At 48.5% G+C, this 46,330-nt stretch carries 40 protein-coding genes; 33 read left to right on the forward strand and 7 right to left on the reverse strand.

What is annotated here, in order from left to right; genetic code table 11:
* Together DFR42_RS20320 and DFR42_RS20325 are read left to right on the forward strand one after the other, a co-directional pair.
* On the forward strand, nucleotides 1–879 hold an 879-nt coding region (locus DFR42_RS20320; RefSeq protein ID WP_170133598.1), incomplete at its 5' end, for a choice-of-anchor A family protein.
* A 114-nt stretch (nucleotides 880–993) separates the two neighbouring features.
* Nucleotides 994–2,739, forward strand: coding sequence for a WD40 repeat domain-containing protein (locus DFR42_RS20325; RefSeq protein WP_110256857.1), 1,746 nt, complete (start codon nucleotides 994–996; stop codon nucleotides 2,737–2,739).
* A 190-nt stretch (nucleotides 2,740–2,929) separates the two neighbouring features.
* On the opposite strand, the gene DFR42_RS20330 is transcribed toward DFR42_RS20325, so the two are convergent.
* Together DFR42_RS20330 and DFR42_RS20335 are read right to left on the reverse strand one after the other, a co-directional pair.
* Nucleotides 2,930–3,535: a hypothetical protein gene (locus tag DFR42_RS20330; protein ID WP_110256858.1), complete on the reverse strand. Its 606-nt coding sequence runs from the start codon at nucleotides 3,533–3,535 to the stop codon at nucleotides 2,930–2,932.
* A 270-nt stretch (nucleotides 3,536–3,805) separates the two neighbouring features.
* On the reverse strand, nucleotides 3,806–4,996 hold the full coding sequence (locus DFR42_RS20335) for an FAD-dependent oxidoreductase (protein WP_170133599.1): 1,191 nt from the start codon (nucleotides 4,994–4,996) through the stop codon (nucleotides 3,806–3,808).
* 94 nt (nucleotides 4,997–5,090) lie between these two features.
* Here DFR42_RS20335 and DFR42_RS20340 point away from each other — a divergent pair, with 94 nt between their 5' ends.
* Nucleotides 5,091–5,930 carry an AraC family transcriptional regulator gene (locus DFR42_RS20340; protein ID WP_110256860.1) on the forward strand — a complete coding sequence of 280 codons (840 nt, stop codon included), beginning with the start codon at nucleotides 5,091–5,093 and terminating at the stop codon, nucleotides 5,928–5,930.
* A gap of 44 nt (nucleotides 5,931–5,974) precedes the next feature.
* On the opposite strand, the gene DFR42_RS20345 is transcribed toward DFR42_RS20340, so the two are convergent.
* A complete protein-coding gene (locus DFR42_RS20345) occupies nucleotides 5,975–9,514 on the reverse strand; it encodes a CHASE domain-containing protein (protein ID WP_110256861.1) in 3,540 nt (1,179 codons plus the stop codon).
* A 1,060-nt stretch (nucleotides 9,515–10,574) separates the two neighbouring features.
* On the opposite strand from DFR42_RS20345, the gene DFR42_RS20350 reads away from it, so the two are divergent.
* The 30 genes from DFR42_RS20350 to trmB all read left to right on the forward strand — a co-directional run bounded on the left by DFR42_RS20350 (nucleotide 10,575) and on the right by trmB (nucleotide 37,383).
* Complete coding sequence (locus tag DFR42_RS20350; protein ID WP_110256862.1) at nucleotides 10,575–10,895, forward strand: hypothetical protein; 321 nt, start codon at nucleotides 10,575–10,577, stop codon at nucleotides 10,893–10,895.
* A complete protein-coding gene (locus DFR42_RS20355) occupies nucleotides 10,885–12,132 on the forward strand; it encodes a PBSX family phage terminase large subunit (RefSeq protein ID WP_211324370.1) in 1,248 nt (415 codons plus the stop codon). Before DFR42_RS20350 ends, DFR42_RS20355 begins: the two co-directional genes overlap by 11 nt.
* An 8-nt stretch (nucleotides 12,133–12,140) precedes the next feature.
* Nucleotides 12,141–14,486, forward strand: coding sequence for a portal protein (locus DFR42_RS20360; RefSeq protein WP_110256863.1), 2,346 nt, complete (start codon nucleotides 12,141–12,143; stop codon nucleotides 14,484–14,486).
* Nucleotides 14,473–14,754, forward strand: a complete 282-nt coding sequence (locus DFR42_RS20365; RefSeq protein ID WP_110256864.1) for a hypothetical protein — start codon at nucleotides 14,473–14,475, stop codon at nucleotides 14,752–14,754. The genes DFR42_RS20360 and DFR42_RS20365 overlap by 14 nt, the downstream gene beginning before the upstream one ends.
* Entirely contained in the window at nucleotides 14,751–14,912 is a 162-nt protein-coding gene (locus DFR42_RS29295; protein WP_170133600.1) for a hypothetical protein, read from the forward strand. Before DFR42_RS20365 ends, DFR42_RS29295 begins: the two co-directional genes overlap by 4 nt.
* A gap of 113 nt (nucleotides 14,913–15,025) precedes the next feature.
* Nucleotides 15,026–16,006, forward strand: a complete 981-nt coding sequence (locus DFR42_RS20370; protein WP_211324371.1) for a hypothetical protein — start codon at nucleotides 15,026–15,028, stop codon at nucleotides 16,004–16,006.
* A gap of 24 nt (nucleotides 16,007–16,030) precedes the next feature.
* Nucleotides 16,031–16,954, forward strand: a complete 924-nt coding sequence (locus DFR42_RS20375) for a DUF5309 domain-containing protein (RefSeq protein ID WP_110256865.1) — start codon at nucleotides 16,031–16,033, stop codon at nucleotides 16,952–16,954.
* A gap of 116 nt (nucleotides 16,955–17,070) precedes the next feature.
* The gene (locus tag DFR42_RS20380) at nucleotides 17,071–17,376 is read left to right on the forward strand and encodes a hypothetical protein (protein ID WP_146218921.1); all 306 of its coding nucleotides are present in this window, start codon (nucleotides 17,071–17,073) and stop codon (nucleotides 17,374–17,376) included.
* Entirely contained in the window at nucleotides 17,376–17,660 is a 285-nt protein-coding gene (locus DFR42_RS20385) for a hypothetical protein (RefSeq protein WP_110256867.1), read from the forward strand. The genes DFR42_RS20380 and DFR42_RS20385 overlap by 1 nt, the downstream gene beginning before the upstream one ends.
* Nucleotides 17,657–18,265 (forward strand): phage adaptor protein, encoded by a 609-nt coding sequence (locus DFR42_RS20390; protein WP_110256868.1) that lies wholly within the window; start codon nucleotides 17,657–17,659, stop codon nucleotides 18,263–18,265. Before DFR42_RS20385 ends, DFR42_RS20390 begins: the two co-directional genes overlap by 4 nt.
* A complete protein-coding gene (locus DFR42_RS29300) occupies nucleotides 18,265–20,205 on the forward strand; it encodes a hypothetical protein (protein WP_170133601.1) in 1,941 nt (646 codons plus the stop codon). Before DFR42_RS20390 ends, DFR42_RS29300 begins: the two co-directional genes overlap by 1 nt.
* A gap of 3 nt (nucleotides 20,206–20,208) precedes the next feature.
* Entirely contained in the window at nucleotides 20,209–20,562 is a 354-nt protein-coding gene (locus tag DFR42_RS20410; RefSeq protein WP_110256871.1) for a hypothetical protein, read from the forward strand.
* A gap of 215 nt (nucleotides 20,563–20,777) precedes the next feature.
* Nucleotides 20,778–22,166 carry a hypothetical protein gene (locus DFR42_RS20415; protein ID WP_146218922.1) on the forward strand — a complete coding sequence of 463 codons (1,389 nt, stop codon included), beginning with the start codon at nucleotides 20,778–20,780 and terminating at the stop codon, nucleotides 22,164–22,166.
* Nucleotides 22,153–23,703: a hypothetical protein gene (locus tag DFR42_RS20420; protein WP_110256873.1), complete on the forward strand. Its 1,551-nt coding sequence runs from the start codon at nucleotides 22,153–22,155 to the stop codon at nucleotides 23,701–23,703. Before DFR42_RS20415 ends, DFR42_RS20420 begins: the two co-directional genes overlap by 14 nt.
* Nucleotides 23,704–23,780: 77 nt before the next feature.
* A complete protein-coding gene (locus DFR42_RS20425) occupies nucleotides 23,781–23,975 on the forward strand; it encodes a hypothetical protein (protein ID WP_146218923.1) in 195 nt (64 codons plus the stop codon).
* Nucleotides 23,976–23,977: 2 nt separating this feature from the next.
* Complete coding sequence (locus DFR42_RS20430) at nucleotides 23,978–24,517, forward strand: GNAT family N-acetyltransferase (protein WP_110256875.1); 540 nt, start codon at nucleotides 23,978–23,980, stop codon at nucleotides 24,515–24,517.
* Nucleotides 24,490–25,989: a hypothetical protein gene (locus tag DFR42_RS20435; RefSeq protein WP_146218924.1), complete on the forward strand. Its 1,500-nt coding sequence runs from the start codon at nucleotides 24,490–24,492 to the stop codon at nucleotides 25,987–25,989. The genes DFR42_RS20430 and DFR42_RS20435 overlap by 28 nt, the downstream gene beginning before the upstream one ends.
* A 242-nt stretch (nucleotides 25,990–26,231) precedes the next feature.
* Entirely contained in the window at nucleotides 26,232–26,675 is a 444-nt protein-coding gene (locus DFR42_RS20440) for a hypothetical protein (RefSeq protein WP_110256877.1), read from the forward strand.
* Between the two features lie 276 nt (nucleotides 26,676–26,951).
* On the forward strand, nucleotides 26,952–27,227 hold the full coding sequence (locus DFR42_RS20445) for a hypothetical protein (protein WP_110256878.1): 276 nt from the start codon (nucleotides 26,952–26,954) through the stop codon (nucleotides 27,225–27,227).
* Nucleotides 27,220–27,702 carry a glycoside hydrolase family 108 protein gene (locus tag DFR42_RS20450; RefSeq protein ID WP_110256879.1) on the forward strand — a complete coding sequence of 161 codons (483 nt, stop codon included), beginning with the start codon at nucleotides 27,220–27,222 and terminating at the stop codon, nucleotides 27,700–27,702. The genes DFR42_RS20445 and DFR42_RS20450 overlap by 8 nt, the downstream gene beginning before the upstream one ends.
* The gene (locus DFR42_RS20455) at nucleotides 27,695–28,117 is read left to right on the forward strand and encodes a hypothetical protein (protein ID WP_110256880.1); all 423 of its coding nucleotides are present in this window, start codon (nucleotides 27,695–27,697) and stop codon (nucleotides 28,115–28,117) included. Before DFR42_RS20450 ends, DFR42_RS20455 begins: the two co-directional genes overlap by 8 nt.
* 73 nt (nucleotides 28,118–28,190) lie before the next feature.
* Nucleotides 28,191–28,436: a hypothetical protein gene (locus tag DFR42_RS20460; protein WP_146218925.1), complete on the forward strand. Its 246-nt coding sequence runs from the start codon at nucleotides 28,191–28,193 to the stop codon at nucleotides 28,434–28,436.
* 150 nt (nucleotides 28,437–28,586) lie between these two features.
* Nucleotides 28,587–29,996 (forward strand): hypothetical protein, encoded by a 1,410-nt coding sequence (locus tag DFR42_RS20465; protein WP_110256882.1) that lies wholly within the window; start codon nucleotides 28,587–28,589, stop codon nucleotides 29,994–29,996.
* Nucleotides 29,997–30,242: 246 nt separating this feature from the next.
* Nucleotides 30,243–31,796: a hypothetical protein gene (locus DFR42_RS20470; protein WP_110256883.1), complete on the forward strand. Its 1,554-nt coding sequence runs from the start codon at nucleotides 30,243–30,245 to the stop codon at nucleotides 31,794–31,796.
* A 126-nt stretch (nucleotides 31,797–31,922) separates the two neighbouring features.
* Nucleotides 31,923–32,471: a hypothetical protein gene (locus tag DFR42_RS20475; RefSeq protein WP_110256884.1), complete on the forward strand. Its 549-nt coding sequence runs from the start codon at nucleotides 31,923–31,925 to the stop codon at nucleotides 32,469–32,471.
* A gap of 298 nt (nucleotides 32,472–32,769) precedes the next feature.
* Nucleotides 32,770–33,012 carry a hypothetical protein gene (locus DFR42_RS20480; protein ID WP_146218926.1) on the forward strand — a complete coding sequence of 81 codons (243 nt, stop codon included), beginning with the start codon at nucleotides 32,770–32,772 and terminating at the stop codon, nucleotides 33,010–33,012.
* 605 nt (nucleotides 33,013–33,617) lie between these two features.
* Nucleotides 33,618–34,025, forward strand: coding sequence for a hypothetical protein (locus tag DFR42_RS20490; protein ID WP_170133603.1), 408 nt, complete (start codon nucleotides 33,618–33,620; stop codon nucleotides 34,023–34,025).
* Between the two features lie 274 nt (nucleotides 34,026–34,299).
* Nucleotides 34,300–36,039, forward strand: a complete 1,740-nt coding sequence (locus tag DFR42_RS20495) for a hypothetical protein (RefSeq protein WP_110256888.1) — start codon at nucleotides 34,300–34,302, stop codon at nucleotides 36,037–36,039.
* Nucleotides 36,036–36,365, forward strand: a complete 330-nt coding sequence (locus DFR42_RS20500) for a hypothetical protein (protein ID WP_110256889.1) — start codon at nucleotides 36,036–36,038, stop codon at nucleotides 36,363–36,365. Before DFR42_RS20495 ends, DFR42_RS20500 begins: the two co-directional genes overlap by 4 nt.
* A 301-nt stretch (nucleotides 36,366–36,666) precedes the next feature.
* Nucleotides 36,667–37,383: a tRNA (guanosine(46)-N7)-methyltransferase TrmB gene (gene trmB / locus DFR42_RS20505; protein ID WP_110256890.1), complete on the forward strand. Its 717-nt coding sequence runs from the start codon at nucleotides 36,667–36,669 to the stop codon at nucleotides 37,381–37,383.
* Between the two features lie 23 nt (nucleotides 37,384–37,406).
* Here trmB and DFR42_RS20510 read toward each other — a convergent pair whose 3' ends face one another.
* From DFR42_RS20510 to DFR42_RS20525, 4 genes are all read right to left on the reverse strand, one after another.
* Entirely contained in the window at nucleotides 37,407–41,261 is a 3,855-nt protein-coding gene (locus DFR42_RS20510) for a PAS domain S-box protein (RefSeq protein ID WP_110256891.1), read from the reverse strand.
* Between the two features lie 292 nt (nucleotides 41,262–41,553).
* Complete coding sequence (locus DFR42_RS20515) at nucleotides 41,554–44,061, reverse strand: DEAD/DEAH box helicase (protein ID WP_245937030.1); 2,508 nt, start codon at nucleotides 44,059–44,061, stop codon at nucleotides 41,554–41,556.
* Entirely contained in the window at nucleotides 44,048–44,818 is a 771-nt protein-coding gene (locus DFR42_RS20520; protein ID WP_110256893.1) for a fumarylacetoacetate hydrolase family protein, read from the reverse strand. Before DFR42_RS20520 ends, DFR42_RS20515 begins: the two co-directional genes overlap by 14 nt.
* A 42-nt stretch (nucleotides 44,819–44,860) precedes the next feature.
* Complete coding sequence (locus tag DFR42_RS20525; RefSeq protein WP_110256894.1) at nucleotides 44,861–45,874, reverse strand: MerR family transcriptional regulator; 1,014 nt, start codon at nucleotides 45,872–45,874, stop codon at nucleotides 44,861–44,863.
* Nucleotides 45,875–46,330 lie beyond the last annotated feature (456 nt).

The following is a 46,330-nucleotide window of genomic DNA, read 5'->3' on the forward strand; positions in this document are numbered from 1 at the left end:
GGCAGCAGCAAAAACGTCAACAACCTCCAGCAAGGCGATACCGTCGTCAAAGCCGCACCCCCATTCAGCTTTGCCGACAACAAAACCCAGCTGACAGACCTGTCGACTAACCTGGCAGCCCAAACCGCCAATGGCAAAACCAGCATCCAGTTCAACGGCATGACCTTCCAGGGAGATGGCACCAGCGGCACCCAGATCTTCAACGTCAAGGGAGCAGACCTGCTGAACGTGACATACGCCAACTTCGTCAACCTCACACCGGGCCAGACCCTCATCATCAACGTCACTGGTGACAGTGGTATGCAAGGCGGTATGCCAGATGGCTTCAGGAACTACAACACCCTGTTCAACTTCAGCACAGCGAAGAAACTGACATTCACCAACGTCGCCCTGAACGCCAGCATCCTCGCGCCATTGGCAACAGTCAGTGGTGGCAGTGGTGTGATTGATGGCAATGTTGTGGTCAACAACTGGAACAGCAATGTCTACATCGCCAATAACCGTAGCTTCCAGGCGGCGGGCATGCCGACCAAACCAGCACAGTCACAATCCAGTGCCATGGGCATGTCGGTCGTCGCAGGGAATCCGTATGCGACCGCAGTGAGCCCGGTTACACCGGCTACGACGACGAACAGCAAAACCACAAGCTTGACTGCGACGCCTATGCAGGCGACTTCGGGGAGTAGTGCGATTGTGATTCCAGCGGCTAGTTCATCGTCATCAAGTACAGCGGCGAAGAACAGTACAAACACAATTGCAACCACAGCAGCAGTAACAGATGGTGATCTGGCGATGGCGGCTTTGCTGGATAGTTTGGGGAACTCGCTGGGGAGTGTTTTGCAGGCGCAGATGGATAGAGCGCTTAAGCAGATGAACTAAAGTAATATGGCAATGAAGAGCGTAAAATCTTATTTTTTGCCATGTTGATCTTGCTTGTTCTGCAGCGTCTTAATAAATCGAATTGCCTTCGATTTAATCTTGTTAAGGTTTGAAATGATAGATTTTGAAAAGATAAAATCTGAATTATGGAACGCTGAGGTTTATTTATATGTTACTGGACATGAAAGTGACGCGGCAGAGCTATTTGTACGGGTGCTAACACAAATCGATCCTAACTTCATTTTGCCCATATTGTGTGGAGGCGCAGTCACCTTAGGCAAATTAGACGCAATTATTTCGCGGCCAGGTCTTCGAGCGTTAACTCGAGAAATTGAATCTTGGGTCAATAACTATAAGAGAAACAGTTTCCCAATTTTTAGTTCTGTGTACATTTCCCCTGAAAAACGATATAGCGATTATTTTTTGCCGCATTTGAAATTATTGGAGGCCTTTGAGAGTGCAGGTGTTTTTCATGTCGAACATCTGAACATTGAACAGCATGAGTCGGTTGTCGTTAGTATAGTTGGCGACGAAGATGTGTTAAGTAGTGAAGAAATTATTAAGCTGCTTTATGTTGGTCAGGAAGTTGAATTCAACTTCCTAGGGGAGAACAGTTTGCGTCGTGGCAATATTCTGGGAATAGGTGAGTGGCATGAAGTGAGGCGATTTATTGCGCAAGTGGAAATTGAAGAAACTCATACTGGACATAGGTTTTTGGTTCCAACTTTTGCACTTTTACCTGCATCCTATAAGTCTGAAGCAGCGAACGAAAAACGTGTCAATTTCCAAGAAAATTTAATAGATGCAGGACATTTTGGGGAAATTACAAATGTGATTTTCTCTCAAGATGGCCGTTTTATTTTATCAAGCTCAACCGACGCTATGTTGAGGTACTGGGACGTTGAAACGGGAGTCTGCATACGATTATTTCAAGGGCATGTTGGAAGCATTACCTCTCTGGCCTTTTCCCAAGATGGACTCTATGCACTTTCTGGCTCTTCAGATGGCACGGCAAGATTTTGGGATATTTGTAGCGGTCAATGTTTGAAAGTGTTTGCTGATCACGCAGATGGTGTTGCGAGTCTGGATCTAAGCCCCGATGGTCGCTTTGCTATTTCTGTCGAATCTACTCTTTTGTATGTAAATCCGCCAGTTATACGCTTATGGGATACGCAAACAGGTATTTGTAAGTTCTCCTATGAAGGACATGAACGTCAGGTTATCGCGCTTAAGTTTCTTTCAGGTGGCAGAAGTTTTATTTCTGCTTCTGAAGATGAAAGCATACGTATATGGGACATTAACAGTGGTACATGCTTGAAAAAGATAGACGTCACTGACTCTTTTTTTAGTAAAAATCTGTCCAATAAAATGACGACGCAAATTGAAAATAGCATATATTGTTATGTTAAGGATCAGCGTGACGGACAATTTCTGGTGAGATCTTGGGACCTTGAAACAAATAGGGGAACTGCTTTTTTTAAAGGAAATTTCAAAAGAAATTTGCGAATGCCGGTTTGTATATATGATTCAAAAGTTATTGTTCGAGATAAGAATGCATCAACTGTCGAGATTTGGGATGCTCATGTAAAAGAGCGGGAACATATTTTGAAGGGGCATAGAGAATACGTTACTTGTGCAGCAATCAGTCCCAATAGAAAATTTCTCATCACAGGAGGAAAAGATCGACAATTAATTCTATGGAATTGCAAGAACGGTGGAATCGTAAAAGTTTATGGATATAGAGTGCCTGAAAATTATCCAGACGTTGTTCAATATATTGAACCAAAAAATGCGGGTGGCTTTGGAATTGATTGGGACTTGCATACAAAAACATTAGGATTGCGACCATTAAAACACTAATTTTTTTGCTGTGGCTGTCCTGTTCAACGTTCAGCTAAAACAAATCGCTTCATCCGATCTGCAAAATTTGTAAAAAACCAGAAAGGGGCCTTACATTCATGCATTTGTTGAGGGTACGATTGGCGACCTGGCCACATCTTTCATACTTGAACGGACATGCGATAGCTATTCGTGTCTGTGATGAAAAACCTCAGTTGTCCCGGTTTGGTAGCAGTGGACCTTTTGCCATGCAGCTTGTAGCTTTATCCGGTTGAGAGATGTTCATATTATCGCGTGCATCCCAGATTGCTTGTGTAATGATATTGACATTTCCCGTCCCGAGATCAACAGGGATTTTGCGAACAATTTCCCCCGATCGTAGCTGTATCTCTATTCCGATATCTTCCCGGCAGGTATACATGGGCTCACTCCAGGATGAGTGTTGTGAGCGAATGTCATGCGTTGCGACCAAATTCATCAGCCGCTGCAAGTTGGCCTCATTTAAATGTCCGGCAACGGGACTGTTTTCATCTGACCTGGAGCAAACTGTTCCATCGCCAGCAATCAGGAGATCTGAAGAATGGAAGAAGCCAATAGAGAAAAGCCTTAGCGCAGAGATGTTATCGCCATTCGCTAACCAGTTACGGACTTGAGGCTCTGTATTCCATTTATCTCTGAAGGCAACCAATGAATAGGCCACTATCAGGCAGATGACGAAGCAGGCAAGAATAAAGAAGGCAAGAGAAACCTGCTCTTCATTGTCTTGTTTTTCAAAGTAGGTATCATGCCTTGAGAGGGTTTGCCTGAGCGTGATCATTATGATGGCTGGTCGTGATTTAGTAGGGAATTGCCAATGATATTATCGTGCTATCTATACAATGTCTATCGAAGTTCATTCGCAGGAGATGAAGACATGGCGACAATTGCACTGTTAAAGAATGTTTGAATGTGAGACTCTATTTTTTTATGTGTTGAAATCAAAGTTGAGTTCAAAAAACGCTAAGGCGCGCGAATTGCTGTCGCTTAAATTAAGATGCGTGAGTTGCATGGTATGGTCTTGATCTTGGTTGGAATCAGCACTATTTATTCACTTGTCCTCATCACCAAATAATTGCTTACTACCCTTTTGAGAGGCTTGCAAGGCAGCAAAGCTGTGCTGGCGTACCAGACTTTCATAATTCCTGATGACGTTTTCTGCTGTGCTTGCACCTGTGTGTATCTGCGTGATCGCCAATGTGAGAGCTGCTGCGTCATACAGGGCAGAATTGGCACCAAGGCCGCTGGCGGGGCTCATGGCGTGGCTGGCATCACCCAGGGCGGTGATGTGTTGGGTTTGCCAGACCGGCATGGTGGTGGCCGTTTTGACTGGCAGCAGGGCCAGTGCTTCTGCCGGGGTCAGGTGGAAAAGCGCCTGGAGGCCGCTTGCCCAGCTTGTGCTGGTTTGGTTGAGGCAGGCGCGTATGGTTTGGGTGGTGGCAGGTAGGGCCTGATCATCTTGTAGACCAAAGCTGGTGCGTTTTCCTATCAGGGCCCAGTAGATATAGTCGTTGGCGTGACTGATGGCGTCGAACACTTTAATGTCATCGCGAAATAGCATGGTGTCGATGACTGCTGCCATTTCGTGGGCGAAGATAATGGTGGTGCCGGTTTGTAATTGCGCAGCCACTTGCTCGCGTACTTCGTCGCTGTAAGCGGTTTTTCCATAGATGCAGATGCTGCCAGTGTCTTGTGGTGCAAGTTCAGGAAAGCATAGCTCACGCACACGTGAATGTACGCCGTCGGCAGCGACGAGTATATCGGCCAGACTGCTGCTGCCATCTGCAAAACGGGCGAGGATTTTACCGTCTGCCTGCTCGGCATAATCAATCAGTTTTTTATTGAAGTGCACATGTCCTTGTATGCCGCTTAGCAAGACTTCGCGCATGCTGAGGCGGTTGGCTTTGAGGTCTGGCATTGTTTCTGCCCCGGCTTTGTCATGTTGCCAGTCTTTGACCCATTTGTCTGTCAGTGTCTCAAGTTGTGGATTGAGTGTGTTGACCTGCTCTGACGGCAGGGCACAGCTGCGCTGGAATAAGTCATATAGCGCAGCGGGCAGGCAGGCGGTGAGGGCGGTCTGGCCATGCTGGTCTATGCGCAGGCGGTAACCCTGGCTGCGGCTGTCGGGTGCCTGGTCTTTTTCATGGACTTCGAAGCTGATGCCATTTTTTTTCAGGCCTTGCGCCAGGCAGAGGCCGCCTAAGCCTGCGCCTATGATGCATATTTGCAGTGGGGTATTCATTGTCTTCCTTGTCTGTTTTCTATGCAGATCATTATTGGACAAAAGCAGCAATGCCTGATAACGTTGTTTCGACAATAAATACTGAATTCTTGCCATGAATTTGCAATCTTCCACTGACTATAGCGACTGGCTTGATGGCCCGGCCCTGATTGCCTTGCGTTCTGAAAAGAGGGGAAAACTCGGTGAGGCTGACATTGTCGCCAATACTGATAAAGACAATCAGTTTTTACTGGGGACGCGGGACTATGACTGGCACAGCCATGCACGCGGACAGGTGTTTTGTGTAGAAAGTGGCCTGGTGCATGTGCGTACCCGTCATGGTTCGTGGATGCTGCTACCTCACAGGGCGGGTTGGATACCGCCTGGGCATCTGCACAGCGTGAGTATGAGCGGTGCCATGAGTGGCTGGAGTGTCTTGCTGACTGCCGCAGCGAGTGCGGATTTGCCTGCGCACCCCTGTGTTGTCGGGGTCAATGAGCTGATGCGTGCGCTGGTGGTGCGGGCTGCTAGCTGGTCAGCGGTGGAGGTGTTGGGCAGGGAGCAAAATGCAGTCCTGGCGGTGTTGCTGGATGAGTTACGTCAGGCACCGCATGAGGCTTTGCATTTGCCCATGCCTGCCAGCCCGCGTTTGCGCGAGCTGGCAGCGATGATAATGGCACAACCGGGTGCCAGCCTGAGCCTGCCTGAGATGGCCAGCATGGCTTGCATGTCTGTGCGCACCTTAAGCCGCCAGTTTCAGGAAGAGACGGGCATCAGCATAGGACAGTGGCGTCAGCAAGCGCAGCTTTTGCATGCACTGGAACAACTGGCCGCAGGCGAGGCGGTGGCGGTGGTTGCTGATGCCCTGGGTTATGCGACGCCTAGTAATTTTATTGCGATGTTCCGGCGTTATTTTGGACAATCACCGGGGCGGTATTTTAAGCAAGACAAATAGCAGGGCAAATAACGGAGCACATAACAGCGCGTTGAACTTCCGTTTTACAGTGCCCTTAGTTCATCAAGGACTGGCAGGGTAAAGAAGAATTCACTACCCTGACCGATGACACTGGTAAAACCTATTTGCCCGCCATGATGTTCTATGATGGCCTTGGAAATACTCAGGCCCAGGCCGGTGCCGCTTTTTTTGTGGAAGTCGGAAGAAATTGCCTGGGCAAATTTTTGGAAGATGCGTTCACGGAATTCATCTGCGATGCCTATGCCCTGGTCGATGATGGCGACACGTAATTGTCCGGTTTGTGAAGTCAGCAGCACATCGACAGTCGCGCCCTGTGGAGAAAATTTGGCGGCATTGGAGAGCAGGTTGATGAGGACCTGGGTGATGCGGTCTGTGTCTATCCTGACGACGTCAGCATCTTCTCCTGCAATTTCTGTTTGCAGCCTGAGGCTGACCTTGTGTTGCTCTGCGTAGGAGGCCGTGGCGGCGATGGCTTGTTCCAGCACAGGGATCAAATGTACCTGGGCGAAGTTGAATTCCATCTTGCCTGATTCTATTTTTTCTACGTCGAGGATGTCATTGATCATCCTGACCAGGCGCTGGCAATTCTTGGTGGCGATGTCGAGGATTTTTTCTGCACTCTCCGGCATTTTTCCTAGCGCACCACCCATCAGCAAACCAAGTGCGCCGCGTATTGAGGTCAGCGGGGTACGCAATTCATGGGAGACGGTGGAAATGAATTCATTCTTCATGACTTCGACTTTTTTGCGCTCTGTGATGTCGTAGGCGATATTGAGGAAACCGGATATCTCTCCCTTGTCATCTTTCAGGGCTGTGACCGAGAGCATGACGGGCAGGTGGCTGCCGTCCTTGCGTTTATATGTCCATTCACTTTCATCTGCCATGCCCTGCAGCGCCCGCAGGGCAAATACGGCAAACCCGGCGCTGACCTGGATATCAAATTCCTGGCTGAGTTTTGCGGCACGGCTGGTCAGTTCTGCCGTGTCGTGCAGGCAGACGGGTGTTTGCAGGCCTATCATTTCTGCGGCAGAGTAACCCAGCATGAGTTCTGCACCCTTGCTCCATACCTGTATCAAACCCGAGGTGTCAGTGGCGATGATGGAGAAGTTGGCGCTGTCGAGTATGGCGTTTTGTAAGGCTGTGGTCTCGGCCAGCTGGGCATTGAGGGCGAGTATGGATTCTTCTGATTTTTTGCGCTGGCTGATATCGGTGCCGACGGTGCAGACACCGTAAATTTCACCTGATTCATTGCGCAAGGGTGTGAGCATGAGGATGTGGGTGGTGTCGACGCCACCTGCCGTGACGGCAATTTCTGTGCGTAGTGTCGTCCCAGTGCGGATGACTTCATCCGACATGCGCATATATTGTTCGGCTTTGTCCCTGGAGAAGAGGTAGAAGACGCTGGTACCTATCAGGCTGGGGATATTGGCAGGCTTGAAGAGCCTGTCATATTCTTTGTTGGCATAGAGATAGTTACCATTCTTGTCGCGCAGGCAGACGGCTGATGCGGTACTGTCCATGACAGCCTGCAGCAACATGAGGTTTTCATACTGGGCGGTTTCATCCCGCTTGCGCTGGGTGATATCTGTGCCTACGCCGCAGGCACCAAAGACTTCACCATCGGCATTGATGAGCGGGGAGCGCACGACCAGATAGGTATGCAGGCCGTCTTTTTGCTGCACCATGGCTTCTGTGCGCAAGGCAGTCTTGGTAGCGATGACGGTTTGTTCGGCACTGCGGTATTTTCTGGCCAGATCCGGCGGGAAGACATCTTCTATGGTCTGGCCTATCAGATTCTCGCGCTTGATCTGGAAGACGGTTTCGTATTCCTTGTTGATATAGAGATAGCGGCCATCGAGATCGCGCACATGGATATAGGATTCAGTGCCTTCCATGACGGTTTGCAAGAGCAAGCCGCTGCGTATGAGCTCTTCTTTACTGGCTTGCAGTTCCAGCGTGCGCTGTCTGACTTTATGTTCTATATGAAAGGCATTGCCACTGACCACCAGCAAATACACACTGATGAGGCTGGTAAAGATCAGCCCGCCTATCAGGGTTGCCCAGGCTGACCAGGAGTGATGCAAATGCCAGTAGACGGGCGAGGGCTGGGCCAGGAATTCAAATTGATGGTCGCCAAACAGAATAACACTACGAAACTCTGCAGCTGTTGGCTGCCGACCCAAGGTATTGTAAACGTCGGCCTTGTCAGCCGCGCTATTCAGGTCACGCAAACGGAACAAAACCTGGCTGCGCGCATCTTCAGAAAAAACATGCCTGACCAGTTCATCGACCTGCAGCACGCAGAGGACGACGCCACGAAAGGCGGTGCGCCTTTCTTCGACTGTGGATACGGGGCTGTTACGCTTGTAGACAGGGGCAAAAATCAGGCTGCCGGTGGCATTTTTTGCTCTGTCGGTTCTGATGATGCGTAGAGGTGAGGTGGTGCTGAGCTTGCCTGTGTCACGTGCCCTTTCTATGGAGTCTCTTCTGCCAGGATCTGAATAAAGATCAAACCCCAGGGCTGCCTGGTTGCCTATATAGGGTTCGACGAACTCAATGGGTATATAAAACTCACGTTCTGCTGCGGGAGCAAAGAGATTATTGTCTGCACGCTGCTTGATGCTGAAATCGGCATGACCTTCCGCCTTGAGCCTGGCTTCATAAGCTGGCCGCTCTTTCAGCATGACCAGCGGGGCCCAGTCAACTGCGATGATGGTTTGTTCCCTTTGCAGGGTAGGGCTGACAAAGGTATTGAAGTCTGCCCGCGAAATACGTTCTGTGCTGGCAAAGAATCGTTCCATATTGCGCAGCAGCTCGCTCTGGAAGTCGAATCTTTGCTGTATGGCTTGTGTCATGTGGATGGCTTCGGCTGCAAACTCTTGCCTTTGGCGCTCCAGCTCCGACCCGCGTACGTAGAGAAAGACGGAGACGACGACTGACAAAGTCAGCAACAAAGGAAGCCCGACATTCAGGCGACGTGACTTCCAGATGGTGCGGGGATGGCCCATCAGTATCATGATCAGCGGCGCGACGATGAGAACGCCGAGGATGTCGCCTATCCACCAGGTGAACCAGTTGCCGAACATGTCAGTTGCTGGCAGCAGGCCGAGGGTGAACAGGGAAAAGATACCAACACTGGCATTGACGAGGCAGCCTGCCGGGCCTGCCAGCAGCAGGAAGAGGGCGACATGACGTTCATCATCAAGTGCAGCGGGATAGCCAACAAAGCGTTTGAGCAGATAGACGCTGCTCATGGCTTGCAACGTGGCCCCTGTAGCAACCAGCAGCGCCAGCGCGACATTGGTGGTGTTGAATTGCCCCTGGCTTTCCCAGCCTATCCACAGATTGAAAATACATGAGCCAATCGCTACGCCAGGCAGGAGGCGGTAGCCACCTGTCAGGACGGCGGTGACAGCAATACCTGCCGGCGGAAAGACGGCAATGGCATAACCGGGGGGAATCGCCAGCAACAAGGCAATACGTCCAAACAGAATATAGACGAAGGCCAGCAGCAGATTCCTCAATACCAGGGATAAGACATTGTTCAAGGACGATACGGGCAAGATATCTGGCTCCCTAGAATGAACACCTTATAGCGAAAAATTTGCTTTGAATAATTATATGACTGAAAGCAAGCCATTGTGATTTTATTCATCATGAGGGTTGTAATTTGACGGCTGCCTCAGGTGGTATTTTTTTTATATTTTGTTCGGGTGAATTTCAAAGAAACAAAGACTTAAGAAAAATTGCACTGATTAAATAATCAGTATATAGTCTTGTTCAGGGCGAGTTGCGTCCTGTTGCTTTGCTGTAGTATCCCTCAGATAAAAACCACAAGCCCCGCTTTGAAAGAAGTGGGGTTTTTGATTTTTAAGTACTTGTTTTTATTGGTTATTTTAATTTTTAAAGACGCGAATCTGGTTTGTTTTTGCGCTGTTGCTTTCTGGCTGTGATACTTGCAATGAATGGATAAGAAAAATTTGCACTGATTAAATAATCAGTGTATAGTGTTGTTCAGGGCGAGCTGCGCCCTGTTGCTTTGCCGTAGTATCCCTCAGATAAAAACCACAAACCCTGCTTTGTAAAAAGTGGGGTTTTTGGTTTTGAGGCTATGGATTTTTCTTAAACTTTTGCGCCATGTTTTTCGGGAGTTTTCCTGTGAATACTGGAGCTTAAGAAAAATTTGCACTGATTATTTAATCAGTGTATAGTTCTGTTCAGGGCGATTTGCGTCCTGAAGAATTTGATTTGTTAGATTTGATCTGGCCCCGCTACTGTAAAGCAGCGGGGCTTTTTTTTTTCTGCGTTTTGTTCACGAATTTTGTTGACGATTGCAGAAAATTGACAGAATCGCGCCACACAATTTGTTCGTGCTGGCGCACATGCTTTTACCTGTTTGTGATTGCAAGCGTATCACCCTATCACATAGTGCTGACCATACTGAACGCGAAGCAGCAGACAGGTAAATCTTTTTGGGCGTTGACGGGAATCGTGGGAATGTGCGCCTGCAATTGCGGCCTATGCAGTCTAGGCGGCCCGTGCAGTTGCGCTGCCCATGATTCCCGGGCGGGCCTATGCTGATAACCCTGGAGTCGGACAAGCCGCAAGGCATCCTGAAAATAAATGAGTGAAAGCAAAATTGTGAAGGCTGCTGTTGCATCTGAGATGGCGGCCAAGCCTGCTGCCAAGACACGCGGACGACCAAAGAAAGCAGTCAGTCTATCTACATTGACGGTCAGGGATGCGATTGCCAAAGCTGGCGAAGAACTGGGCGGTGCCTTGCGTCTGGCGCAATGGGCAAGGGAAGACCCGACCAATGAAAAAGCTTTTTGGACAGTGTTGTATCTGAAGATTTTACCCCTGCAAGTTAATGGGGCCGGAGAAAACGGTGAGCATCTGATCAGCGATATCGCCATCAAACTGGTCAAGCCGAATGCAGATTGAATGCGAGTTTCCTGAAAAGCTGGAATTTTTATTCCAGCCAGCGCGTTACAAAGTGGCGCGTGGTGGGCGCGGTAGTGGTAAGTCCTGGGGCTTTGCACGCGCCTTGCTGTTGCTGGGTGTGCAGAATGTGGAGCGGATTTTATGCGCACGCGAATTGCAGAAATCGATCAAGCAATCTGTGCATCAGCTCTTGCGTGACCAGATTGCAGCGCTAGGCTTGAGTCATTTCTACCAGGTATATGAATCAGAAATTCGCGGCATGAATGGCACGCGTTTTTATTTCAGCGGTTTGTCTGACCAGACGGCTGACAGTATCAAGTCTTTTGAAGGTTGCACCAAGGTGTGGATTGAAGAAGGCCAGAGTGTGTCGGACAGGTCATGGAGTATTTTGATACCGACAATACGCACAGCAGGCTCAGAAATCTGGGTGACTTATAACCCTGAACTGGAAACTGATCCTACCCATCAGCGTTTTGTTGCAAGACCACCGCATGACTGTGTCTCTATCTTGATGAACTGGCGCGATAACCCCTGGTTCCCTGAAGTGCTGGAAAGAGAAAGACAAACCTGCATGCAGCGCGAGCCTGAAGCTTATAAAAATATCTGGGATGGTGAATGCAAACCTGCAGTCAGTGGGGCGATTTATTACCACGAAGTTGCTGGCGCTCAGGGGAGGATTTGTCATGTGCCGTATGACCCTCTGCTGAAAGTGCATGTGGTGGTTGACCTGGGCTGGAATGATGCGATGGCGATCAGCCTGGTGCAAAGACAAAGTTCAGAATTGCGGGTGATTGAATATCTGGAAGACAGCCATCAGACGCTGGATTATTACTCGGCCTTGTTGAAGAAAAAAAATATGAACTGGGGGAAATTATTTTTGCCTCACGATGGTCGCAACAAGGACTTCAAAACCGGCAAGAGCGCAGAAGAAATCATGACAGCTCTGGGCTGGGATGTGGCGATCACTCCCAGCATGAGTGTGGAAGATGGCATACGCCTGACGCGCATGACATTTGGACGCTTGTGGTTTGACGCTGACAAAACTGCACGCCTGATTGAATGCGTGAAGCGTTATCGCCGTGTGATTAATCAAAGCACGAATGAAGCTGGCGCACCCTTGCATGATGAGTTCAGCCATGGTGCGGACAACCTGCGCTATATCTGCATCAATGCAGAGGCGATGTCGAACGAAGAATGGGGCGGCAAACTGACTTACCCTAAATTTACTTATGCATAGAGGATGGAATGGCTAAAGCTTTATCTCAAGACGAATTGAAAGCACTGGTGCAGACAGAAATGCGCCAGAGCCTGGGTTATTCATCTTCGCGTTTGTCGCAAGCCAGGCAAAAGGCGGAATATTATTATCTGGGTCTGGCGGTGGGTGATTTGTCACCACCAGAAGTGGATGGCCGTTCATCGGTAGTTTCTACCGATGTGCGTGACACCATAGAGTCTATGCTGCCGCAATTGATGGTGACGTTTTGCGGTGGTGATTCCATCGTGGAATTTGAGCCGCAAAACCCGGACGATGAAGCCAGGGCCAAGGCTGCGACTGAGTATATCAATTACCTGTTCTTTAAAAAGAACAATGGTCACAAGATCGCTTATGTGTGGATGAAGGACGCTTTGCTGCAGAAAAATGGCATCGTCAAAGTGTGGTGGGATACTCGCTTTGAAGAGGCGAAAGAAGAATACAAGGGGTTGAACCAGATAGAGCTGGCGCAAATTCTGGATGACCCGGAAATTGAGGTGATAGCCCAGCAGACTTATCCGGATGAGGATGATGCCAAACAGCGTGAGCAGGCGGTCGAACAGATCAACCAACAAATCAGTCAGCAAATGCAGCAGGCACCGCAAGCGAACGCTCAGCAACCCGGACAGCCGCCTGGCCAGCCAAGTATGCCGCCAGCTAATCCAGCTGTGCAACAGTTGCAAGCGCAGTTGCAGCAAATCCAGTCACAGCCACCTGAAATGTTTTATGACATTACTTGCAAGCGCGTAAAGACTGGCGGCAAGATACAGATCGACAATGTGCCACCTGAAGAATTTCTGATTGCGCGTAATGCCAAGGATATACAGACGGCCAAATTTGTCGGGCATAGAGTACAACGTACAGTGTCTGAGCTGAAATCCATGGGTTACAAGAATGTGGACAATATCAGTGGTGAAGACCAGGGCCAGGCAGTAAATCTGGAACGCATTGAGCGACTGAGCTGGAATGATGAAAACGCCTATTTGTCGGATGAAGTCACTAATGCTGATGAAAGCCAGCGCAAGATCTGGATCACGGAAGCGTATGTACGTTGTGATTTTGACGGCGATGGTATCAGTGAATTGCGCAAGGTGACAGTAGCCGGCAATGAGTTGCTTGACAATGAAGAGGTGGATTTCATCCCCTTTGTTGATATAACGCCTGTGCCATTGCCGCATACTTTCTTTGGACTGTCGATTGCCGACCTGGCGATGGAAAGCCAGAAAACCAAGACCAGCATCTTGCGCAGCCAGCTTGATAATCTTTATCTCAATGTTAATGGTCGCTATTACGCCGTTGAAGGTCAGGTGAATCTGGATGATTTGCTGACTTCACGGCCAGGTGGCGTGGTGCGTATCAAACAGCCTGGTGCAGTAGGACGACTTGACCAGGCGCAGGGCAATACAGGTGAGGCCATGGGTTTGCTGGAATATATTCAGCAAGACCTGGAAAACAAGACAGGCTGGACACGCTATAGCCAGGGCAATGACTCTGATGGCTTGAATCAGACTGCGCAGGGCATGAATATCATCACCAACAAGGCAGATATGCGACTGGATTTGATCTCGCGCAATTTTGCGGAAGGCTTCACTGAATTGTTCAAGCTGGTGTTGAAATTGATATGCCAGCATCAGGACAAGAAAGCGCAGGTCAGGTTATCAAATGGCTGGGTGGATATTGATCCGCGCGAATGGCGTAACCAGTTTGATGTAAGCATCAATGTCGGTATAGGTCTGGGTAACAAAGACCAGAAAGTAAATCATTTGATGGCCTTGCTGGCGCAACAGGAAAAGGTTTTTCCTTTGGGGATAGCGAACCCGCAAGGGATTTACCAATCCAGTTCTGAGCTGGCGCGTTTGCTGGGATTTAAGAACGGCGACAAGTTTTTTAGCGACCCTGCCAAAAATCCACCGGCTCCACCACCGCCACCTGATCCTGCACAAATGCAGATGCAGGCTGAGCAGCAAAAGACGCAGATGCAAATGCAGGCGAGTAAAGAAAAACACATGATGGACATGCAAATGCGGGAACGTGAATTGCAGCAGGAAGCCATGCTGCGTGAACGTGAACTGCAACTGGAAGCACAAAAACAGCAGGCGCAGTCGCAGAATGATATGCAGGAACGTCAGCATAAAGCACAACTGGATGCACAGCTTGCCCAGCAGCGCATGGAATTTGAACGCTGGAAAGCGCAGCTGGAAGCAGAAACCAGGATGATGGTTGCCCGTATTGCGGCAGAAGCGAAGATGCAACCACAAGCTCAACTGGATGCTTGCATGGATGGTTTGAATGCGGGATTGACAAATGAACTGACAGGAGGGAATGATGAGCACATTTGAACAACGCGTACATGCAGCCAGCCGCGCCAGGGAAGTGCTTGAGAATGAAGCCTATCAGCAGGCTTTTGCTGATATAGAAAACGAGGTTACGGAAAAATGGAAAAACTCACCAGCACGCGACGCCGAGGGGCGGGAAAAACTCTGGATGTATCTGGCCATGCTGAAGAAACTCAAAAGCCAGCTCGATACGACGCTGGAGACCGGCAAGCTGGCGCAACTGGAAGTGGAGCACAAGCAAGGTCTGATGCATCGTTTGAAGAATTGGTGAAGGCGGTACAGGATTTCAAGGCCTGGAAGGATTCGGTTGCCATGGCCTTTCATCCGCATCCCACGGTGGCGATGATACAAACAGCCAAGGGCTGGGTCAGGGTGGCATGTGGTGAAGCTGCTTATCAGCTTAATAGTGGTGAATTAGTAAAAGTCTAGTGGTGGTCCGGCACACTGGGTGGCTGCGATAGCGGCTTTTCTGCCGGATAAATCTTAACGCCGTGAGGCGCCGGGAATGGGTGGAAGTCCCATTCATTGATTGGAGATGGAATATGGATAATCAGGTAACTGAACCCACAAGTAGTGCTTTGAATGTCGATGGTGCAGCGCAAGCCATGGGCGCTTTTCTTGAACCGCAGGCACATGAAAAAAGTGTCCAGGCTCTGGAGAAGGAAGTTTTGGATGACTTGAACGGCCGGAGAGACAGGAATGATACTTTGTCTGCCGAGTCAGTCAATGAGGATGCAGAGCAGGACTTGTATGCCGGAGATGATGAGGCTGTCACCATTGTAGTAGATGGCAAGACTGTCAATTTATCCAAGGCAGAGTTGGCAGACGCCTATAAAAATGGCTTGCGTCAATCCGACTACACCAGAAAGACCATGGAAGTAGCTGAGCAGCGCAAGGCTGCCGAAGCTCAAATCCATAGAGCCAGCCAGGAGCGCCAGGAATATGCCAGCAATCTGCAAAAGATGGCCGCGCAAATCGAAGGCGCTTTGAACCAGCAACAGCAGATAGACTGGGAACATCTGCTGGACAATAACCCCGCTGAATATCTGAAACAGCAGCACCTCTATCAAAGGAGACAGGCCGCCTATCAGAAAAATGTTCAACAACAACAGCACCTGGCGCATATTGCCCAGGCAGAGCAGGCACACCATCTGGAGTCTGTGCTCCATACGCAGCAGGAAGAACTTCTTGCCAAGCTACCGGACTGGAAAGACAGCAGAAAGGCTGAAGCCGAAAGTAATGCCATTCGCCGCTATTTACTGGAACAAGGTTTTGAGCATCAACTGGTAGACAGCATTGCCGACCACAAGGCAGTTTTACTGGGGCGTAAAGCCATGCTGTACGACGCCATGATGTCTAAAGCCAATGCGGCAGCCAAACGTGTGACGAGCATACCGCAAAAGGTAGTCAGGCCGGGTGTGGGCGAATCGCCCGGTGGTGATGGTCGTCAGGCTGCCATGCAGCGTCTTGCCAAATCTGGCAGAGTTGAAGACGCAGCATCTCTTTTTGCAAAATTTATTTAAGGTCGCGAGACCCCGGAGAAATCTATGACAGCACCAAGCAATACTTATGTAACGACCAGCGCAATCGGTAACAAGGAAGATCTTAGCGATATCATTTACCGCATTTCCCCAACCACTACGCCTTTGATGAACATGGCTGCCAAGGCCAAGGCCAGCAACACGCTGCACGAATGGCAAACGCAGGATCTGGCCAGCGCAGTGACCACCAATGCGCAAGCTGAGGGTGACAATGCCACGGCCAAGAGCGTGACACCGACCGTGCGTTTGAGCAACCGTACCCAGATCGCATCGAAGACCGTCATCGTCTCTGGTACTCAACAAGCGATGAACCCGGCGGGCCGCAAGGATGAACTGGCTTACCAGTTGTCCATGGCTTCGCTGGAATTGAAACGTGATATGGAATCGGCCTTGTGTCAACTCGATGTTGCTGCAACTTCACCGCGCCAGGCACGTGGCCTGGTCGGTTGGGTGGTTGATAACGTCGATAATAATGCCGGTACTTTGGCATCCTATACCGGCAATACTGGCCGCACTGTCGGTACACCGCGCGCTTTTACTGAAGCACAGTTGAAGAATGTTTTGCAGAAATGCTATAGCGCGGGTGGCGAGCCGGACACCATCATGGTCGGCCCTGCGCAGAAACAGACTTTCTCTACATTTTCTGGTAACGCTACACGTTTCGATAAGTCGGAAGATGCGAAACTGTATGCGGCGATTGATGTGTATGTATCTGACTTTGGCTCCTTGAAGGTCGTGCCGAACCGTTTCCAGGCGGCGCGTGATGTGTTTGTCTTGCAGGCAGACAAGCTGGCACTGGCTTACCTGCGCCCGTTCAGCACCATCGAACTGGCAACGACAGGCGATGCAGTACAGCGCGAACTGGTGGTGGAATACACGCTGGAATGCCGTGCACCGAAGGCGCATGGTGCGATTTACGACGTCTTGTAATTTTTGATGTTCTAATAAGTAGGCATTAGTTTTTGATGGCTGCATGGAAAAAGCTGGCGGGTGTAAGCCCCGCCTTTTTCAATTGAATTAAAACGCTGTGAAGCGCAGGAGGTTTTATGAATGGTGGATATATCACCGTTTCGAGTCAGACCACCGGGGTGGCAATAGTCACTTCGGGTACGTCTGCATCTGCAACTATTCCCACAATGTCCAGCGGTGAATTACCGCGCTTTATCCGTATTGCTGCGACCGCGCCAGCTTGCGTGCGCCTTGGCAAATCATCTGCGACTGCTCTGAGTACCGATTTGCAGGTGCAGCCTGGTGACGCTGTCATTCTGAGTGTGAATGGCAATGACAGAATAGCCGCAATACAGGTGGCTGCTGCAGGCGTGGTGCAGGTTTCTCCGCTGGAGAATATGTAATGGCAGTTACGACCAATATCCACGTCGAAGGTGGTGATGTCACGTTTGAGCGGGTACAGGATTGCACAGCCATTGCTGAGCATACCCAGGCTCTGCATAAGGAAGGACGACATGGCTCAACTGACATGCGACATGCTGCATCTTTTCCCATGGTGATTGTGGAGAGATATCTGAATGACAAAGGTATCAGCTTCCAGGAATTCATGGCGGAAGCCGTACATGTAAAAAGCATGCTGGCTGACCCTGCACTGTCTGCTTTTCGTGTCTGGGGAGGCCGGGTATGAGCGCTATCACTGACTATGCAAGTTTACAAACAGCCGTGAGCAGCTGGTTGCATCGTACGGATCTGACACCGTTTATTGCCGATTTTATTGCTTTGGCTGAGGCAAAAATGTCATCGGACATCGTGGCACGACCCATGGATATACGTGGCAATTTGATGACAATAGCGGGTAATGCCTATGTGAATCTACCGCTTGATATGCTGGAAATGAGACGCCTTATCTTGCGTAGCGACCCGGTGACGGGGTTGCTTTACGCAACCCCGGATCAACTCAGTGCTGATCACGCAAGTGCAGCGACTGGCAAGCCAGTGGCATTTTCTGTCATTGGCCAGCAACTGCAATTGGCACCTATACCAGATGCAGCTTATCAACTGGAACTGACGTATCAGCAGCGCATACCCGCTTTAACAACTACCAATACGACGAACTGGCTGCTGGCAGCTTTCCCCAACGTGTATCTGTACGCTGCTTTATGTGCAGCGCAGCCGTTCATTATGAACGATGCGCGTATCCCGACTTTTGAAAAACTGTATCTGCAAAGTGTGGATGCCATCAATTCCATAGACTGGTATTCAGGTTCAACCATGCAAGTGAGGGCTAAATAATGGCATTGGAAACTGCAAGCTATATCAATGATCTGACAATCACGAATCCTACGGCATCTGATCCAAAATCCCAGGGCGATGACCACATCCGTATGCTGAAAACCGTATTGAAGGAATGCTTCGCTGGCTTTACTGGCGCGGTGATTATTACCGGTGCAGAAACAGGTACTGCGGCGGCACATATCCTGAACCCTGCTACTGCCTTGCTGGCTTACACTACGGGGCTGTTGCTGCTGTATCGGCCAGTAAATGTGGGAACGGGCGCTTTGACGGTGAATGTGTCTGGTCTGGGTGCGAAACCGGTCAAGACTTTGCTGGGCGCCGATCCTACTGCTGGCGATATCGTTGCCAACCAGCCATTGCTGTTGATGTATGACGGTACAAATTTTGTCATCGTCGCCGGGTCTGAGACTTTGCTGAAAACTGGCAATCAGACCATGACGGGTAATTTGACGATGGTCGGGAATCAGGTCGTCAATGGTGATTTGGCTGTATCTAATAATCTGGCGGTAGCAGGTAATCTAACGGGCCCTGCCATGCTGGCCAAGGGCAATGTTTCTGGCCAAACCTGGTCAGGAACGCAGGATTTTACTGCTGCAACAGTGACAGCCGCAACCAAAATAGCTGGTACTGCTACCAATGAAGTGGCAACCTGTGCCTTTGTAGTTGCTCAGGCTTTCTCTCCTGTTTTGCCCGGGCAAACCGGGAATGCGGGGAAAGTGCTGGCGACAGATGGCAGTAATGCGAGTTGGGTTAACAGTGGTCCACAAGTAGTGAATAAGACTGCGAATTACACGATTTTGACGACTGATATTGCAAAGGTAATTACATTAGCTGGCACAACTTCCGCTACCTTTATGACACCTGCTGCTGCAACTGCTGGCGCGGGATGGTACTGCTACATACACAATAATTGCAATGATACGGCTGCCGCAAGCAATCCTGTCACGCTGACTCTTGACGGTAATGCCGCTGAAACGATAGATGGTGTTTACACTTTAACAGAATATAGGAATGGTGCATTGTTAGTCATGACAGATGGCTCTAACTGGTCAACTTTGCGCTTGTCTGGAGGATTTGCGCGGTTTGTACAGACGGGAACATTTATCTGGCCAACTAAAGTAACTCATTGTTTTGTGGATGTAATTGGTGGCGGCGGTGGCGGCGGGAAATGCACTCCTGGGATGTCGGCGCTTAACGGAGCCGGCGGTGGTGGTCGTAGATTTGCGCTAGTGCCACCTTTGAGCGTAAATACAAGTACCACAACAACGGTAGGAGCTGGCGGAGTTGGGGCCACAAACACGGGTACTTCTGGAACGGCTGGCGGACAATCAAGTGTCCTACTAGTCAAGGCCGGTGGCGGAGCTGGCGGAGGCGCAGGCGGCGGCGGTGGTGGCATTGACAATGCGACAGGCGCAAATGGAGGGCTTCCAAATATTGCTACTGGGACGGGGATCACAATAGGTGCAACTAATGGCTATTCCAATAATATTGGATATGGGGGCGGTGGGGGCGGAGCAAATAATACTAATGGCGGCAATGCAGAATTTGGTGGTGGCGGTGGCGGAGGTGCAGGTAATGCAAACAATGGTTTTCCAGGCGGTTCATCGATAAATGGAGGCGGTGGCGGAGGAGGAGGTGGTGGGTATGCCAGCTCAACGGCTGGAACTGGCGGTGCCGGTGGGGCGAACAATAGTACCGTTGCAGGTGGTGGCGGAGTTGGTGGGGCAATTTCCCCGACAGCTGGAAATGCTGGAACATCACGTGACTTCGCTGCTGGCGATGGTGGTGGTGGTGGCGGATCAAACGGCGCTAATGGTGCAGCTGGTGGTGCGGGTGGAGTGCCTGGTGGTGGCGGTGGAAGTGGTGGGACTGGTTCTTCTACGATAGGTAATGGTGGTGATGGCGGTCGCGGTGAAGTCCGTGTTTTTTATAGGTGAAATATGAAAGTCCATATTGTAGAAAATGGCTTAGTCATCAATATGATCGAAGTTGAATCTGTTGAACGAGCCAGGTATCTATTTCCCAATTTGATTTGCATTGTAGATAGTAAGGCAACAATTGGTTTTGTATATGATGGTGAAAAATTAACTGAGCCGAAAACTTCTAAAGAAGATCAAAGAAAGTTGCTCTCTGACGAAATAATTTCTATTGAACGTGAAGATGGCTGCAATCGAAAGATAAGAGAACTGCTTCTTAAATTGAGTGACGCCAATGATTTTCCATATAAAAAATTAAAAGAAATAGACAATAAAATAGCCAAATTGCGCACACGATTGCAAGAAATTGGAGATTAGTTAAATTGATGTGTCGGCGTATGGCAAAGGTGGTAATGGTCTGGTTGTTGTTTACTGTTGGTGAATATGAAAAGTGCAGAAATTGAAAATAGCATCGTAGTCAATTTAGTGTCAGGTGTGGTGACTACTTACATCCCTTGTGATAATAGGGTTTCCATCGGTGATCATTTGGGATGGTAAGTCGTTTGCCAAGCTATTAATTGAAAAGGGAAAGCATGGAAACTAATTTTAATGGAGTTGGCGGAAATCCTACCAATCAGCGTTTGCAAATGAGTAAAGGTAGATCAGCAGATTGGTATACAGCGTTTGGACGAGTCGGGGATCAGGCGGGGATGGATTACTGGGACAAGGAAATCGCCAGTAAGGGAGAGGAGGAGGCACACCGCGCATTTTATAGTGCTGCATCCAAAGACATGCTGATGGGTAAGGGGATAGGTGCGGATAATTTGCAAAGCAATGCTGGCGCAAATACTGCCAGCAATTGGTATGCTCCCTTTGGCAAAGTAGGTGATCAGGCAGGTATTGATTACTGGAATAATGAGATAAAAAATAAAGGATATGATGTCTCTCATCATGCTTTTCAGATTGCGGCTGCTCAAAACGCGGTGAATGGTAAGGGAATCGGAAAAGGCGATCTGGAAAAAACGACGGTCAATACGCCTGTCAACAATCAAGTAACTGCGTCTGTGACGACACAAGGCAATTCACAAGCAGTCCAGCCAGCACAGCAGTCATTATCAAATGGCAAGCCACAGTCAAATGAACAATACATCAATTCAAATGGATCATGGATCAGAAACCCTGACTTTGACCCATTGGCTGAAGTACGCGGAAATGGCGGCTTCATGGCTGCTTATGCAAAGGATAATTCAATAGCCAACAAGATGGCTTATGCACAAAACGGCGTTGGTAACGCTGGCTATGATCCAGAATTTCTGCGTGCGACAAGACGCCAGATGGATTTAGCTGGTGGCATGGATAATTTCTTTGGAAACACGATGAATTCCACGCAAGAGCAATTGAATTTTCAAAATGCGCTACGGGGTATTACTGACGATCCATTTGCAGGTCAAAACTTGAGCGATGCATCAGTACAAGCAAGAGCGCAGCAATATATGCAAACTCACCCTGATTATGTTCCAGTCAATACCTATCGTGGAGAGGCGCCGCGCCTGCCTGGTGACATCAATCAGGACACGGGTTTAAAGACCATGAAGGGTGTCTCAAATCAAAATCCATGGATCACAAATAAAGGGTTCGTTCAGCAAATGCCCTGGCAACAACCGCAACAGCTGCAAAATCCATATCTGGCACCACAGCAAAGCGACCCGCATCCATATTTGCAGCCGTTCCAGCGAACAGACGCATATAACAAGGCAGTGAACGTAAACTGGGCGAGTGCTAATCAATCTGAGCAGGGTAACTGGGGCCAGCAGAGTATGCAAAATCCGTATGGCATGGGAAATACTTCGCAAAGTATGTATGGAAACCCAAACAATTTTCAAAATAACTTTCAACAGCGTGGCTTGCTTAATCAAGGACAACAAACTTCCACAAATACTCAAAATCGCTATGGATTGTTAAGCGCATATGGCACTCGTTAAAGTAGGGCAAGTGGGACAGTACGGCGTCAATAAAGACTTGTCACAGCATGAGTTGCCCGTCAATGCATGGACTGATGCCCGCAATATCCGTTTCCTTGATGGTTCTGCGTATCAATTTTATGGTCATGGTGAAGTCTATAATTTCCCAGTTGTGATTCCACAGTATGTATTTCCGGTAACTATATCGGGGAACCGTTACTGGTTGTATATGTCGGCTGGGAAATCTCACGCAGTTACTTATACCGCAGGGATAGTGACACACACGGACATAACGCATGCGACGGCCAGGTCTGGAGTGGTCAATCAATGGACGCATGCTCTATTGTCTGGTCTGCCAGTGGTGAATGTCGGCGATACTTCCAAAGTGCCAATGACTTGGGATTTGAATACTGCAAACAAATTTGTAGATCTGGTGAACTGGCCAGTGAATACTTATTGCAAGTCCTTACGGGCGTACAAAAATTTCCTTGTGGCCCTGAATGTTACCGTTTCTGGCGTCAATAAACCTTTTCTGGTGAAATGGTCTCATCCTGCAGATTCGGGGGCATTTCCATCGACGTGGGACTCGGCAGATCCTACCAAGGATGCTGGTGAAGCTGATCTTGCTGAGGCGATCAGTCCCATCGTGGATGGCTTGTCATTGCGAGATTCTTTCATCATCTATACTGAAAATTCTACGCACAGAATGGATTATGTTGGTGGCCAATCGGTATTCAGGTTCTCCAAGATCATGGGCATGTCAGGCATGTTAAACCGCAATTGTGCGGTAGAGTTTGACGGCTGGCACTTTGTCGTCACTGGCTCAGATGTTATCGTGCATGATGGGCAGTCTGCCACCTCTGTATTGGATAAGCAGACACGCAGATCATTTTTTCAAAACATTGATGTAACAAATCGGGGCCTGGTATTTTGCTTCAAGAATCCTTTCCTTAACGAGATTTATCTTGCTTACCCATCTATTGGAGCAAATTCGTGTGACAAGGCCATGGTGTATAACTTCGTAGATAAAACGGTGTCATTCCGGGATTTGCCAAGTGTCAACCATGCAAGTTACGGCTCGGTATCGACAGACTTAGGCGGAACATGGGCGCAAGATTCAGATTCTTGGGATTCCGATTTGACGTTTTGGAATGGACCCGACTATACCCCTGATTCTGCGCGCGTCCTCATGGCATCTAATGATATGAAACTGTACATGCTTGATGCCTCAGCAAGTTTTAATGGCGCTATACCTTCGGCATTTCTTGAGCGACGAGGGCTCTCGTTTGACACTGCTGAAAGTATCAAATGCATTAAGGGAATCAGGGCACGCATATCTGGAAACAACGGAAAAACCGTGATCATTAGTGTAGGTGGCGCTGACACACCTTATGTGGACCCGACCTATACAGATGTGACATACACCATAGGTTCAAGTGTCGCAACGGACCTGTTCGTCTCAGGTCGTTATATAGCCGTCAAATTTGCGACGGGGACAGCATTTCAATGGCGACTTGATTCTTTCGATTTCGATGTGGAAACAATGGGGGCGTGGTGAGAATATCTAATTTAGGCACCATTGCTTACGCCCCTGGGCAAGTACCTACAAACGCTGCAGAAATGCAGCGTTTTTTTATGTCTGAGCTACAAAAAATATCAGTGGCTATCAGTCTGAGTGGATTGGGACATCTGGACAAGACAAGCGTTGCTCCAGTCAAGCCCAGAGATGGTGACGTTCGTTATGCCGATGGCATAGCGTGGAACCCTGGTGCTGGAGTGGGAGTGTATTACTACAAAGGCGCAACATCTTCGTGGGTGTTGCTAGGTTAGAAATGGAGGTGCTGACACTGCTTGATCTGCACCTGCAGTATCAGCAGGAAAAGGATAAAGGAGCAGAAATGAAATTGCAGCGAACTCATGACATGAAAACAGTGAAAGAGATATTGTCTCATCCAGCGATATTTCCCCATATCCATGAAGATGGTTTAAAAGAAATCGAACCTCCTGATAGTGAAGAATTTCATTGGATATTGATTTCTGACCAAGAAGGTGCAGCTGGAGTTTACATGGTTCACTATCATAATCAGTCTTGTGTGGAAATGCATACGTGTCTGCTTCCCAGAATCTGGGGAGCAAAAGCGAATGATTCTGTCAAATTGCTGAGTGAGTACTTATTTCATCAACTTGGCGTAAGAAAAGTAATAACCAACGTGCCAGCTTACAACAAATTAGCACTCAGATTCGCAAAAACGAATGGAATGAAAATTGAAGGTATCAATCGTGAAAGCTATCTGAAAGATGGCAAATTGATTGACCAGATTATGCTCGGTATGACAAGAAAGGAATGGATATGCCAGTCGCAGGACCAGTGATAGCATCGGTAGCAGGTGCAGTAGTCAGTAACGCCATGAATAAGGGAGGATCGTCTTCATCGGCACCCAGCAGCCAAACCGTAAGAAATGAAGTTGACCCGCGTATGGCCGCGATGTTGTACGGCACGGGAAGAACGTTGAAAGAGGGGGCAAAATCAACAGGCATCGACGAGAACGGGCAACCCGTTTATGCAGACTCAGATTACACGGCGGGTACGCCAGGGTTGTTGAGCAGGTTCCAGGGGTATCTGGATCAGCCACAAAATGCAGGTTTGGCTATTTCTAATCAGGCCGCGGATAACTATGTTGGAAAATTTTCAGCTTACGATTTCGAGCAACAACGAAATAGTGCTTTGAATCTGATGAATAATCCCCTGACATCGCCTCACATGCTGGCGGCTTACAGCAATTATTCGAACCCCATGCAGGCAGCAATAAGCTTCGCGCCCAACGCTTACGCTGTTGAAAGCGCAAGAACGATGACTGCAGCACCCGCAGCACAGATCAACGCACCCAGTCAAAACGATTTAAATCTTAATCCTGCGTTGGGAAACTTAATTTATGGTGAACAAGGAAATAACCCTTACCTTGCTGGTGCTATTCAAAAAGGTTTGAACCAGAGTTCTGCAAATTTTCAAAATCTCAAAGATGACATGTTAACCAGTTTCAAGCAGGATTTGCTACCATCGATCCGTGGAGATGCTATTGTCAATGGCCAATATGGCGGCTCCCGACAAGGTTTGGCGGAAGGCAAGGCAGCTGATTCGCTGACGCGCAATTTGACGCGCACGTTATCTCAGGTCGCTCAAAATCAAACTGATGCAGCGGTCCAGGCACAGGCGCAACAATATGCACAAGACCGCCAAAATCAACTCACCGCTGCCATGGGTTTATCTAACCAGCAATATGGCGTGTCAGGTGCAAATGCTGCAGCGACAAATCAAGTTAACCTCGCGAATGCAGGCATGATTAATCAAGGCAATCAATTCAATGCCAATTCAATTAATCAGTCACAACAACAAGCATATCAAGCCATGGCCAATTCATTTTTGCAAAATGCTCAGTTGCAACAGCAAGCAAACATGACTAACTACCAGGGTGATCAACAAATGAATCTTGCCAACCTGAATAATCGTCAACAGGCCAACATGCAGAATGGCGCATGGCAGCTAAGTACGAACCAGTTGAATAGCCAGAACATGGCAGCAGGTGCCGGTTTGCTTGGTGGAATACAGAACAATATTTATAATCAAGCCATGAATGCGAATGATACTGGTATCAATCGAGCTATGAAAGTGAATAACCTGATCGCACCTTATGCGAATCTTGGCAGTACGCAAACTACCAATGCAACTGCGCCGATGTATCAAAACCAGGGTGCAAATCTCCTGGGCGGTGCGCTGGCAGGGCTTAATTTGTACAAACAATTCAGCGCCGCAAATACACCTGCCAATGCTGGTAGTGGATCATAATAATTGCAAATTAAGACTGACATGATGTCTATTCTTGTCAGTCGGGCCTCATTACGATTGCCAGGAAAATTCATGCAATGTCGTTTCAATTGCGGCTATCCAATGGTGCGCTGGATTACTACCTCGCAGAATAAAACCAGAGTACTCGCAGTTATTAAGTACTCAATACAATAAATAATGTGCCCGGTATGCCAGGCACTACCTAATAGCTATACCAGGATATTTGAACTTTAAGGACTATTATGGGATTACTCGATCTATTTTCCAACAGTGAAAATGATGCGCAGTCGCAAGCACAAATGGCAATGGCCGCCGCCTTGCTACAAGCTGGTGGCCCGTCTCGTACACCTATTTCCATGGGGCAGGCCTTGGGTGGGGCAATGCAGAGCTATCAACAAACATTGCAAAGTGCGAAAGACCGACAACTGCAACAAGATGTATTGCGCAGCAGAGCGGCTTTTGACAATGCCAGGTTACCGTCAGCGATGCCGCAGCAAATAAAACAGTCAACAGCCGGATTCTCTTTGCCACTCAATCTTGATTCATGGCGACGCGCTTTGCAAGATGATCCGACGAAATCATATCTAGGTGGCAGAAAATATTTTCCTGACATGCCCCCTTTAATAAGTGATGCTCTCGAGGTAAATACGTCGGACAATTATTCTCCATCTTTGTGTCGTCGTTGACGGCAACTCACTCAGGTTGTTAAAAAACCCGTGGTCCAATGTCAGTTGAAAATAATAAGATCAAATATAAAGCTGACACGTCTGAGCTAGATCATTTAATAAATAACCCGCTTCGGCGGGTTATTTATTTTGAATTGAGTTCACGCTCTTTCAGTGCAAATTTAAATTAAGCCAGCATTTGGTATTGGCTTGAGTATTTTACAAGCATCAAATCTTCAGATGGCCGGATACGGAAATATCGTTCCTGAAATTAAAAAATCATCAAGGAATCCTTATATGAAACTACCAGATCATGCTGAAACTGCCGCAAGTCATGTGGCAGAAGCGATTGCCAGCAATCCCAAGACCGCGCTCGCTGTGCCAGCGATCACCACAGCAATAGCACCTTTGACTTCGATTGCCGAGATACAAGGTTACTTATCCATTGCATCTATGCTGATCGGTATAGGCATTTCACTGATCCTGCTGCGTCAGCGCTGGATTAGCCTGCAAACCGCAGAAATTGAAAGACAAGAAGCAGAACAACGCTGGAAAGAGCATCAACATGAATAATTTTGACATTTGCATTACCCCCATACTCAAAAATGAAGGTGGCATCAGCAATCACCCTTTGGATGCAGGCAAACTCACCAAATATGGCATCAGCCAGCGGAGCTACCCCAAACTGGATATCGCGGCACTCACGGCAGAACAGGCCAAGTCACTTTATAAGCGTGATTTTTGGGATGCCAACCAATTGGATCAATTTCCTCTCATAGTCGCATTTGAATTCTTTGACTGTGCGGTCAACTGCGGAGCAGGCACGGCAGCGAGATTGTTACAACGTGCCGTCGGTGTGGCTGAAGACGGTATCGTCGGCCCCATCACTCTGGCAGCAATTGGCAAACTCAATGCTGACAAACTGGCCAAGCGCATGCTGGCTCACCGCATGCAGTTCTACACGAAATTATCCAACTGGCCCAGCTTTGGCGCAGGTTGGGTCAACCGACTAGCAAACAATGTTTTATGGGAGAGCAATCATGTTTGAAAAAATCAATGCAGTTATCAATCTTTTTCGCAAAGGCAGTGAGGTCAGCAATGTCGAACTCTGGAAAAACGGCGGCATCTCAGTCGCCGCCCTGGCGGCAGCATTGGGTGCGCTGGCACAATTCGGTGATGCATTTGGCATCCACTTGGCCATCACGTCAGAACAGCTCAATGGTATTGCTATTGGTGTCGTCAGTTTTGTTGGCGTCGTGCTCCCAGTTATCACCTCTAAAAGAGCCGGCTTACTGCCAGCAAAAGCAGGGCAACCAACTCCAATCGAAGATCATAGCTTCATGGACAACATGCCAGCAATATCAGCACCGGTGGCAACGACCACCTTGCCGCACCAGTCTGACACCGCAATTGTCGACAGCGACAACCCGCTTGCCGGGCTCGACACCACATTCCGTGGCTGATTCAGCCCGCGGCTATCTCAATTCAACCGATGGCGTCACACTGAAATATGCATGTCAATTGAAAGGAAAAACCATGCTGCAAATAGCCGCAACCACATTGCAAATCATCAGCTTTCTGGCTGAGCACAAAGAACAGATCAAGAAGCTGATACTCGACATAGAAAGCCTGATCCCTGCGACGCCAGGCAACAGCAAGGCTCTGATCATACGCAATTTCATCGCCACCAGTCTGAATGTGGAAGCACTAATTGAACAAGCCTGGCCTTTCGTCAATGGCTTGTTCAGCGATCTGGTCGCAACGACCAAACGGCCAGGTTAGACAACTAATTTTCGAAGCATAGAGAGAAAGAGGCTGCCCGGTTTTGGGTAGCCTCTTTTTTTTACAAAAAAATTAGCGTTTTATTGAGAGCTATGCATACGCACCGACAAGAACAGGCGTAGCGAATTCATTTTTAGACGGAAAAAAGCAATGGTAAATTTTCAAAGAATTTTTGGAGAAGATGGACTTCCCTATCTCATTGATACATCAAATGAAGGGGCTAATGAAAGTTATTTTCCTTGGAGTACTGGCAATGATGATCTCGAACTAAGGTCAGATCCCCCGCCATTTTCTCGTGGCATGGGTATAGATTTTGGTTACGGGCAAGATATGGCTCGTTTCAGGGAATTTCGACCGGAACGCCTGGAGCTAACTGGCGCAATATCTGACCCGGGTGAATTGGCGAAATCAGATTTTCTGCGTGCAGAGAAGACTGGATATCGGGATGGTGATTTTGCGAGGCGTGACTCGGGTTTTAGTAATGATGCTCCAGTTTTTATGCAGGAATTAAAAAACTTCGGAGATGCCAGGTCTTTGGATAGATATCTGGGAGGGCCGGGAGACGTTGGTAGCACGCGAGAGTTGAAATTTAACGGGATGATTACCCAGGCTCGCATTGATCCAGGATTTACACAAAAAATTAGAGCTAAACAAGGCTTGTTGGGGCGAATTTCGGCGAGACTGGGATTGAATGACGAGCCTGAAGAAGTCGTTATGAGTTATGCCTTGCCTAAGGCGTCTAAATATTCGGATCTGAACGCAAAGAGAAATCCTAGCACTAGAAATTTAGAAGACGATATTAAGAAAAATGATTTCTATAAAAACGCAGAAGAACAGTGTGTTCCAATTGGCGTGTACTCAGCTGGCATCACAAATAGTCCTTTGCAGTCGTATTCAATGGGGCGATCTTTGGCTGAGGAACTTGAATTGCAGGGAACGCCATATATTATGACTAACGCATATAACGCCACTCATGGGAAAGTGCGGGATGGGATTGAATCAGCGTTGGAAAAAATGGGCATGACAAGCAACGCTGAAATTGGGACTCGTCTGGCAATTGAAGAAGCAATTGCTCACAATAAAAAACTCAAGGCTTGTTGGGGCGACGATGTTAAAACAAAAGTATTTGGGCATAGCCAAGGTACCATCATAGCAAATAAAGCGGTTGGTGCGCTTGATGATGACCAAAGGGCCAATGTCGACCTTGTGAACCTGGCACCAGCTACAGCTTATGTCCCTGCAGGTTTGAATTCCTTTAACGGTGTTGGAAATATCAACGACACTGTCTACCGAAATTTTGGACGAAATTTCATGACCTCCGGAGGCATACAGGCATCCGATAACTTTAAGAAAAGCAATCTTCAGAGGCCCGGTTCTTACCAATTTCATGAAGTTAATTTTAGAGTTGCCAGAGATGGCCAATTGTTGAAAGATAATGCGAATCACAGTCTCCCGTACTATCTGTGCAATTCTGAAACCCGTCAAAAATTGCGTTGGCCTCAATTAACTGATGAGCAAGAAGCAGATTGTAGATTGGCTCCATGGGTAGACACAGAGTAGAACATTGAGTCGAATGTGAAATTGGAAATCGACCAAGTCAAACCTTTTCGTCAGCGTCTGATTTAATTATCTGATTGCGGATAACAATGGCCCTTGCTAGACAAAGAATTTGCGAAGCAAATCGAGAAAGAGGCTGCCGAACTAGGGCTGCCTCTTTTTTTACAAAAACTAGCGCTTTATTGATAGCTTTGCACAGGTATAGGCAAGAGCAGGCCTAGCGAACTCATCTTAAGAAAGAAATTAACAATGACAAATTTCCAAAGAATTTTTGGAGATGATGGACTCCCTTATCTCATCGATACATCAAGTAAAGGGGAAAATAAAAGTTATTTTCCATGGAATTCTGGCAATGACGATCTCGAACTAAGGTCAGAGCCGCCACCATTTTCTCGTGGCATGGGTATGGAATTCGGTTATGGACAAGATATGGCTCGTTTCAGAGATTTTGAACCAAGTGCCCCTGATTCAATTGACGCGATACTTGATTCAAGAGAGTTGGCGACGTCAGATTTTCTGCGTGCAGAAAAGGCGGGCTATCATGAAGGTGATTTTGACCTTTACGACTTCGCCGCACCAGACAATCGATTTGGTCGGGCTGCTTTGCAGGAGAGAAAAAAGTCCACTCCCATGAAGAAAGTAATGCAGCAGAGAAAAGAGGAGAGCGCACGAGATAGGCAGCTCCTTCCAGTGAATACAACTGCTGATATGTCGCTCTATTCTATGCCTTCGTCCGGCAATGGCATTGCTGGCATTGATAAAGGGGCTAGTAATCGTGGACTCCTCAATCAGGAAGATATGCGCATGATGCCAAGGTATTACACGGCATTTCCGAGTCAAAAGCCTGGTCATGTATATAGCCCGCACCTTAATCGTCAAGATATTGTCAATTTTTATTCAGGAAAATGGGACGGTTTGAAAAGTGGAGCACAGGACCTGATTGATGGGATACCGAAAATTCCATCCGCATTAGGTGCCATGGTCAACGATTTTCCAACTGTTTCTATTGAAGGTGGTAAGCGCATGCAAGATGAGCAGCGCCGAGCATTTCTGGACGCAAGAAGCGGTGATTTCAGAACCGCAGGTATTGAGGAAGGGCGTGTTCAAGGAAGTTCATTAGCTGGCACGGCATTGGGCTTTGGCGTTGGCAAGACCTTGAGCTTAGGTGCTCAGTCGGTAAATGCTATACGACGAGCCAATATAATTGCAGCTCAGGAGAAAAAATTAATCAACGCTGAAAGAATTGCTAATAATTTCGGTGCTGATAGTGGATATGAACCATATGTATATTCATTGCTTGCTACACCAGGCACCAAGGACTTGATGGCAAATATTTCAAATCCTCTTTTACTATACGGTCATGTTGGATACAGTTTTGATCGGGGTAATACGATATATGGTCACGGCCCTAAAATAGTGAGTGACATAGAAAATGCAGGAGCAAGGCTGCGAAAAGGAGAGGTCGTTCCCGGTATCATAAATAAAGATAAGGAGTTTTTTGAGAGTGCATTGGAAAGTAAGCTGCAAGCTCGAGGTGGCTTAGGTAAGCAGACAGTATATAAGCTAGACCTTCCCGTTACACGTCCACAATTTGAATTTGCGCAACAGCTTCATAACTCACGCGGTGTGGGAGTTACATTGCCTGAGTTTCCTTATTCATTTAAGCCTGGAGGTGGTAGGCAAGGTCCGTATAATTGCGCAACATATCCAGCAAGTTTGGGTCTGCCAATACCGGAAAATTCAGGTACACTTTTGAAATATATTCCGAAAATGATTGACGCTGGCGCTGTGCCCTGGAAGTAATGACTTTATTTTTAACGTGGATCTATATTGAAGATGCAATATTTGTAGACAATCGAATGAATTTGATTGCATACACTGCGTGTGTCTTTAAGCCTGTTATTCGTATTCAGCAAAAGATAGGATGAAATGTTTCTATTTATCGATTCTTTCAAACGACTACTTAAATATAACGACCTGATACTCGCAAGACTTCCACATGTGGAAGACGACGAGAGTGTTCTGGAGCTAGGTACTATCTATAGGACTAAATACTTATTCAGACATCGCTATTTTAGCTTTGGACATGAACAGTTGAAAGTTCAAGGCTGTGGTGAAGCTGGATGGAGAGAGTTACCTAGTTATAGTGGCGAGCTTGGCTTATTTTTCCTTCATAGAACTAGTTATGATACCGTCTATCAGAGCTATCACATTCCTGTCGAGGTACATGAAGACGGTGTTTGGTGTTTGATACATCAGACATCCGTCTGGAAATATGCAGACGTGCCTTCACTCTTAAAGTACAAGAGTAAACCGGATTTATCACGTCTTGATAAAAATGGCCAGCCGATTCATTTTTGGGTGAAATTCTCAGCACTTGAAACCTATCTCAAAAACATGATTGTGGATATCGACAAAAAGAGTTATGAAGAATTCGATGTTCAGCCAGTGCAACCATGGCTGGAGAAGAGCGTGTAATATTTATTGGACTGTGTAATAGCTAAAATTGAAGTGCTTGCCCCATGCTTGATGATCATGACTACGTTGCAAATGCTCTCGATAGCCCCGGTATCTCAAAGCGTCTTTGTGAATCTGGCCTTGCCCTGATGCGCCGGCACATTCCCTTCTTTCTCGATTCACTGTAGCAGTCCGCTAGTGCATTTTCCCAGTCCAGGCAATGCTTGTTTTTACGTGCATAAGTAGCATGGCCTTTATTCGGTAAGAGCGGACTATGATCTGCGAAAATTAACATCTGATAAACCACACTGGTCAGATAATGGAAATTAAAAAGACACTCATGCTATCAATGGGATTATTACTATCGCAGTCAATATACGCGGCGACAGTTCTTGATGGAATTGTAAAAGTATTTCCTGATAAGCCTCCCTTGCTATTTACAGCTGGAGTTTTGTCTGAAACGGATGAAATTCAGGCTGAATTTGTCGGGAGGGATGGCAAGCCACAATGCTGCACAAAAGCAATAATTGAAAAGGAAATCCGATCGCCATCACACATATAACAAAGTGATGGCGATTCTCTTTCTGCATTTTAAAAAATATTCAAACTTCTCTCCTTGCTACTTATCGTGGTCGTTGGGGATCGAAAGCACACTTCTGGTATGCAATTTCATCGCCACTAGTTTCAATGCGAACACACAAATTGAACATGCTTGAGCGTTCATCAATTGCTTGTTCAATGGTTTGGTAGCGCTTATTAAACCATTCGGTTAGACAAGGTATTTTTCAGACGTAAAAAAGAGGCTACCCGGCTTTGGGCAGCCTCTTTTTTTTATAAAAATTGGTACTCTGCTTATGGAGATGGCTTTGAAAATCCTTATCACAGTGTTACTCTTCCTGATGGCATGACTGATCGGGAATTTATGAATCGTATTGAAAGTTATCCAGGCTGGAACCGAGGATTGTGGTTCCCTTGGTTGAACGACTGTCACAATGATTTGGAAAAAGCTTTTAAACATGCTGGAGTTCCTTATCCAGGGGCGCCAAACGGGCGTCTCGACATAGATGAGACTGTCGAAAGAATTGCAAATGAAGCTCGGCAATGGGCTGAAACTCGGACTAATGGAGGTAGGCGTCGATGAATTTTTTTTTCTTGCGGAAGTGTGTTTTGATCATTTTGATTTTCTTAATCACATCATGCCGAGGCACGCACTATGTTGGGCAACATTTTTATTTTCCTGCAGGAGCAAAACCTGATGATAGGGATTGGATCTACCATGGCTATGTTCACATGTCCCTGGTTGATCAATGGTTCGATCTGAATGAAAAGAATATAAAAATATTCCTTTCAAACAGAGATGGAAAAGAATTCAAGTTGGATCAATTTACGGTAATGTCCCGTGGTTTGAGCGTTGAAGCCATATGGGAAAAAGAAGATCTGTTGGTCATCACTTTTACTGAAGACGAAGGGCCACCTATAATTGATGGCAAGCCCGATTTTACGCAGCAATCAAAACAGGGAAAAGTAATAAAGAAAATTACCTATAATCCAGCTGCCAGATTGCAATTTAAATAGTAAATCCTGAACATACAAAAAGCATTGCCACCAGCTTGAATATGGAAGCGAAAATTGAACAAGCCTGGTCTTTCGTCAGTAGCTTGTTTAAGGAGACGGTAGTCACGACGAAGTAATTTGGCTAGACGGAGTATTTGCAAAGCATGTTGAGAAGAGGCTGCCCTAACTTGGGCAGCTTTTTTTTTGTTTATAAAAATTAGCGCACTGTTGATAGCTAAACAAAAGCCCAGGCAAGGACAATTACAGCAAACGCATTATAAAAAGGAAAAAAACAATGGCAAATTTTCAGAGAATTTTTGGAGATGATGGGCTTCCTTATCGCATCGATACTTCAGGTGAGGGAGTCAATGAAAGTTATTCTCCATGGAGCATGGGCAATGATGATCTTGAATTAAGGTCTGAGCCTCCAGCATTTTCCCGGGGTATAGATATGGATTTCGGGTACGGGCAAGACATGGCCCGTTTCAGAGAATTCCAGCCGAGCCACTCAGAACCTGTTGGTGTGATATCTGATGCGGGTGAATTGGCGAAATCGGATTTCCTGCGTGCAGAAAAAGCAGGCTATCAGAATGGTGATTTTGACAGGAGTTATGTGAGTAAGGATGGTGACACGATGACTGCATTGTTCAGGAGAGAATATGGCTACAAGCCAAGCGCGAATGAACTGATTCAATATGCCAATCTGAATGGCATGAGTAGCCCACATCAGCTGTCTTTGAACAGGGTGATTACCAGTCCTGATATTGATCGATTGCATCAGACGCAAGTGAGCAAGGATCAGGTCAATGACTATTGGAAGCAAAATGATGTTTTCAATGAGCGAAAACGTATGGCCGTCAGAGATGATCCACTGACTAGCTGGGCTCATATCAATGGCACTCAAGAAGAGAGATTGACGGATCGCAATTATTTGGCAGCCATGAGAGCAGCGGATCGCAGACCAACAATGGAAAATGCAAGAAGACTGGGGCTGTATTCATCAATTGATTCAGTGCACACTCCCTCAAAGCGTTGGCACCCGGAAGTTATGCCTACCAGTGACCCTGGATCTGGTTTTGCAAATGGTGGGACAGAAATAGTGGCTGTGAGTGATGAACCTCCCATCGGATACCGTAATGAAATGAGAAATGCTGTGAATGCCAGCGGACAGTTTGTTAACGGCGTTGGAAGGGGCGCTGTCAATGGCACCCCTAAATTGTTGGCATCAGCGGTGAATGGATGGGGATACATAGGCGCAGGCTTATACGATCAATTCTTGGGTGGACCCCAAAGCAATCGTCTTGGTCAGGCCTTTGAGTTTGGCAAGAAATATGATGGTGAATTGCTGCCTTACGATAGTGACTTGAGCAGATGGGGTGGGCACATCGGTGAGTTCTTGAGCCCGGCGATTTCCGCCAAAGCACTGACATTCGGCAATGAGGTGAATAATCAACTTCGCATTGCATCAACGGCTGCCCGGGACTGGAAATATGGTGCAATGGAACGGCAAATATTGAATGACGCAGGGCTAGGCAGGCCAGCATTGGCTGACGCTAGCATCCCATCATCTGATGAGTTAAACTATTTGGCAAAAAATACATTGGATTTTAGTAGTAAACCGAATGCTGCCATTTTTTGGTCAGGTGATAATATGAATCTTGCTCAGCGGTTCGGACGACTGACGGGGAAAACTACACTTGAACAAACATCTGGTGGAAGATATCTTGATGATCTTAAATTATTTCCAGTGAGGCCTAAGAACGGGGCGAATGTTTCTGCGGAGGACTTGATTCGGTCAAAAATGGCGGCAAAAGATGCGGCTAAAGTGTTTGATGTTGCTTCAGCAAGGTTCGCTCAGGAAGCAAAGGGAAATGTAAATGCGTTTACCTTTGGTGCTAAAAGGATGGGCCCGTATGGTGAGCGTACTTGGTGGCGTGTTGAACAGCCTATTTTAAAGAATCAAAATCCAGACTTTCCAAATCCAAACATAAACGCCATTCGTCAATGGCGGTTTCCATGGGAGCTTGAGCAATGATTATTTTTCCATTTTGTGTGCTGGATATCGAATGGTATTCCTTTCGACGGCAGATAAAAGAACAAAAAGAATATCCCCCAAGTAGAGACGAGCATGGCTGGTACTACATTACCATACTGCACAGAGGTGAGTCGCTGCTATATACAGATAAACATGGCTCAACAATGATCGATTTTGAGATCAGGACACCTTCTTGGGTATCGGCAAGTTCAATCAAGCGCTGGAGTCGCTTTTGGAAGATTTCGGACCAACAACGCAAACTGATTTTGGATAGAGTCGTTCATATGTTTGGAGCCGATGCGGAAGGTTGTAAAATCATTGATTGACGTGATCCAGGTAGTGGACACAATCGTGTGTTGGCATGATTGTGCCTTTGCTTCTGTATTGCTTGAAGCACGATGAAAAAGTCGCTGACCTGACAAAAAATAAATATGTAAAAGTCATTATGTATTTGGCGAAATTTCTTACTTCAATTGCTATCTGTTAAAATGCTGGTTTTGTGAAATTAATGAATCAAACAGGTATTCAAGCTCTTTGCGTTAGCCGCAAAAGGTTTGGCGATTGCCGCAATCCTGGCCTGAATTTGTTGTCTTGCACGTAACTCTCTCTTCTTTCCTGAATTCCCGTATGTCTGATTCCAAACCTGCTGACGGTGTAAAGCCGCTGTTTTATGATCCTACCGAGCGTCGCATCCGTAGCTTTGTCACCCGCGCCGGACGCTTGTCTGATGCGCAGGCCAGGGCATTAGAAAACCTGAGCCCGCGCTTTTGCATCCCTTACCAAAAAGCGCCGCTGGATGTGGACGCCGCATTTGGTCGCAATGCGCCGACAGTGTTTGAAATTGGTTTTGGCATGGGTGAGACCAGTGCCAAGATTTCTGCTGGCATGCCTGAGAAAAATTTCATTGGCGTGGAAGTGCATACGCCCGGTGTAGGCAGCCTGCTCAAGTTGACGGATGAAATGGGTTTGCAAAACCAGCGCATCATCCAGCATGACGCCTTTGAAGTGCTGACGAACATGATCGCGCCAGCGTCCTTACATGGCATACACGTGTTTTTCCCTGATCCCTGGCACAAGGCTCGCCATAACAAGCGTCGCCTGATACAGGGCCCGCTGGTGGCCTTGCTGGCCTCTCGCCTGGCACCTGGCGGGTATCTGCATTGCGCGACAGACTGGGAAGAATATGCAGTGCAGATGCTGGAAGTGCTGAGTGCGGAACCTGCACTGGAAAATACGGCTGATGGCTATGCACCGCGTCCTGACTATCGCCCTGTGACAAAGTTTGAAAACCGTGGCTTGCGCCTTGGTCACGGCGTGTGGGATCTGGTGTTTCGTAAAAAGTAATATCAGAAAAAACAGGTTTCTGTTTAATGCAGAACCTGCAAGGCAGGCCTGGTGCGCAAGTCGCGCCAGCGTGCTTCAGTCTTCCAGCGTACTGCCCATTCTACAAACTGGTCTGCCGGCATGGGGCGGGCGATGCCATAGCCCTGGGCCAGACGGCAACCCAGTTCCAGCAACTTGGCACCATGTGCCATGGTTTCGACGCCTTCAGCGATCACCTGGCGGTCAAAAGCACCTGCCAGGCGTATCACACCCTCGACAATGTCCAGATCTTCAACATCAGTCAGCATGTCGCGGACAAAGCTCTGGTCTATCTTCAGGGTATCTACTGGCAATTTGCGCAGATAGGTCAGCGACGAATAGCCAGTACCAAAATCATCCAGCGAGAAATGTATGCCCATCTGGCGGCAGCGGTTAAGTATGGCCACGGCCTGCTCCATGTCTGCAATGGCAGCAGTTTCCAGCACTTCCAGCTCAAAATTACTGGCTTCAAAATAAGGGTGTACACGCAAGGCGGCTTGCAGATAATCACAAAATTCCGGGGCAAGTAAATGATGGGCGCTGATATTGGCACTGACACGCACGGGGATACCACGTAGTTGCCAGTGATAGGCTTGCTGTATGGCTGCCTTGATGACCCATTCTCCCAGGGGTTTTTCTAGCTTGCTGCCATAGATATGTGGCAGGAATTCACCTGGTGCCAGTATGCCGCGGTTGGGGTGTTGCCAGCGTATCAGCGCTTCTGCACCGACGATTTCGCCTGTGATCAAATCTACCTTGGGTTGGTAATACAGGATGAATTCATCATGGTCCAGCGCAATTTCCAGTCTTTCCAGTATCTGCCTGCGCTGTTGTGCCTTGCGGTCGCTTTCAGGGTCAAACAGATGGTAGCGATTTTTGCCAGCTTCCTTGGCCAGGTACATGGCATGATCAGCGTGGCGTAGCAGGGTGTCGGCATCAACATTGTCATCAGGGTACAGGCTGACGCCTATGCTGGCCGAGATGCTGACAGATTTCAAATCTATCTGTATGGGTTTGCTGATGCCCATCAGGACGCGGTCCAGTATCATGGCGCTTTCTTCTGCCGACGAGATATCTGACAGCAGCACCGCGAACTCGTCGCCACCCAGGCGCGCGAGGGTATCATCTGCACGCAAGACATGCTTGAGGTTTTCTGTCACGCCTATCAGCAGGCGGTCACCAACTGCATGGCCGTATTTGTCGTTGATTTCCTTGAAACCATCAAGATCAAGATAGCAAACTGCCAGCGACTTATTGGTACGGTTGGAACGGTTGACTGCTTGTCCCAGACGATCAGCCAGCAAGCGACGGTTAGGTGCGCCTGTCAGCGGATCATAGTGAGCCATGCGGTCCAGCTCTGCTTCATGGGTCTTGAGTTCGCTGACGTCAGTGAAGATACCAATATAGTGCTGAATTTCACCAGTCGCATCGCGCACCGACGAAATGGATAACAGCTCTGGGAAAATCTCACCATTCTTGCGCTTGTTCCAGATTTCACCGCGCCAGAAATCATCTTCCTTGACGGCATTCCACATCTCTGCATAAAAACTGGCATTGTGATGACCAGAGGCCAGTATCTTGGTGGACTGGCCGCACACTTCTTTTTCTGTATAACCAGTGATACGGGTGAAGGCCGGGTTGATCTTGGTGATGCAGCCCAGAGGGTTGACGACCATGATGCCTTCAAAGCTGCTGGAGAAGACAGTGGCAGCTTCACGCTGTGTCAACTCCATCATTTTTTGTGCTGTGATGTCAGTATGTGTGCCAGACATGATGAGGGGCTTGCCCTGTGCATCCCACTCCACTATGGCGCCCCTGGTCAACACCCAGCGCCATTCACCAGATTTGGTGCGCAGTCGCAATTCCAGTTCATGGCTGGCAGTCAGACCTTTGATGTGCCTGTCCAGTGAGGCATGTGAGGCTTTCAAATCATCTGGATGGATATGCTCAGACCAATATTCAGGGGCAACCTTCATTTCACCAGGCTCATAGCCCAGCATGGTTTCCCAGCGGGCGCTGACCTTGAAAGTGTTGGAGCGCAAGTCCCAGTCCCAATACCCAAGATTGGAGCCGAGCATGACACGCTCCAACCTTCGCTCTCTTTCCAGCAATTCAGCTTCAATGAGTTTTTTCTCATTGATATCGGCAAGAGTGCCAACAACGCGCAGGGCTTTGCCATCGCTATCACGGCTGACGACACGGCCGCGTGTATGTACCCATTTGACCTGACCCTGCTTGGTCACCAGGCGGTATTCAAAATCAATATCATCACAATGTGGCGTTCGAAAATCTGCAATGCACTGCAAAACCATGGACAAGTCGTCTGGATGGATCTTGCGTTTGATAAATTCCAGATCCTGACTATCTTCTTCTGCAGTATATCCGGTCATTTCAAAATAGCGTTGCGAGCGATATACGGTGTTGCTGGGCACATCCCAATCCCACAAGGCTTCACTGGTGGCAGCAATTGCCATCTGCAAGCGTTCTTCACTCGCCTGCAATTGCATGGCAGCCATCTTGCGTTCCGTAATGTCCTGTACGCTGCCATGCAGCCTGATGATATTACCGTTTTCATCTTGCAAGGCCTCACCCCTGGCGATGATCCAGCGATGGCTGCCATCTGGCCTGACGACTTCTGCATCGCAAGCATACGGAAAGGAATTCTTGATCGCATATTCGACGGCTTCTGCCAGCCCGGTCCAGCTCTCTGGTGTGAAGTACTTTTGTACTTCAGGATAAGTGGCTGGTGGCAGGGCAGGGTCGCGGCCATAGATCGCGTATACTTCTTCCGACCAGGTATGTACATCGGTGCGTACATCCCATTTCCAGCTTCCAACTGCGGCAAGGCGTTGCGCCACTTTCATTGCCGCCTCGCTTTCTTTTAGCGCTGCCTCGGCTTCCTTGCGCTCGGTAATATCGCGGGCAATACCAAACAGGCCCTGCGCATTGCCAGACTTGTCCAGCATGGGGCCTTTAGTGACCATGAACACCAGGCTTTTGCCATCAGCTGTATCGATATGCTCATCATAAGAGCGTACCTCACCACTGCCGATAATGTTCTGATCTATCTCCCCTATCTGGCGGGCTGACTTCTCCGGGAACAGAGCGTAATCGTCCTTGCCTATGATTTCCTGTACGGACTTGCCCGCAAACCTGGCTGTTGATTCATTTGCCAGAACATAGCGGCCCTTGAGGTCTTTGACAAAAATGGCGTCTGAAGTGCCACGTATGATGGCGTCAAGCAAATTGCGGTTGTTTTGTACTTTCAACAGCGATTGCCGCAATGCTTCACTGAGGATGCTGACGGCAATGCCGTTGACCAGCAAAAAGCCCATTTGCAATATATCCTGAGAGTTCTTGATGGCAAAACTGTTCACAGGGGGAATCACAAAGTACATCAGGCCAAGGCTGGCGATGGCGGTGGAGAGTAATCCCGGTCCAAGACCGCCCAGCATAGCACTCAGGATGATAGGCAGAACAAACATAATCAGCATGGGCCGGTTTTCAAAGCCAGGTACCATGGCGACACGTAAGAACAACACAGAGATGGGTAGTGCAATTGCCAGCAAATAGATGGGCCAGCGTATTTGTTTTTGCGGTTGAAATGTGGCCAGCAAGGGCCCGTCCATGGCTTCCTGTGCATAGGCAGGTAATTGCGGCACAGCCCGCATTGCCAGAAAAAACAGGGCAGTCGTGATGATGACAAAAAACACACCCTTGATGGTGGACAGCCAGGTAATAGCCTCGATATCACTGAAGCTCGTCAGCAGGCTGTCAGACAAAAATATCCATGCAAGCGCAAACAGCAGATACAGCATGGTAACGATGCTGATATAGCGATTGCGTAGGGTAGTCATCATAAAGAACCCGCCATTTCAACATCAGTAATGAAGGTGAAGCCTGGTGTATGGTGCGTACTAAACCGGGTATCTGTACAAGCCCATTATGTGGGCATGGTGAAGCATGCTTTGGACTCGGAAAATATTGCCTCAAGGAATTTTTCCAAAGAGTAACATGCCTGCATACCCGCTTACTACTAAGATGTGCTAAGTGTGTTTTTTTGTCAATGTACAAAAAGGCAAAATTTGTAAAATTGACATAAAAGCGACTGCAAAGAGAGTTTTTTCTGGCGGAGACACTAAAAAATATGCCTCAGGCCACTATATTGCTGAGCGGTGCCAGCAGGGCTTGCAAGTCTTCTGCGCTGAATTTGCTGGCAAAGGTAGTGTCGCTGCCCAGTACACCCTCGGCCAGCGCTGCCTTGCGTGCCTGCAGGCCCAGGATGCGTTCCTCTATACTGCCTTCAACCAGTAGTTTGTAAATGAAGACAGCTTGCTCCTGCCCTATGCGATGGGCACGGGCATTGGCTTGCTCTTCCACCGCAGGGTTCCACCATGGGTCCATATGGATGATGGTATCAGCAGCTGTCAGGTTCAGGCCCACGCCGCCTGCTTTCAGGCTGATCAGCATGATGGGTACTTGCCTGTCCTGGAAACTGGCGACCACCGTACCACGGTCCGCAGTAGCAGTTTTGCCGGTCAGCATCAGATACGGCAAATCCAGATCGCCCAGAGCAGTGGCAATCAGTTCAAGCATTTCCGTAAATTGCGAAAACACCAGTATACGGCGGCCCTCTGCCACCAGAGCAGGCAGCATGTCGCTGAGCATTTCCAGCTTGGCTCTTTCCATCTCTGGTGGCAAATTCTGGCCTTTCAGCAAGGCTGGATCGCAGCAGACCTGGCGCAGCTTCAACAGCGCATCAAGTATCGTGATCTGTGCTCCATCAAAGCCCTTGCGTTGCAGTACGCGACGTACCTGTTCGTCAGCCGCAACGCGCACACTTTCATACAATTCTCGTTGCTTGCCTTGCAGGCGCAGACGCTTGATGACTTCAGTGCGCAGTGGCAATTCTGTCGCCACTTCATCTTTGCGTCGTCGCAAGATGAAAGGGCGCACCCTTTGCGCCAGCAATTGCGCACGCAAGGTCTCGCCATTCACCTCTATGGGTTTGCGCCACAGCCGCGCAAAACTGCGCATGTCTCCCAAAAAACCTGGCATCAAAAAATCAAACTGAGCCCATAGCTCGCCCAGATTATTTTCCAGTGGCGTGCCTGTCATGCATAGCCTGTGTCGCGCGTTGATCTGGCGTACCGCATCGGCACTGCGGCTGGCGGCATTCTTGACTGTTTGCGCTTCATCGAGAATCAGCAAATGAAATTCCTGCGCCTTCAATATGTCGAGGTCGCGCCATAACAAGGGATAAGTCGTCAGCACCACATCTACCTGTTTGATCTCGGCAAACAAGTCAGCGCGCTCTGGTCCTTGCAGCGTTAATACGCGCAGGGCAGGGGCCATGCGTCTGGCCTCGGCCTGCCAGTTAAAAATCAAGGAAGTCGGCAGCACGATGAGGGCAGGGATATCCAAACGGCCCTGCTGCTTTTCTATCAGTAAATGGGCGAGTACCTGCGCAGTTTTCCCCAAACCCATATCATCAGCGAGTATGCCCGCCAGATGCTGCTCGCGCAGATATTGCAGCCAGGCTACGCCATGCAATTGATAGGGCCGCAAAGTCACTCCCAATCCATCTGGAGCAAGTACTGCACGCGGACCACCAACCTTCTTCAGACGTTGCGCCAGGCTGCGCAATCCCACATCGCCCTGTAGTTGCCAGCCACCATATTCACCTGCACGTGCAGGCTGGCTATCCAGCAGGCTGATGCGCAAAGCTTCCAGCCGGTAGCTGTCCCAGGCCGACAAGGGCACTGGCCCTTCCATCTGCGGCCTGTCAGTCAGCAAGTCCAGCATGTGGATGACAATGGCTTTCAGCGGTGCAGCCATGGCATCAATGCGCTTGCCACCAGGGGCGCGCAACTGTATGACGGCCATATCGTCAATCAGGCGTATCTGTCTCGCATTCAGCCAGCGCGCATCGCGCTGCAACAGATGTGCCAGCATGGGCACCAGGTCCAGCACTTCGCCATCGATTTCTATCCCCAGGCTCAGCATCCATGAGCCTTCTCGCGCAGGCAGGCCTAGCGGCGTGATGATCTCCTTACGACCACGCATGCGTGATACCACCTGCTTGCCGGTGATGGCACCGGTGTTTTCATCGATGATAAGATGCCAGGCATCGACAGGCACGCTCTCATGTGCAAAACCAGGCCGCACCACGACTTGCCAGCCCAGTGTCTGCATCTCTGGCAATTTCTCTGCCCAGAAGTCAGCAAAAAATCCTTCCTGTACCAGACTCCACAGCGGGCCGAAATTTTCTGCAATGCTGTCATTGCGCCATTGCAGGCTGGCAGCGGGCAGGGGCTGCAGGGCAATATCCCAGACCTTGTCCAGGGCATCTGCTTCTGCTCCCAGATCGCGCAACAGACTAAGTGGCTTGCCCTCTTCATCATGCAGCAATTGGGTGGAGTGTGGTCTGCGGTTCAACAGGGCAGTGGGTGCCGGCGTTTGCCAGCGCAGGCCGCTATCTGTGTGATATAGCCAGTCAATTTCCACGACCGTAACACTGCCACCACGCGGCCCAAAGTCACCGCTGGGTTTCATGCCCAACAAGCCATCACCCCTGTGCAGGGTTTGCAGGGTGATGCGCGGGCGAAAATGGCCCGTCACTTCAGGCAAGCCACGCGGTGCCGGTTTATTTTCCTTCAAAGCGCGTCCGTATGAAATCCAGTTCACCAAACTGTATCTGGATATCTGCACCAACCGGCACAGTCGGGCTGCCTGCATAAGATCCGGTAATAACAGCCTGACCTGCCTGCAAGCCCAAGCCCTTGCTGCGCAAAAATTCTGCCAGCCAGTACAAGGGCAGGCGTGGCATGCCAGCAGGGTGTAGTCCATTCAGTGCGATGCTGGCTTGACCAGCGATGTTCAGTATTATCGATAACTGGCTGGTTTGCTGTGCCAGTTGAGTGTCAATCGCGGGGCCTAGCAACACCCCCTGATTAAACAAGCCATCAGCCAAATGCTCATGAAAAGTCAGTTGCTCAGCTTGCGTATAACGGCTATCAATCAATTCCAGTGCCAGCCTGGTTTCTGCTACTGCGGCATCAACATCGGCTGGTGTGTAGGGAGCAGCCCTGGCGGGTAAATCATGGGCCAGTATGAAGGCCAGTTCCGGTTCTATTTTGATCTGCCCTTCTCTGGCCCAGACCTTGCAAGTTTGCGCGCTGGCCTCATGCACGTCACTGGCATAGACAGGTGCCAGCACCCATTTGTCCGGTGCAGGCATACCACATTTCCAGGCGGCGATGGGCTGACCCACGAGCTTGCTGACTTCGCACTGTATGGCAAATGCCGTTTCCAGATTGGCTGGTCGTTGCGGCGCAGGCAGTGCTTCACCTTGCGTGCCGTTTAACCGTCTTTCCAGCAATATTCTGGCTGCCTCATGGATATGGTCTGGTTTCATGCACGTGATTTTGATAAGGATGAATGAGCGAAAGCAGGCATTTTATAATGCCAAGGTTTTCAATGCTGACTGCAGATAGGCAAACAGGCGATTATCTATACCCATGCGCAATTCCGGCTGTTCAGCAAAGGCTTGCTGGATTTTCTTTTGCAGCCTAGCGTTATTGCCCGCTTTTTTTAGCGACAGTGCTTGCCAAGACTTCGCCAGCTCTTGAACTCTGGGATGAGTAACACGACTGCCAGCAACACATTCCAGATGCAGGGCGGCAATCAATGCTGGCCAGGCTGCTGCGTCTGTCACACTATGCTGGCGCAATACTTCCAGCTCCTCTGAATCACAATAAGCCTCATACAAGGGCAGGCTGGCGCAAGCCAGAGCGCGCACCATATAATCCAGCGTAGCCTGGTCCAGGCCAGAGAATAATTGTAAAGCGGTTTCCTCACTTTGCATTTGATAAAACTTGATGAGTATGGCTTCGTCGCCTCCGCTTTCATCACGCATGAGTTGCAACCAGCGTAGACTCAGCGATTGCGCCGGCGCATTTTCTGGTGACACCTGTTTTTGCATAAGATCACGCAAGGCATGAATAAGTGCAGATTTGTCTGCCGTATCCACAGCTTTTCGCTGGCGGCGCAGGGCTTCAAGTTCCGTAGAAGTGAAATATTTTTCGCTATTGACCGTCATCTCCAGCGCCGTCAACCAGTCATCCACAACCGGTAGTTGCTGGCCAGTAAGATGTCTCGACAAGCTGAGTAAGTGATCGCGCAAGCTCAGAGCTTCACTCGCCTGCTTTTCCATCAGGCTGATTTGTTGCCTGACGATATCGTCCATGCTCACACTGCCATCATCAAGTATCAAGCGGATTTCTTCCAGCGACAGTTGCAGCCTTCGCAAAGCTTGTATACGGTAGAGGCGCAGCACGTCTTTGTCGTCATAGAGACGGTAAGTGTTGTCAGCTCTTACCGTGGGGCAAAGCAAACCTATCTTGTCATAGTGGTGCAGGGCACGCACGGTCAGGCCGCTACGTTTTGCCAGTTCACCTATCTTTAGCTTCATGAGCTTTGTTTATCCCTGTATTTGCTGATGATCACAGACTGGATCATAAACCCTGACCCCGGGTTAGGCTCAAGAGATGTGCATGAACTTAAAATTGTCAAATAAATATTGTTAATTAATAAATACTGTGCAGGATAAACACGGAATTTTAAAAATTGTTACATTTCATGACAAATTCATTTTAATAAAATTTTTACTTTTCTATAATGTTGTGATCTATAAATTTAGCTTACTAATTGCCATTTTGGCAATTGTATTTTTTGAATTCTGTCCGGAGTTTTAAATGGCCAACACAGCTGCTGATATCCAAAAGCTTTACATCGCTTATTTCAACCGTCCTGCAGATCCAAGTGGTCTGGCCTACTGGACAGCCCAGAATTTCACGCTGAACCAAATCGCTGACAGCTTCTCCAAACAAGCAGAATACGCTACCGTATTTGCTGGTAAAACAACAGA

The organism is Undibacterium pigrum (assembly GCF_003201815.1).
Lineage (GTDB): Bacteria > Pseudomonadota > Gammaproteobacteria > Burkholderiales > Burkholderiaceae_D > Undibacterium > Undibacterium pigrum.

What these genes read in the sequence shown, in the direction of transcription:
- DFR42_RS20365 (WP_110256864.1), top strand. Translation starts at nt 14,473, where the DNA reads ATGAGCACATTTGAACAACGCGTACATGCAGCCAGCCGCGCCAGGGAA.
- DFR42_RS20370 (WP_211324371.1), top strand. Translation starts at nt 15,026, where the DNA reads ATGGATAATCAGGTAACTGAACCCACAAGTAGTGCTTTGAATGTCGAT.
- DFR42_RS20375 (WP_110256865.1), top strand. Translation starts at nt 16,031, where the DNA reads ATGACAGCACCAAGCAATACTTATGTAACGACCAGCGCAATCGGTAAC.
- DFR42_RS20460 (WP_146218925.1), top strand. Translation starts at nt 28,191, where the DNA reads ATGCTGCAAATAGCCGCAACCACATTGCAAATCATCAGCTTTCTGGCT.
- DFR42_RS20430 (WP_110256875.1), top strand. Translation starts at nt 23,978, where the DNA reads ATGGAGGTGCTGACACTGCTTGATCTGCACCTGCAGTATCAGCAGGAA.
- DFR42_RS20465 (WP_110256882.1), top strand. Translation starts at nt 28,587, where the DNA reads ATGGTAAATTTTCAAAGAATTTTTGGAGAAGATGGACTTCCCTATCTC.
- DFR42_RS20390 (WP_110256868.1), top strand. Translation starts at nt 17,657, where the DNA reads ATGAGCGCTATCACTGACTATGCAAGTTTACAAACAGCCGTGAGCAGC.
- DFR42_RS20500 (WP_110256889.1), top strand. Translation starts at nt 36,036, where the DNA reads ATGATTATTTTTCCATTTTGTGTGCTGGATATCGAATGGTATTCCTTT.
- DFR42_RS20380 (WP_146218921.1), top strand. Translation starts at nt 17,071, where the DNA reads ATGAATGGTGGATATATCACCGTTTCGAGTCAGACCACCGGGGTGGCA.
- DFR42_RS20340 (WP_110256860.1), top strand. Translation starts at nt 5,091, where the DNA reads ATGAATTTGCAATCTTCCACTGACTATAGCGACTGGCTTGATGGCCCG.
- DFR42_RS20520 (WP_110256893.1), bottom strand. Translation starts at nt 44,818, where the DNA reads ATGAAACCAGACCATATCCATGAGGCAGCCAGAATATTGCTGGAAAGA.
- DFR42_RS20350 (WP_110256862.1), top strand. Translation starts at nt 10,575, where the DNA reads ATGAGTGAAAGCAAAATTGTGAAGGCTGCTGTTGCATCTGAGATGGCG.
- DFR42_RS20355 (WP_211324370.1), top strand. Translation starts at nt 10,885, where the DNA reads ATGCAGATTGAATGCGAGTTTCCTGAAAAGCTGGAATTTTTATTCCAG.
- DFR42_RS20455 (WP_110256880.1), top strand. Translation starts at nt 27,695, where the DNA reads ATGTTTGAAAAAATCAATGCAGTTATCAATCTTTTTCGCAAAGGCAGT.
- DFR42_RS20415 (WP_146218922.1), top strand. Translation starts at nt 20,778, where the DNA reads ATGGAAACTAATTTTAATGGAGTTGGCGGAAATCCTACCAATCAGCGT.
- DFR42_RS20420 (WP_110256873.1), top strand. Translation starts at nt 22,153, where the DNA reads ATGGCACTCGTTAAAGTAGGGCAAGTGGGACAGTACGGCGTCAATAAA.
- DFR42_RS20440 (WP_110256877.1), top strand. Translation starts at nt 26,232, where the DNA reads ATGGGATTACTCGATCTATTTTCCAACAGTGAAAATGATGCGCAGTCG.
- DFR42_RS20495 (WP_110256888.1), top strand. Translation starts at nt 34,300, where the DNA reads ATGGCAAATTTTCAGAGAATTTTTGGAGATGATGGGCTTCCTTATCGC.
- DFR42_RS20480 (WP_146218926.1), top strand. Translation starts at nt 32,770, where the DNA reads ATGGAAATTAAAAAGACACTCATGCTATCAATGGGATTATTACTATCG.
- trmB (WP_110256890.1), top strand. Translation starts at nt 36,667, where the DNA reads ATGTCTGATTCCAAACCTGCTGACGGTGTAAAGCCGCTGTTTTATGAT.
- DFR42_RS20525 (WP_110256894.1), bottom strand. Translation starts at nt 45,874, where the DNA reads ATGAAGCTAAAGATAGGTGAACTGGCAAAACGTAGCGGCCTGACCGTG.
- DFR42_RS20410 (WP_110256871.1), top strand. Translation starts at nt 20,209, where the DNA reads ATGAAAGTCCATATTGTAGAAAATGGCTTAGTCATCAATATGATCGAA.
- DFR42_RS20330 (WP_110256858.1), bottom strand. Translation starts at nt 3,535, where the DNA reads ATGATCACGCTCAGGCAAACCCTCTCAAGGCATGATACCTACTTTGAA.
- DFR42_RS20445 (WP_110256878.1), top strand. Translation starts at nt 26,952, where the DNA reads ATGAAACTACCAGATCATGCTGAAACTGCCGCAAGTCATGTGGCAGAA.
- DFR42_RS20335 (WP_170133599.1), bottom strand. Translation starts at nt 4,996, where the DNA reads ATGAATACCCCACTGCAAATATGCATCATAGGCGCAGGCTTAGGCGGC.
- DFR42_RS20325 (WP_110256857.1), top strand. Translation starts at nt 994, where the DNA reads ATGATAGATTTTGAAAAGATAAAATCTGAATTATGGAACGCTGAGGTT.
- DFR42_RS20450 (WP_110256879.1), top strand. Translation starts at nt 27,220, where the DNA reads ATGAATAATTTTGACATTTGCATTACCCCCATACTCAAAAATGAAGGT.
- DFR42_RS20435 (WP_146218924.1), top strand. Translation starts at nt 24,490, where the DNA reads ATGGATATGCCAGTCGCAGGACCAGTGATAGCATCGGTAGCAGGTGCA.
- DFR42_RS20425 (WP_146218923.1), top strand. Translation starts at nt 23,781, where the DNA reads ATGTCTGAGCTACAAAAAATATCAGTGGCTATCAGTCTGAGTGGATTG.
- DFR42_RS20470 (WP_110256883.1), top strand. Translation starts at nt 30,243, where the DNA reads ATGACAAATTTCCAAAGAATTTTTGGAGATGATGGACTCCCTTATCTC.
- DFR42_RS20385 (WP_110256867.1), top strand. Translation starts at nt 17,376, where the DNA reads ATGGCAGTTACGACCAATATCCACGTCGAAGGTGGTGATGTCACGTTT.
- DFR42_RS20360 (WP_110256863.1), top strand. Translation starts at nt 12,141, where the DNA reads ATGGCTAAAGCTTTATCTCAAGACGAATTGAAAGCACTGGTGCAGACA.
- DFR42_RS20475 (WP_110256884.1), top strand. Translation starts at nt 31,923, where the DNA reads ATGTTTCTATTTATCGATTCTTTCAAACGACTACTTAAATATAACGAC.
- DFR42_RS29300 (WP_170133601.1), top strand. Translation starts at nt 18,265, where the DNA reads ATGGCATTGGAAACTGCAAGCTATATCAATGATCTGACAATCACGAAT.
- DFR42_RS20510 (WP_110256891.1), bottom strand. Translation starts at nt 41,261, where the DNA reads ATGATGACTACCCTACGCAATCGCTATATCAGCATCGTTACCATGCTG.